This window comes from Bacillus cereus group sp. MYBKT14-1 (assembly GCF_051915185.1).
GTDB classification, from domain to species: Bacteria; Bacillota; Bacilli; order Bacillales; family Bacillaceae_G; genus Bacillus_A; species Bacillus_A cereus.
This window is the reverse complement of sequence record NZ_JBQAEF010000007.1, coordinates 1-57671: the sequence shown is the minus strand read 5'-3', so window position 1 is coordinate 57671 and position 57671 is coordinate 1. Positions and strand designations below refer to the sequence as shown.

Here is a 57671-nt window from a genome sequence, read left to right as displayed (position 1 = left end):
GAAAAATGAAAATAATAGAACTACCAATTGAATTCGAATTTAACGGGCAAAAACAATGTGTTTATCCAAGTTTAATTATAGTACATAATGAATTAACGTTAGTCGATACAGGATATCCAAGTTTTTTACCTTTAATTGCAAATGCAATATTAAAACATGGATATGAGATGAAAAACTTAAAAAATATAATTATTACTCATTATGATGATGACCATATAGGGGCTTTATATGATTTCAAAGTGAAATATCCTCACATTAATGTTATTGCTAGTGAAATTGAATCTAACTATATTAGTGGTGATATAAAATCAGAGAGGTTAGTTCAAGCTGAAGAAATGTTAGAACGTATGCCAAATGAAGAAAAAGAATTTGGTAAATGGTTTATACAACAGTTAAAAAATATAAAACATATTTCCGTCGATGAAAAAGTGCATGATGGTCAAATGATTTTGAATAATGAATGTCAAATAGTAGCGACGCCAGGACATACTTCGGGGCATATTTCATTATATTTTCCGAATTTAGACTGTGTAATTACGGGAGATGCGGCTGTTCAAGAGAATCGTGAGTTAGTAATAGCTAATCCGAATTTTTGTTTAGATATAGAAAAAGCGAAACAGTCTTTAAATAGGATTAAAAGTTTTAAAGCAGCACAGTATTATTGCTATCATGGAGGAAAGCTTACTGTATAAAATAATAAAAAAACGATCTTTCCTATATCGAAAAGATCGTTTTTTTAATTCATAGATTCTGCAATTTTAATTAAATCCTTTACGTTATATTTTCCTTGTATATAGCGTTCGTTACCAATTGCAATTGTATATTGAAAACCATTCTTCTGAAAGATAAGTTCATATGCTGAATCAAAATGAGGATTATATAATGCGTTCATATTATTTTTAAAACTGTAGAACTTAGCTCCCCTATGTACATAGAAGCCTAATTTATTTTGAACTGGTGAAACAGTGATTTTTAAAATCCCATTAATATCTTCATTGTAGTATTGGAGGTTTAAGTAATCGTTATAGATGTACCCTTGAAATTCGTGAATTTCGAATGGGAATTTTGTAGGAGTAAGTATATGTTCCTTACAATTCATTTCATATTCTTTTACAATGGAAACATTAATAAAATCCGAGAAAAAGCAAAAAGAATTTGTTCATCTAGTACACGATGAATATAAAAAAAGAAGATAAGAATTTTTTTATTTTTCATATTTGGCGAAACAAATGGTACAATGAAAGCTAATGTGAAAAATAAGGAAAAGAAGTGGTCTATTTGAAAAACTTTTTAGAATTAGGAATTAGTGAAACTTTTAATCATACATTACGTGAAAATGGAATTACAGAAGCAACACCAATTCAAGAGAAGGCAATTCCAGTTATTCTGTCAGGTAAAGATATTATTGGGCAGGCGAAAACAGGAACGGGTAAAACGTTAGCATTCGTGTTACCGATTTTAGAAAAAATCGATCCAGAATCTAGTGATGTTCAGGCCTTAATTGTTGCACCAACAAGGGAACTAGCTCTGCAAATTACAACTGAAATTAAAAAAATGCTTGTTCAAAGAGAAGATATTAATGTACTAGCGATTTATGGTGGGCAAGATGTAGCACAACAATTGAGAAAATTAAAAGGTAATACACATATTGTTGTTGCAACACCAGGACGATTATTAGATCATATACGACGTGAAACAATTGATTTAAGTAATCTTTCAACGATTGTACTAGATGAAGCGGATCAAATGCTTTATTTTGGTTTCTTATATGATATTGAAGATATTTTAGATGAGACACCAGGTAGTAAACAAACGATGTTATTCTCAGCAACGATGCCAAAAGATATTAAAAAATTGGCGAAGCGTTATATGGATGAACCGCAAATGATTCAAGTACAAAGTGAAGAAGTAACGGTTGATACAATTGAGCAGCGTGTCATTGAGACGACAGATCGTGCAAAGCCAGATGCACTTCGTTTTGTTATGGATCGTGATCAGCCATTTTTAGCTGTTATTTTCTGTCGTACAAAGGTTAGAGCAAGTAAGCTTTATGATAATTTAAAAGGACTAGGTTATAATTGTGCTGAACTTCATGGTGATATACCTCAAGCGAAACGTGAAAGAGTTATGAAGAGTTTCCGCGAAGCTAAAATTCAGTACTTAATCGCAACGGATGTAGCAGCTCGTGGACTTGATGTAGATGGTGTAACGCACGTATTTAACTATGATATCCCTGAAGATGTAGAAAGTTACATTCATCGCATTGGCCGAACAGGACGTGCAGGTGGATCAGGTCTTGCAATTACGTTCGTTGCAGCGAAAGATGAAAAACATTTAGAAGAAATTGAAAAAACGCTTGGTGCACCAATACAAAGAGAAATAATCGAACAACCGAAGATAAAACGTGTAGATGAAAATGGAAAACCGGTACCAAAGCCGGCTCCGAAGAAATCAGGTCAAAATCGTCAAAGAGATAGCCGCGAAGGTTCAAGAAGTGAATCAAGACGTGATTCGAGAAATAGCTCGAGAAGTGATTCAAGAAATAGTTCGAGAAATAGTTCGAGAAATGAAAATAACCGATCATTTAATAAGCCAAGTAATAAAAAAGGTAGTACAAAGCAAGGTCAGCAAAGACGTGGTCGTTAAATAGTTATAATTGTAAAAGAGTCCCGAAATATTGTGGCTCTTTTTTTGTTTGTATACAACAAGGATGATGGCAAGAAAAAATTTCATTCACCGTATTTGAAATTTATAAAGGGAATTTTATAGTTCAAAACCAGTAGAGAAAGGGTATTACTGTCATTCAGCAGAACACTTTGGTTAAAAGAAAAGGTATTGAAGCGAGCGAGTATTTTCATTATACATTCCGCAATTATCGAAATAGAACAAGAGAAGTTTATGAAGGATTAAACTCGTATTGGTGTACGATCGTTGGAAACTGGAAAATTAATTTGTTAGTTTTGATCGATGAGGAACTCGAGAAGCACCACTGCCATCCTTATGGGGAAATTGCTTACGACGATGAAGGTAATGTAGTGATAATATGCGAAATAAGAAAAAAGGACTAGCAGTCGTACCTGCCGTCCTTTAATAGGAGAAAAAGTAATCTTGTTTAGAACTACGCATAAACAGAAAATCTGCTTGTAATTAGTTTTAACCTAAATATACGTGTCTATACAAAAAAGGGATAAGTAAAAAATACTTATCCCCGGAAGGGAAATCCCAAGTACCAAAATGGCTCGTATTGGTCTGCAGGTTCAAAAGTAGTATATGTAAAACGAAAAATCTCATACAAAAAGCAGACAACGATTTTGGTTGTCTGCCAGTGAGTTCAATGAGTTAGCTAATTGTGATAATTTGCATCCCCATTGCGAGAAGAGTGAAGCTGCTAGTTCAAACAGTTTGTTGGTATTATTTTCAATTTCTTAAAAAATATACATCAAAAGAAAGAGGTATTAGCCATGGACACGGCAGCTTGAAAGTAGTATGTATTTTTATTTGAAAAATATTCAAGGGGTGAAGAAATATGGAATGTTTAATAAAGGTGTTTGTTTTATTAATCAGTTAATTAATAAAACAAAATAGTTATTTGGGAGAAAGGGAAAATGAATATGAGATGAATTGAAGCTGTTGAAAAATTACTTGAAGTGATGAAAGAATGCTTTTGGAACGGAACATCTTTAAAGGGTGAAGCTAATGATTTTAATATTGTATCTTGGCTGATTGAAGAAGCGACGCGTAAAACAAAATAAAGATTTCATTTTGTAGTAATGGGGAATAGATAAGATATGTGTACTTATTAGGGGGAAAGTAGATAAAGAGTTCTTTAAGAGGCAAGAACCGGAACAAAATAAAAGAGCGGCTAGCAAAAGCTAACTGCTCAATACAAGGAGATACAGAGAAGACTACTTTAAATGAATGTTGGCATACAGCCTACATACAGTATTGACCGAATATTTATTTTAAATTCAATTTATTTAAAGTAAATATTCCAACAGATAAAATGGTTGCGCCTGCTACAGAACCTAGCCAGTCTCTCCAGCCTAATGTATTTAAAGATACATATGTTAAATCCGTAATTAAGAAGATAGCAAACATTAATACACCAAATGCTAAGCATCCCCAAAATGTTTGCAAATATTTAATCATCTTCTTTCGGAACTTGCTCATATAAATCACCCTTATTAATAATTTATATTTTTATAAATAAATTATTATATATAAAAAAATAAAAGTACGAAATATGCAATATTACATATTGGAACTCAACAAAATACTCCATTGATAAGTACCTAGATCGAACGGAGGCATCGTTCTTTTCCTAAAATGAAAGGTGACGATAAGAAACATGAGATACGTTTTAAACAAATTGAGCGGACGTTAAAAAATAAAAATTTATAAAGGAAATAGAAAGTATGGTGTTGTATATGTACGATAATAGGAAACTTTTTGCAAACTAAACATATAATTTTAATAGACCGACAGTCGGTCTGGTGGGAAGGAGAACTTGAATGCGAATTGTAAAGGAGTATGAGGAGCGTAGAAAGGAAATTTTAGAAACAGCTGAGCGTTTGTTTCTTACGAAAGGTTATACGAAAACAACCGTGAATGATATTTTAAAAGAAATTGGTATAGCAAAGGGGACGTTTTATCATTATTTTAAGTCGAAGGAGGAAGTAATGGATGAAATCATTATGAGGATTATTAAAGAGGATGTCACTAAGGCGAAAAGGATTGTCTCCAATCCCGATATCCACGTTTTAGATAAGTTATTTAAAATTTTAATGGAACAATCACCAAAATCAGGAGATGTCAAAGAAAAAATGATTGAACAATTCCATCAACCAAATAATGCAGAAATGCATCAGAAAAGTTTAGTGCAATCCATTATACATTTATCTCCTGTATTAACGGAAGTTTTAGAGCAAGGAATAGAAGAAGGCATATTTTCTACTCCATACCCACAAGAAACAATTGAATTATTACTCTCTTCAGCACAAGTCATATTTGATGATGGTTTATTCCAGTGGAAACCGGAAGAAATGATAAACAGAGCTAAAGCTTATATCAAAATGATGGAAGCATCTGTCGGAGCGAAAGAGGGATCTTTTGATTATATGATGGAAGTTTTAATTAAACAGAAATAGTGATTTTCTGTTTGAGTATTATCGACCGGCAGTCGGTCTAACTAAATGAAGGATGTGATGAGGATGCCAGCAAGTATTCAATCTTCCTTGAAAGATTTTCACTTAATGGTAAGTGGTCAAATTATTACTATTTTAGGTTCAACACTATTACGTTTTGCACTGTCTTTATATGTGCTAGATATAACAGGACGTGCCGATATATTTGCAGGGTTATATGCTGTAACGAGTATCCCGTTTTTGTTAGCTCCTCTTGGCGGAGCGATAGCAGATCGTTTCAACCGCCGTAATGTAATGGTCATTTTGGATTTTATAAACGCTGCTATTGTATTAAGTTTTATAGTTTTGTTATTAACTGAATCGATATCTATTTTATTGATTGGAACAATTATGTTTTTACTAGCAGTCGTTAGTGCAATGTACGCACCAGTTGTTATGGCAAGTATTCCGCAATTAGTCCCAGAGAAAAAGTTAGAACAAGCGAACGGTATCGTAAATGGTGTGCAAGCATTATCTAATATAGTTGCACCTGTACTAGGAGGACTATTATACGGCATAATTGGTTTGAAAATACTCGTAATAACAAGTTGTTTTGCTTTCTTTTTATCTGCGATTTTACAAATGTTTATTACAATACCTTTTATAAAAAGAGCGCAAGAAAGCCATATCATACCGACAATTATAAAAGATATGAAAGAAGGTTTTCTTTATGTTTTAAAGCAACCTTTTATTTTGAAGGCTATGTTACTTGCAGTTTTACTAAATTTAATTTTGACACCGTTATTTGTTGTCGGAGGACCTATTATATTACGAGTAACTATGCAGAGTAGCGATATGATGTATGGAATTGGAATGGGATTAATTGATTTTGCAACCATATTAGGGGCATTGTCAATCGGTTTCTTTGCTAAAAAGTTACAGATGAAAACATTATATAATTGGATGCTTATCATAGCTTTATTAGTTATACCAGTGGCACTATCAATTACACCGTTTACTCTTAATTTAGGATACTATCCACCATTTATCCTCTTTATACTTTCTTCTCTTCTAATCGCAATGATTATGATAATTTTATCCATCTATGTGATTACTGTAGTCCAAAAGAAAACACCAAATGAAAATCTAGGAAAAGTAATGGCAATTATAACAGCGGTATCTCAATGTATGGCACCAATTGGGCAAGTCGTATATGGTTTTATGTTTGAAGGATTCAGTACGAAAATTTATTTACCTATATTAGCTATAAGTTTCATAATGATAATAATAGCGGTGGTGACGAAGAAAATATTAAGAAATGAAGGGAACTAGCTTCATATGCTTAGAGTATTAGCGAAACCCAATCCTAATCAATTCTTTATCATTTATTTCAATTACGAATCTATATTCTTTGTCTAATAGCCAGTAATAAAAACTGACTGCATCAACGTCAACTAGTGATTGGAATACTTTATCAAGATTTGTACTTACTACAGGGATTTCATAGTTATCCCATATTATAAAAATCTGTTCGTCAAAATCTAGTTGGTTTGCTCTAATAAGGGAAATTAGTTGTTCTTTGTTCGAAGCTATGAATTGGTTATCTATCTGTTCCCAATCTATTCTTCCCGAGACAGTTATAGGAAATGAATTCATTAAAATAATAGCAATCTGCTGGCTTTTTTCTTGGGAGAAAATGAGAGTTTCGTTTCCTAGGGATTCAAGGCATTCACTAAACAAAGGGTTTGTGTCATTGTTGTTTTTGGTTTTCAGTGCTCTTAACTTTTGTCGCAATTTCCATTGTCTTGACGATCTATCATCCATTTTTAACATTCCTTATACAATTATTTAAGAATGAGTATAGCATATAAGGGAAGTCTTTATGAAAAGGAACTTTTTAAATATAAATTAAATAAAAGCGTTATTTGAAAAAAAGCCTTTTAAGGAAAGATAAGAGGCCATCAAAAAATATAACAACATGAAAATTTTATATTATGTATATACAATTTAAAGAGTTAGTAGAAATAATAAAATGTATAAAATTCTTATAAAAAAGCCCTAGGATTAGGGGATCTAGGGCTTCCTCTGTTGGTATATCTCACACGACATTATAAAGAGAAAAGAACTTAATAAAGGTAACACATGAATGTTTCGTAAATGTATCAAAAAAGTGAACAAAAGCGTTATTTTATTAGAAAAGTATGATTGTATGAAATAACATGTATGAAAGAAGAGGCGTTAGCAAAAATATCCCTTAACGAAATCGGCTTTATTTTTCAGCAAAGTAACCTTCTTAAGTGACTCATGTTGTATAGGTAGTAGAGAAAACAGAAAGAGTTCTTTTTATGGAGGACGGAGAAGTTGTTAGTGAAATACAACTAGGCAAGTTTAGGAATGATGATTTAAAAGCGCGAGAAGAGAAATTGTTAAAATGGTTAGCTGTACTCGGAGTTTAAAGACAAAAACTCCTATTGAATATAGGAGTTTTTTCTTTGTTTGAAAGTTCGAAAAGATATATAATAATTTTCTGACTATTAATTTATGGAGGGGTATTAATGAAAACTGAAACGTTACACACACAAGAAGACATTTTAAAAATGCTTGATTCATTATTAAGACCTGCAGAACCATTTTGGAATGAGTTTTATGAGAATAGAGAAAAGGATGTTCCGTTTTTTGAAAATGTTCCAGATGAGAATCTAGTTTCGTATATACAAAAAGAGAGAGTTTCAAAAGGGAAGGTATTAGAACTTGGATGTGGTCCAGGTAGAAATGCCATTTATTTAGCGACTCAAGGATTTGATGTAACAGCAGTGGATTTATCTGTAGAAGGCATTAATTGGGCTAAAGAAAGGGCATTGGCAAAAGGGGTAGCAATTCATTTTATTTGTGATTCAATTTTTAATTTAGAGGTTCAAAACGAATTTGATTTTGTATACGATTCGGGCTGTTTGCATCACATTCCACCGCATAGAAGAATAAATTATGTGGATTTAATTAAAAACTCATTAAAATCGGGTGGTTATTTCGGATTAACATGTTTTGCGGCAGGCGATTTAGATGAGCGAAATGGATCGGAAATAACAGATTGGGATGTATATAGAGGATGGAGTCTACAAGGTGGTCTTGCATACTCGGAAGAAAAGTTAAGAGAGATATTTAAAGAATTTGAGGTAATTGAGATTAGAAGGATGAAACAAATGAAACAACCGAAAGAAATGTTTGGAGAATCATTTCTTTGGACAGCATTATTTAAGAAGAAATAATAAAGTAGATAATTGACAAACTCATCGTTTTTATAGACAATACATTTACAGGAATGTACGTTCGGTTTTTTGGCCGACTTATGTTTTACATAAATATATAACAAGGGGCTGTCTCCATATGAGTAACACAAATCAAAAAATTACTACGTTTTTAATGTTTGAAGGCAAAGCTGAGGAAGCAATGAATTTTTATACGTCGCTATTTGATCAATCGGAAATTGTAAGTATTTCTCGCTACGATGAAAATGGACCTGGTAAAGAGGGAACTGTAATTCATGCAACTTTTACGTTAAATGGCCAAGAGTTTATGTGTATTGATAGTTATGTAAATCATAATTTTACATTCACTCCAGCTATGTCTCTTTATGTAACTTGTGAGACAGAAGAAGAAATTGATACGGTCTTTCATAAACTAGCGCAGGATGGAGCAATTCTTATGCCTTTAGGTTCTTATCCGTTTAGTAAAAAGTTTGGCTGGTTAAATGATAAGTATGGTGTATCTTGGCAGTTAACTCTTGCTGAATAAAAAAGAAAAAGCGTAGCTTATTTTTGTTTGTAAAAGATGTTCATCTTGTATGGAATGAAGTTTCTAGGGTTTTAAAGAATAAAGGTATTCTTATTGCTGGATTTACAAATCCGTTACTATGGATTTTTGATGATAACTAAGAGCAAAAAGGTATTCTTGATGTTAAACATTCAATTCCTTCATCAACATTGGATTATTTACCGGAGGATGAAGTTCAAGATTACATCGATTCAAATCAAACAATAGAATATGCGCATACTTTAGAAGACCAAATCCAAGGCCAAATTGAAGCTGGTTTTGCTATAACAGGTTTTTATGAGGATGATTTTGGTGGAACAAGGATATTAGATAAGCATATTAAAACATTTATTGCGACAAAAGCTATAAAGTTAAAGATGGATTAAGAATTTTTGCTTGTCGCACGGGGCGTTAGTCGAAGAACGCTCTTAAAATAGAAAAGGATGGTGCTTTCCATCCTTTTCCTTATGTATTTTGAGTGTCGAAACTATTCTCAAAACAAGTTTTACACTACCAATTGTATAATTAGGTTATGCTTTTATATTAAGAATTTTGCTGACCAAATCTTTTCCCGAGTTTAGCTAACAATTCAGGTTGATCGCTTTGGCTCATTATAACTTCAATAAAGATAAGTTGATTCTTATTAAAAGTTATATTTGTTAAGACTTCTGCTAATTCTGCTTCATTTTCTACTTTAAATGTTAGACTTTTTTCTTCTGACCCAAATACCATTGATAGTTTATTGTAATCCCACATTTGTATATCATTATAAGGTTGGTTTTGGCCGTGAATGGCACGTTCAACGGTGTATCCGTTGTTTTTGATTAAAAATATAATCGGTTTTAAATTTTGACGTAGTATAGTTGATAACTCTTGGGCAGTTACTTGGAAAGAACCATCACCAATAATTAAAATGTTGCGCCGTGATAAATTGGCGAGCTGTGTACCAAGTAGAGCGGGCAGTGTATATCCGATAGATCCCCATAACGGTTGTCCTACATATGCAGTGTTATTAGGTAGAGGGATATCAGCACTACCAAAGAAAGGTGTTCCTTGTTCTACAATTAAGATGTCGTTTTCTTGTAAGAAATGGTACATTTGCTGCCAAAAGCGTTTTTGTGTGACCATTTGTGCTTTTGGAATGAACTCTTCAGTAAAAGGTGAGGATTCTAAAATAAATGGCTTAACGTCAAGGGTATCTTTATTACGATGCTCAATTGAATCACTTAAATGTTGTAAAACATCCTGCATTACAACTGGACCGTATTTTTTATCTATAATTTTCACAGTGTAGGGATGGATTTCTATAACTTGTTCTTTTGTAAAACCTTGTGTGAAGCCGCCTGTAATAGTATCAGTTAACTTCACACCAATACTAATAATACAATCCACTTTAACTTTTCATGTGCTACTACATCATCTAAAAAGGCAAGATTATAATCACCAGGAACGCCAAATATATGTTCAATTCCTAATTCGTGTAGTCTATCCAATAAATATGCACTTATAGTATATTGTTTTTTCAAATGAATCATCTCCTAATTATGCAATGAATGTTTCAATAGACTAAATAAGTTCTAATGGGTTGATTAAAATATTCATTACTAGATTGTGGTATAATTTACATACAGGGGGAAAGTAGATGACACAACATAAAGAAGAACAGATGAATGAGGCATTAGCATTATTTTATTTTGCATATAAAACATTTACTGAAAAGCCAGATGAAATTATAAAAGAATATGGCATTCAACGAGTACATCATCGAATTTTATTTTTTATCGCACGTTTTCCAGGGATAAGTGTAAATGAGTTATTATCACTATTAGAAATAAGTAAACAAGCTCTCCACGGACCGCTACGTCAACTTGTGGAAAAGGGCTTAATTGAGAGTAATGAAGCTATGCATGATCGACGTGTGAAACAGTTGTCTTTAACAGAAAAAGGTACAGATTTAGAGAAAAAACTGAGTGATGTACAAAGACAACAAATGGGTGCTATTTTTTCAAAATTTGGTGAATCATGTGAGGACAATTGGCACCAAGTTATGAATGAAATGGCAAATAGCCGATCAGGTTTTGATGCTTGGATAACGAAACGTGAACTACCAGTCGATCAAAAATAATGAAAAAACTTCTGTTTTTATCGTTTGAAAAAGAACAAATTTTATCCATACATTTGGCAACTATGATTTGGTCATAGAGTGAATGGATAAAAAGATACATTACTAGATACTTTATACGTGTACGCAATGGAACAATAAAATTCACATTTCCGAAAGGGGAATTATAATGATAAAACTTGTACTTATTCGTCACGGACAAAGTTTATGGAATCTTGAAAATCGCTTTACTGGATGGACAGATGTTGATCTATCAGAGAATGGATTAAGTGAAGCGAGAGAAGCAGGAGCAATATTAAAGAAAAACGGATATACTTTTGATGTGGCTTATACATCAGTATTAAAACGCGCAATTCGGACGTTATGGATTGTACTTCATGAGATGGATCTTACTTGGGTTCCAATACATAAATCTTGGAAGCTAAATGAAAGACATTATGGTGCATTGCAAGGGCTGAATAAAGATGAAACTGCACAAAAATATGGTGAGGAGCAAGTTCATATTTGGAGAAGAAGTGTTGATGTAAGACCACCGGCTCTTACTGAAGACGATCCTCGATATGAAGCGACCGATCCAAGATATAAAACACTCAAAAAAGGTGAATTTCCATTAACTGAATGTTTAGAGGATACGGAGAAGAGAGTACTTGCTTATTGGCATTCAGAAATTGCGCCGACATTAAAAAGTGGTAATAAAGTAATTATTTCATCACACGGTAACACAATTCGCTCGCTAGTAAAATATTTAGACAACCTTTCAAGTGATGGTGTAGTTTCATTAAATATTCCCACTAGCATTCCGCTTGTTTATGAATTAGACGAAAACTTACGTCCGATTCGTCATTATTATTTAAGTATGGATGGAGAAGTACCTGAAGGGGAAATTCCGAAACATATTTCTTTTTAATACGAAAATTTGAAATGAATGCTTGTCTACATATACAATATAGACTCATGGTAAAGTGAAATTTTAATCAGTGGGGGTCTTATTTCCCACAAATAACAGGATAAAAGACGTGGTACTTTCTAATATATATGCGATGTAGCTAATTTTAGAAGCTTGTCCACGTCTTTTGTCATAAAGAGAGTAGCTTGCGCATGTAATGATATCGTGAGTAGTTTTTGAATGGAGGGTGATGTGATTAATGATCTCTAACATTCGAATTGGCTTATTTGTTTTAGCGATTGTCTTTGTAGTCCTTGTTTTCTTTTATTGGAAAAATGAGGAGTTGTACGAGGAGAAAAAGCAACGTATTAGAAAGACTTGGTATGGTTTGTTTATCATATCTGTCACCGTGTATTTCATGATAAAAGGAATTGATTTAACCCTCTGGAAAAATCTTTTAATGTTTACTGCAATGGTTATTTTTGTTGATATTGCGTTCATTTTAACGCCTAATATTTCAGAAATATGGGGTGCGAAATTTAGCGATATTGGCAAGACAGTTCAATCAATAAAACGATCATTAATTGCATCTAAAGCGAGAGGGGAAATATACACGACAATTATTCAAAATGTTAATCCAGCAGTATTCGGTACGATGGAATGGCATACGGAAGAGGAATATACAAAGAGCTTAAATGCATTTTTAGATTCATATGGGGAAAAGATTGGCGCGAAAATTGTTGTTTTTGAAGCCGCGAAGGAATTAAATACACACTTTCGTGGTATTCGCTCGCAATTTAGTATTATCGTTCCGTTAGAACATATCGAGCAATTGAATGAGCAGAAAGCGGTGCAAGTAGAAAATGTCGGGATTATACCAGCAAAAATAGTAAGTGACGTTTTCATTGTTATTGATGGAAAGAAAAATAACCTGCAAGATCGGGATTTTGAAAATGTATATAATTTAACAATACATCATAGTTATTTTAGTAAATAAGGACAGAATCTTTTTCTGTCCTTTTCTTCTATACATAAATTAAAAACAAAATCCGACAAAGTTGAATAAAATTGGACAATCATTCCTACACTAGCAGGTAGAGGTGATTGTAGTGGTAAAAGATTATGACAATGATTTTTTTAAAGAAGATAATGAAGATACAACAGATTTCTCTTTAATAAAAGGGGATACGTTGCAGCAAGTAGAAGAATTAGAAGAAGAATTAAAAAGAAAATCATAAGTGTACACTCTTTCTACATTTGCTATATAATATAAATAAAAGGTTGTATCTTTTTGAAAAGGGGGAGAAGAGATGGCTGAAGTCAATGTACAAAAGTCTTCGTTTTTTAAAGAAAAAAAAGAAGAATCAAATACAGATTTCTCTCTTGTGAAAGGTGCATTAACGGAGAATATAAATCGGTTAGAGAAACTGATGAATAATAGTAGTTCAAAATATATACAGGTGAAAAGAACAAAAGAAAATGCATAGAGCATTTTCTTTTTTTTTATTTAATAGTAAACTTTTCTCTTATTTTTTCAGGCAAATCTGCTTTCTGAATCTCTTCATAGGACTTTACTTCAATTGATGATATTTCATTTTTATTATTATCATCTTGATCTACATAAAGGCGTAAAAACGCGTCTTCATTTAATTTATGATTGTTTTCTTTTTTTGTACTTCTAAATGTAATTTGTTTTTTGACGCCATCTTCATCATATGCGGGCAGCGTATAGTTTCGTAAGTTTCTACCATCTACCTTTTCGATAGTTCCTTCGCCTTTTATCTGCATGTAATATACATCTTTACCAATTCTATTTAGTGACGCTCTCTCACAGCCAATAGTAAAACTAAAAAATAATAAACATAGTGTAATAATTGCTAAAAACTTTTTCATTTTCTTTATCTCCTTTAATGTGTTTCTTTAAAAAGTATACGATTATTATTAAATGAGAAAAATCGATATAGATTACAATGCCCTTACAATATTGTAAGATTGTTGTACATAAAATGAACAATAAAAGTTAAAAGAAAGGTAAAATAATGAATCATGGTATAATGATATGAGACTTACATATTATTTTGTCATTTGGAGAGGAGCTTGAAAAATGTATTCTACTTTAGAACAATTAACAAAGCACCCTGTATTTTATCATTTTGCAGAAATTTCAAAGATTCCTAGAGGATCAGGTAATGAAAAGGAAATTAGTGATTATTTAGTGGGCTTTGCAAAAGAGCGTAACTTAGAAGTTATTCAAGATGAAGCATTAAATGTCATTATTAAAAAAGAAGCAACAACTGGTTATGAAAATGTACCAGCTATTATTATTCAAGGTCATATGGATATGGTTTGCGAAAAAAATCAAGCAACAGTACATGATTTTGAAAAAGATCCAATTGAATTACGAATCATTGGGGACATGTTATATGCAAATCAAACAACTTTAGGTGCTGATAATGGTATTGCAGTTGCGTATGCATTAGCTTTATTAGATTCGAAAGAAATTCCGCATCCAGCACTTGAAGTCGTTATCACTACTGAAGAAGAAACGACAATGGGCGGGGCTTTTGCTATTGATCCAAATCATTTTGAAGGAAAGATATTTATAAATATTGATTCTGAAGAAGATCATAAATTACTTGTAAGTAGTGCAGGTGGTGCGAAAGCTGTTGAAACAATTCCCGTAATTTGGGATGAAACACCAGCGAATATGGATGCATACCGTCTATATGTTGGTGGTCTAAAAGGCGGACATTCTGGTATGGAAATTGATAAACAACGCGGTAATGCGAACAAAGTATTAGGACGAGTATTACGTGATTTATCAGCACATATGGAGTTTAACATAAGTGAAGTTCACGGCGGTTTAAAAACGAATGCAATTCCGCGTGAAAGTGTAGCTACAATTTTAATTCGTACAGAAGATGTAGGAAAAGTAGAAGAAAAATTAGAATCATGGACACGTGTATTACAAGAAGAAATGCGTGCTGTTGATCCAGATGTTCATGTTACACTGACAAAATTGGATGAAACAGTTGAAAAAGTATTTGCTAAAGAGACACAAAAGCAGCTTATTTCATCATTATTCTTAATTCCAAATGGCATTCAAAGCATGAGCATGGATATTAAAGGTCTTGTAGAAAGCTCAACGAATTTAGGCGTTATTGAAACATTGCGAGATGAAATTAAATTACGTAACGAAGTGCGAAGTTCTGTAAGTAGTTTAAAACAACATGTTGCAGAAGAAATAAAATATATTGCTGAATTAGTTGGTGCTACATTTGAAATAGAGTCAGAGTATCCAGAATGGCCATACAATCCAAACTCACAAATTCGTAATTTATTTGAAAAAGTGCATCAAGAAAAATACAATAAAGAAATTGAAATCTTCGCTGTGCATGCGGGGATTGAGTGTAGCGCATTCGTTCAAAAAATGCCTGAATTAGATGCAATTTCATTCGGACCAGACATTTTTAACGTCCACACTCCAGATGAACATATCAGTATCTCTTCTGTAGTGAATAACTGGGGATTCTTCATTGATGTAATGAAGGGTACAAAAGAATTAGCTAAGTAATAACGACGAAATAAAAAGGAGCCTATAAAAATTTATAGGCTCCTTTTTTGTATTGGAATTTATCCCGCTATTTGCAGAGCAGCCCGATTGGTTTAACTAACAATCAGTGGGGGATGAATAAAACCACTACTGATCAAAGTTTCACTTTATGAGAAGTCATTTTTCGTTAGTATGTAATATTAAGCTTGAACAATTAATAAGGATGAATTGTTGATGTTTTTTAGTACTGATGAAGGGGTGGAGAAATGAAGGGAAGAAAGCATTTTATTGTTTGTATGTTTTTATTGTTCTTCACATTTAGTTTTATTGGTGTTCAGAAAATAATAGCAGAAGAAGTTGAATTTACAGGAACAACAGCTCCATTGAATGTAAATGTTAGAGAGGCAAAAAGTTTGAATGCAAATATTGTAGATGTGATTCCCGGAAATACAACAGTATCTTTTAAAGGATGGGAGTATGGTGAAGCGGTTAAAGATTACTGGACAGGAAATTTAGATAATCGTTGGTTTTATTATTTTAAAGATGGAAAAAAAGTATATGTAACGTCAGCGTATATTAATGGAAATCCTCCAAATACATCAATAGATCGTAAATTATCTGTACCTAACATATTACAAGAAAGATCAAATTGGTGTTGGGCAGGCACTTCGGTTTCAGTTTTAAATTATTTTGGGAAAACTCCTTCACAAGATCAGTACGTTAGGTATGTTAAGGGTGGATCATATAATAATCCTGCAACTTCACGTGAAATACAATATGGATTATCAGGATATGGTGTTAGCTCAGCTATAAGTTCTGGAGCAAAATCTTATGATTGGTTCAAAAGTCAAATTAATAGTAATCAGCCGATGATTGCACTCATTATGTGGCAAAATGGAGCTAACATCGGACACTTTCTAGTACTTGATGGGTTTTATAAAGGGACAACTGGAACAGATTATATAACGTACATGGACCCTTGGTATGGTGATCATTATAATCATAATTTCAGTACGTTCCATAACAATAATAATTTTTGGTGGAGTGAAACTGTTTATAATATCCATGCAAACTAATAATATTAAAAGCGGGGGTTCATAAATGGGAAAACTACTTAAGCTTGTGATACCGTGCATGTGCTTAATGACCGTTATTATTTTCGCTAGTAAAATTAGTTATGCATCAAAAAATAAAAGTGAATCAGTACAATCGATCGCATTAAAAGATTATCAATATAGTAAGGGAAGTTCTTCTGAAAATTTAAGCTTTGAAAAAATAACAACATCTCCATTTTCGTTACCAATCTATGCAACAATTCCAGCACAGCAAATTTTAAATAGCTCTGAATTTAAGCATTTACTATTACCAACAAATGAAAAGCTGTGGTTTATTATGAAGGGTGAGCAGCCAGAAGGACTAATTGTTGCGAATGATATTGAACCGATTCGAACGGGCGGAGAAAATAGAAGTAAAGATTTATATGGATTATATACAGCAATAAAGAATAATACAAATGAAACAAAAGATATTAGTTATTTCGAATTTGAAGGGCAAGGAATATTGGTAGTAAATCAAAATAATGATCAAGAAATATACCTTAGTAAAGGTGCCGCTGCCATATTAAAACTTCCTGCTGGTCAAAAAGTATTGAGCAGTGAAGTATTACAGAAAATGAAAGAGAGAATTGTAACTGGTTTTGAATAGTGGTAATGTCTGATTCTTTTTTGTGTTTATACAAGGTTGAATAGGGAACAGGATCAATGGTAGCATTAGGGCATCTTTACTGTTTGAAACCTAATAGTGTATATAAAAAGGTTAGAGAAGTTAATTCTCTAACCTTTTTATATTAATGTATGAAATTTAAAAAGTGATGGAGTAAACCAAATAATAAAAGTTTGTCTGCTCTTCTATTTTTATTTGCAATTTAAACTCGTTATATTCCGCTATCTATTGTACAACCTTTTTACATAGCTGAATTTTTTTATTTGAAAATAAGGGTGCATCTATAAAACCATAATGATAAACTAAAATACCTAATTCCACTCTAGAATTAATATGCCATTTTTCTTTAATATGATTAATTATCGTTGAAATTCTTCGAGGGGTAACATATATTTTTTTGGAAATTTCTGCATCTGTATATCCTTTTGCTACATAAATAGCTACTTCTAACTCTCTTTCGGTCAACATTCTTTTCATAAAATACGCTCCTTCGAAATTATTTATATAAAAATCAAAAGAAACTATTAAAAGAAATAAAGGTGAAAAATCATATTTATTTTAATCAGGCTATTTGCGGATAGTAAGACTCCCACCTCAAAATTTAGATGTGGCAAAGAAGTCGAACTCCCTGTAAAAGCCTGCCTGGAGTGGACTAATAATCAGTGGGGGGATAAAACTCCCATTAATTATTAGTGAACCATATTTTAATAATTTCTCGTATTGTAATACAAGTTTGTAAAAGAAACTATAAATCCATATAATTAGTAATTGTAACTATATTAATTTTACATTACATTAAAAGTTGGGAAATATTCTTATACTCATAAAGTGTTACATTTGAGGGAGGAAAGATGGAATTCTACAATCTTGGTATTATTATTAAAGAACTTAGAAAGAAAAAAAACATGTCACAATCTGAATTATGTCATGGAATATGTTCACAAAGTCAAATTAGTAAGATAGAAAAAGGTATTATTTATCCATCTAGCATATTGTTGTATCAATTATCTGAAAGACTTGGTATTGATCCAAATTATATATTCGCACTAACCAAAAATAAAAAAATAAAATATATTGAAAATGTAAAATGTGTAATGAGAGATTGTGTGAAACAAAAACAATATAATGAGCTTTACGAAATAGTAAAAAAAGAGAAAGATGAGAATAATTTTCAATCAAAAGAAGATAAACAATTTCTATTATGGCATGAAGCGATTGCTATATATTATGTAAATGGAGCAACAAGTAATGCCTTTGACATTTTAAATAGAGCACTAAAACAAACCTTAAGTAGTAGTAACTTTTTATCAGAAAAAGAAATAAGCATAATGAATTCAATTGCTATAATACATGCAGAAAATGAAGAGTATGAGAAAAGTATAAATATATTAAAACAAAGTTTAATTAATTTTAATAAGATAGAATTTCCTAGAGAAAAAGAAATCAAATTAAGACTCATTCATACGTTAACAAAATGTTTACACCTTGCAAATCAATATGAAGAAGCAATAAAGTATAGTGAAATAGGTATAAAATTAGCGATAAATATGAATACTTTATACTTATTAGGTGAATTATTTTTTGAAAAAGGTGCAATTTTATTGAAAGTTCAGCACTCAAATGAAGTTGGTTTAACAGACATAAAAAAAGCATTATTTATATTTGAACTAACTGAAAGAAAACAATATATAAAAATGATCAAGGAAAAATATATTAAAAATCAAGAATAAACAAGAAAGAATTCTAACATAAACTATTCCTAATTGTTATTTTTTTCTAAAAAAAGTACTGTAATACGAACTATTCCTAATTGTTGTTTATTGCTAAAATAAATACCGTAATATTAGATAAATATAAAGGGTGGCATTTTATGAAATCAAGAGGAATTACTCGTAAAGCAGATAGCATGGGGCGTATTGTTATTCCAATGGAAATAAGACGGAGTTTAGGAATTGTAGAAAAAGATTCTCTTGAAATGTTTATAGAAGAGGACCAGATTATTTTACGAAAATATCAATCTCCAAGAGCTTGTGCACTTACAGGGGATATTTCAGACAGCAATATTTCTTTAGCGAATGGGAAGATTATTGTAAGTCCAAACGGGATGGAACTGTTAATAAAGAAGTTACAGCAATATCTTTTAAAATAAAGTGAAACTTTAATCAGGGGGAGTTTTGTTCATCCCCACTGATTATCAGCCCTCACCAATCTTGCTTTTATGGGCAGCCCGAACCCCCACCTAACTTCTTTGCTTCCGCTGTATTTTAAGGTAGGGGTCTTACTGCCCGGCAAATAGCGGGGTAAAAGGTAAGTAAGAACTTTAAAATAGAATATACTTGAAAAAAATTCCTCTATCAATTTAGGGGTTTTTTTATTGTTATCAATAAAATTGAGGGGCCGTAGTTCGTTCAATGGAATACGAATTACTTCATAAATAGTCTGACTATTTTTTATAAAAAAACTATTCATTTACATTTTTTGGTTTCGTGTTATATTTTTAATGTTAACATAGTTGTATTGAAAATTCTGATTTTAAAATTAGGAAAACTTTAGAAAATGAAAGAGATTTTTAAATTAAATTTACCAATTCAATAGAGGTTCGTCGGGGAAATGTACCTAAGAAGAAATCTCTTATAATCCACGTTTTTTATTTGTAAATCGGTAGTTCTAATAGCTCTGACGAAAAGCGAAGGAGCAAAAAAGAAATGGATAGTTTGTTTAATAGAAGATAGGGTATAAAAAATAAAACAACGGAGGTTTTATAATGAATAAAGGAATACTGCAGATTACAGAAATTGAAGAAATTAGCATTCCTAATGTATTGAAGGATAAAATGAAGAATCTGATAGAAAATGAATTGAAAACTCATAATCCTTATACTTGTGATCAAGAAATAGCAGCATATTTTTCAAAAGAGTGGCTTAATTGTTTGATTGACTATTCAAAGAAAAATCCGAATTCAGATATGAAAAACCTACTACATATAATAAAAATAGCGAATTGTAGCGGAAACGTACCACCTACTCTTATTAAAAATACTCCATGTGATCCTATGGAAACACTATTACCTGGGGAAAATCGCAGAGGTTTTAATTATGGCGAAGACGAACACGATAGAATGAAAAAATATTTTTATGCAGAATGGGTCACATGGCTTTTTGCCACACTTTTTAATTATGATGCTTTAATTCACCCATCCGAACATGCAGGGAAAAATAGATTTCATCTTATTTCACCTTTAAACAACGATGAAGTTTTGCGAAATGTCGGTGCAAGCACCGGTGGCGGGAACTTTTATCAACATAACGATGCCACAGTGTATACAGATATGAAAGACCAATCAGATATTGAAGCAAGATTGAAAACATTCAATACGAATTTAGAAATTGTATCAAATAGACTTAATAAATCCGTGGAACGAATAGTGTCTGAAATTACTTGTGGAAAATTTACTAGAGTTGATGCTCTTTTATTAAAAGGAGTGTTAAATTTAAAAACTCAAACTCATATTGGAACGCCAAAATTACTGCAAAAGCATCTTGAAGAAAATCACTTCAGTAAAGATGACATATTGGCGGTAAGTAAAATGCCTATTGCTCATATCGCAGGAATGGCTGATGGTGAAATATCGGGATTTGTAGGAGAAATAAACCAAATTATATTTTTAGATGATAATGGTGATATTATTGCAACTTGTTTGAATGGAGCGGAAAATAGATTAATTTATGTGGGAGAAAGTGAAGAAGAAAAATTGAAATTTGACATGTTTTTAGAACTCTTACGAACAACGCCTACTTATAAGGTTCCACTTACATCTGAAGATTTATTACTTATACCAAATTCATACTATGGTAAACAAACAAATGTAACTCATGGTAGGGAAAGGTTATCTGAGGAAGAATATAAAATCCCGATTGGAAACAATAAATATGGAAGAAGAATTGTTTGCAGACAATACGTTTCCAGTCGATTACGTGATCAAAAAGAAAGTTACTTTACAGATTTAATTAACTAGTTTAAAGAGAGGAGGGACGATGGGGAGGTTTGGGTTATAATAGCTCAAGCCTCCCCATATTCTTTGTATGGATTTTACTATTGAATTACTTATACTACTATTTTTAGTAGCTGTATTAGCAGGATGGATAGATACGATTGCTGGGGGCGGTGGTATGATAACTATCCCGATAATGTTATTAGTAGGTATGTCTCCTTCTGTAGCGATAGCGACTAATAAACTACAAGGGAGTAGCGGAACTCTCATGGCAACAGTGTTTTTTATTAAGAAGAAAGAAATTAATCTTAAAGAAATGCGTTTGTCCATCTTAATGACCTTTTTGGGATCAGTTTTGGGTGGATGGCTTGTTTTACAGATACGAGCAGAATATTTAATCATGATATTACCTTTTTTACTTATTATTATTGGTCTTTATTTTCTATTATCTCCAAATATAGCAAACGAAGATCGACCGAGAAAAATAAGTATGTTGTTGTTTGCGTTAACAGTGGCTCCATTCCTTGGATTTTATGATGGTTTCTTCGGCCCAGGAACAGGTAGTTTAATTGCTTTAGCATTCATTCTTTTATGTGGATATAGTGCTACGAGAGCAACTGCAAATGCTAAAATCTTGAATTTTACAAGTAATTTCGCTGCTTTGTTATATTTTATTATTTTTGGCCAAATCGATTGGACAATTGGGTTGATTATGATGCTTGGTCAAATTATAGGATCGTATATTGGAGCGAAGATGGTGCTTACAAAAGGGACGTCATTAATACGACCAATAGTGGTTATTGTTTGCTTTGTCATGGCAATTAAAATTTTTTTACAAAATATAAACTGAATGTAATCAATATATTATTTGGATCAAAGTTAGAGTGTTTTCATGTTCTTATTGCAGTATTACGCTGTTTAAGATGTGTTCAAAATTACACAATTTGACTAGTGTAATGTATTGCGTTATGCTTTTTTTAGTATAAAAGAAAGGCTTGAAGATAATGATTCGTCGTTTGAGAAAGCTAAAAAATGTAGCTGTCGTAGTAAGCTTCTAAGTAAATAGCAAAATATATAATACTTAGAAGCGAGGAATAAAGTTATGAAGTATCCATTATTTAATCATTGGTCAGAAACAAAGTATATAAAAGATATAGTAACAAATCCACTCATTGAAGTGGGAGAGTACTCCTATTATTCAGGCTATTATAGTCATCAAAATTTTGAAGATGGCTGTGTAAGGTATTTGTGGGGGGATGCTAAGTCTCAAGCACTTTTCAATCCAATTGAACAGATGGGATGGCATCTTGATAAACTCATTATTGGGAATTATGTTTGCATTGCAAGTGGGGTAGTCATTTTAATGGGTGGTAATCATAATCATCACTCAGAATGGATTACAGTATATCCATTCGCTGAGCAAATCAAACAATCATATGAACCAAAGGGCGATACAGTCATTCAAAGTGATGCTTGGATTGGAATGAATGCTATAATAATGCCTGGCGTTACTATTGGTGAAGGGGCAATTGTTGCTGCAGGATCTGTCGTAAGTAAAGATGTTCCGCCGTATACAATAGTTGGTGGAAATCCTGCTAAGGAAATAAAGAAACGATTCACTGATATAGAGATAAATATGTTAATGGAAATGCGTTGGTTTGATTGGGATAGGAAATTGATTGAGAAGGCAATTCCGCTGTTATCTAGTCCATCCATCGAACCATTATTTGCTTTTTATAAAAATGAAGTGAAAAATAAATAAATTAGTTAGAAAAACTACATCCAGTATAGGTTGTAGTTTTTTTATTACAAAAAACTAATAGTTTAGACTAAATAAAATTCATCTCTAATATAGGTCTAGCAAATAGCTGAATTGAATAATTAAAATCCTTGATAGCTAATAAAAGAATGTTTTGTTACCAGTGTGTCTTGATATTTAATGGGGACACATTGGTTTTATCCCGTAAAAGTATTTTTAAATAAGAGTGTATTTGTATATTTAGGAGAAATTTCATACAGTATCTATTTGTGTCATTTTCCAATCATGATGGTACTATTTAAACTATTGTATACAAAGATACCTATCTTTTTCCTTCTTACTTTGTGCATTGCAATGACACTACTTTTTTCTATAGTTTCATATCATTTAATCGAAAAGAAATGTATCAACTGGGCAAAACAAAGAACAATAAATTTTTTGAAAAAAGTATAATTTCTAGATAGATTTTATTTCTTTAGTAAATATATGAATATGACCGATTCCTAAGTATACTTAGGAATCGGTCAATTTTAGATTCTAAATGTAAATATAGTAAAGTGGAATATAATTGAAATCGAAAACCACTTAGAAATAACAATTACGGTGTGAGCTATTGTATAGTATAGATATGGTTAATAATAAAGGGGGAATACATATGTGGAAGCGATTTGTAGCAATTGGCGATAGTTTTACAGAGGGGATAGGGGATGAAGTTGAGGGAATTGCATTAAAAAGCTGGGTAGATCATTTTGTTCAACTGTGTGAAAATGATATAGAATATGCCAATTTTGCAAAGCGTGGGTTAGTAACTAAAGAAATTCAATCGCAGCAATTGGAAAAGGCGCTAACTTTTAATCCAGATTTGGTTAGTCTCATTGCAGGGGCAAACGATGTTTTAAAAGGACGTTGGAATCATGATGCATATAAGAACGATATGGAATTTATGATAGATACATTAAGTAAAGCAGGGGCTGATATTATTATAGCAAACCTTCCAGATTTTACAGTTAGGCTTCCTTTTGCTTCTGAAAAAAAACAAGTAATAAAAGAACAATTATTAGAGGCAAATGAAGTTATACATTCACTGAGCAGAGAGTATAAGCTTCATCATGTTGATTTTTGGAATCATCATTTAGTTAATGACAATACGCTTTGGTCTAAGGATTTAATTCATCCAAACTCAAAAGGATATGTAAAAGTTGCTGAATTAATTTTTAGTAGTTTGCCTGTACAGAAGACAAAATAATAGTTTGCAATGTAACGAATATGATATTAAGTGTATGAAGCTATGTTTTTTAGTAAATGGAAAGAACTAAACATTTAGCAAACAAAGCGTTTCTACGATATATTTACTACAGTAGTGCACAAATACAGAATCACAAAGAAAGATCACTTATGGAAATAGGTGGTCTTTAAATGTTTTTATAACTAAATTAGTATATACTGTATTACTAACAGTTTCGTACTACATAAAAATTAAGTTCTCTTATAGAAAAACTGATTTTATATTATCTTAAAATATAATAAAACGTTCAAAACATATTTTGGGTATGTATCCTAATTGTGAATGATGTGTAATTTTTTGAAGTATAAATATCCAATAAATAAAATAGGTAGTAGGTGCAGAAGTATTAATACTATATTATTCAATTCTTGTTATGAGTACATTAGTGATTGGTAATATTATATTTTTATTATCAACTTTAGTTATTGGGATTAATTTGCATAGAAAATATGTAGGATAAGAAAAAAATATACTTTATTGTATATTTTTTTGTTTAGTAGGATTTACGGTCTCTTTAAACTATTATGTTAATAAAATTAAAAAACTTAATTCTTGATACCCTTATGGTTAAAGCTATCTATAAAATGAAAATATAAATAAATAATAGTTTGTTATGATTTGTGGATTTGGTTTTTTATCCGAATTTTCTGATTCAAATATTTCAACTTTATGAATATAGTAGGTGAAATATTTGTGTGATAGTATTTGAGATAGAAAAAAGCCAACTTTAAAAAGGATGTGAATTGAATGTGTAAACGACTGTAAAGGGTTATATTAAGGCAACGTTTAGCTGTTATTAGTGTAAGGTAAAGATATATTTTGTAACAGTTGATATAAAAATGAAGAAATAGGTACGCTTTCGTTTGTCTGACTATTTTAAATATATGAAAAATAAGGTCGGTTTGAGTTTTGGCGAAGTTAAATTCTAGGTGAGATGTCAATAATGATTAATTAGGTTTAATAAAGAGGTACCTTATACGCAAAAGCGTTTATATTAGTAACCTAAGGAGCTTGCTTTTATGAAAACTACTGATTCAAAAGGCCTATTAGGAAATAGGGTTTATTTACAAGTTTTCTCTGCCTATTCATTGCTTATGCTTGGTGTTTTTATTGATATGTTAGCGATTATGACTATAGTTGGGTTTGAATGGGAAGTAGATCCTACTATGATTGGATTGATTCCTGTTGCATATGCACTTCCTGGAATTATTTTTGGCTCATGGGCAGGTGTTATTGCAGATCGTTTTAGAAAAATTCCAATTATGATGTTCTGTAATCTAATGGTTGGTCTAATAACAATTGCTCTTTTATTTGTACAAGATATCCACTGGCTCTTAGTGGCATTAATGATTCGTTCCATTTTTATTGTTTTCTATTATCCTGCACAGCAAACACTAACAAGACAGATTGTATCCCCGGACTTGCTTACTAAAGCAGTAAGTATCAACGGAATAGTAGAGCAGGGTACCAAGATAGTAGGCCCCCTTATAGGGGGCATGTTGTTGAGCTGGTTTCAACCAGAGTTCTGCCTCATTATAAGAGCTATAAGTTGTTTATTAGCTACCTTAGTTCTCATACCCACAATAAAATTTAAAGAAACTATATCGAAAGAATTTGTTGAACAGCAAAAACAAAGTACTTGGACCGCTTGGGTACAAGGGTGGGGTTATGTGTTATCTAATCGGATAATATTATCAACCATAATTTTCGTTACAATAGCCATGGCGGTATTACAATTAGTAGACTCACAATTCCCAACTTTATTTAAGAGCTTATTCCCACATGATAAAAGTAAAATGGGATATATTATTTCTATTATTGGTCTTGGCGGAATACTTGGTGCATTACTAACTCAGAAATTAAAACAATTTCAATATGGCTGGGTAGTATGTGGAGGTATGGTTTTAATGGGAATTGGTTTTGGGGGGATTGGTTTGATAACGCCCGGTACGGTCTTCGTTTTAGCTTATTTAATTAGTTTTATCGCTGGTATCGGAAGTGGGCTGATGCTTGTATCTAATCAAGTCATTTTACAAATAGAATCCGATCAAGATCAAGTAGGAAGAGTATTTGGTATACAAAGCAGTTTAACAAACGCAGTTCTAATTATTTCTCCTGCTATGAGTGGTCCATTAGTGCATTTGTTTGGAGTAACTCAACTCTATGTTTATGGAGGGATTGGGCTTGTTATTATTGGAGTAATTGGAGTTTCACTGCAGAAATATTTATGGGCTAAACATAAACACGAACCTATAAGAGCAAATAATTTTTGAAGGGAAGATTTTTATGACCAATGAGGAATGCTATCCATTAAGCCATCCGCAGCGAAGAATATGGTATACAGAAGTCGTTCATTCTGATAAAGGAATATGTAATTTAAGATTTTTATTTAAACTTCATCGAAAAATGAATTATTCAAAATTAAACCAAGTTGTGAATCGCGTTATCAGTGAAAATGACGGTCTGTGCATTAGGTTAAAAGAAAATGGGCATCAGGAACCGAAACAATATTTTACTAAACATGAAGAACAAGAATTTGAGTTTTTTGATTTCAGTAATGTGGAGAATACAAATTTGCTTGAGGAATGGATTGAGCAGAAAACAAAAGAAACGTTTACATTATTTAATTCAAATTTATACTATTTCGCTTTAATAAAATTAAACGATAATGAATGTGCAGTCTTTGGAAATGTTCATCATATTATTATGGATGGTTTATCAATTCAAATATTTACTGAGCAGATTGCAAAATATTATTATGACATGCATAACGAGAATGAGGAAGGCGAAATTAAAAATTCATATGTTCAATTTCTGACCAACGAACAAACATACTTGAATAGTAGTCGCTTTCAAAAAGATCAAAAATTTTGGTTAGAGGAATTTAAAACACTGCCATCTGTGACTGGATTGAAGCCTTATAATACGTACCAAGTTAGTACAAAAGCATCACGTGAGACGTTTATATTAACGGAACATTTGAAGAGAAAGATAGATAAATTTTCTGAAGATTACAAAAATAGTTTATATACTCTTTTTGTTGCTGCTTTTTCGTTGTCCATGTATCGGTGGACCTCATCGCTTGATATTGGTTTAGGAATGGCTTACGGCAACCGTATGACTAAAATGGAACGAAAATTGATTGGAATGATGGTGAGTACAGTTCCTTTAAGAATGGATATTGATCCAGAAGAAGAAGTACTTTCATTTATTAGTAGAGTGTCCAGAAAACAAAGTAAATCATTAAGACACCAGAAATATCCATTTGATTTGTTATTAAAGCAGATTAATAAAGAGAATAACAGTAATGTGAGACTTTTCGGAACTACGATTGATTATAGGGATCGTGATGAAAGTGGTGACTCACTATGGATTCCAAACCGTGAAGAAGTACAAGATTTTGCAGTTCATATTGAAAATCTAATTGATATAGACTCTTTACATGTACATATTGATTATCGTGAGGAGCTATTTTCTAAGGAAGAGATAGAACGATTCTTTAACGTTATGCTAGTGATACTGGAAAATATTTTTGAAAACCCAAAGCAGAAGGTGGCTGAAATAGAAATCATTTCTGAGGAAGATAAAAGAAAAAGTTTAGTTGAGTTCAACAATCCTAAACTGGATGTCCCACCTCAAGTAACTATTCATGAAATGTTCGAACGGCAAGCGATGATTTATCCAAATGCTATTGCAGTTACGTATGAAAAAGAAAAAATTACTTATAAGGAGCTTAATGAACGTGCAAACCAGTTAGCTCATTATTTGCAGAAAAAGGGAGTAGGACCTGATACTTTAGTTGGACTGTGCGTTGAACGTTCCCTCGAAATGATTGTAGGTATTTTAGGGATTTTGAAGGCTGGTGGGGCTTATGTTCCGCTTGATCCAACATATCCAGAGCAGCGACTTCAATATATTTTAGAAGATGCTAGCATTCAGTTATTCGTAACGCAAGAAAGTTTAAAAGAATTGAACTGGTTACCAGAAAATGTTGAGTCGATTTGCCTGGATCGTGATCAAGATGAGATTGGGAAAGAAAGTAAGACTTTGCCGGTTTCTAGTGTCGGTCCCAAAAATCTGGCATATGTAATCTATACTTCGGGATCAACGGGAAATCCAAAAGGCGTTATGATAGAGCATCACAATGTTATACGGTTATTTAAATCGACGGATTGTTTGTATCAGTTTAATGAAAAAGATACTTGGACGCTTTTTCATTCGTATGCATTTGATTTCTCAGTATGGGAAATTTGGGGAGCGTTATTATATGGTGGGAAATTAGTTGTTGTTCCGTACTGGATTAGTCGATCACCTAAGGATTTTTATCAAGTATTGGTGGAGGAAGAAGTCACAGTTCTAAATCAGACACCTTCCGCATTCCGCCAATTAATACGAGTGTGTGAACAAGAAGATAAGAATAAAAATTTGCAGCTGCGTTACGTGATATTTGGCGGAGAAGCGTTAGAACCTATTGGCTTGTTACCGTGGTTTCAAAGGTATGGGGAGAAAAAACCACAGTTAATTAATATGTATGGAATTACAGAAACTACAGTTCATGTTACATATTATCCAATTACTCAAGATGATGTGCAGCATGCTTCAAGAAGTAATATTGGAAAGCGGATTCCCGATTTAGAAGTGTATATACTAGACGCTTATCAACAACCTGTTCCTATAGGTGTTGATGGTGAACTTTATATTGGTGGAGCAGGATTGGCACGTGGATATTTAAATAGACCTGAATTAACAGCAGAGCGTTTTATATCTCATCCATTTAGTAGTAATCCGAAAGAAAGATTATACCGGACAGGAGACTTAGCTAGGTATTTGCCAGATGGGAATCTAGATTATCGTGGAAGAATTGATCATCAGGTTAAAATACGTGGTTTTAGAATTGAGATTGGGGAAATTGAGTCTACTTTAAATACATATGCATCTGTAACAGAGGCAGTTGTAATTGTAAGAGAAGATCAGCCGGGCGATAAAAGATTAGTAGCATATGTTGTAGGAGATGGAAATGTAGATGCGTGGAGAGAGTATCTTAAAGCGAAACTACCAAGTTATATGGTTCCTTCGGGATTTGTGGCGATGGAAGCTATTCCACTTACAGCTAACGGTAAAGTTGATCGTGAGGCCTTACCTATGCCAGAGGAAAAGCAGATTAATAGTGAATGTGTTGGCCCTCGGAATAGTAACGAACAGATACTGACTACTATTTGGAAGCGAGTATTAGGTGTTAAAAAGGTGGGAATCTATGATAATTTCTTTGAAATTGGTGGCGACTCGATTCTCAGTATTCAAATCATATCTCAAGCAAGTCAAGTGGGGTTAAAACTTACTCCAAAGCAAATGTTTGAATGCCCAACTATCGCTGAGCTGGCACAAGTGGCTATAGAAACGCAGGGAGTACAAGCGGAGCAGGGAATTGTGATAGGTGATGTGCCTCTTACTCCAATTCAGTGCTGGTTCTTCGAGCAAGAACATCCACATACAGAGCATTGGAATCAATCAATGCTTTTAAGAGTAAAAGAAAGATTGAATGTGAAATTACTAGAGGGAGCGATATTAAATTTACTGAAGCATCATGATGCTTTACGTTTCCGGTACGAACAGTTACCAAACGGAACGTGGAGGCAGAGAAATGAAGGGACTGATGAGCTGTCAGTACTCCATGTTGTAAAACGTAATCAAGTTAATGAAAAAGAGTGGAATAAAATAATACAAGAAGAGATGAACATTAATCAAGCTAGTTTCAATTTAGTTACTGGTCCGTTAATGAGAGTAGTGTACTTTGAAGATAACTTGACTGGAAATGATCGAATATTCTGGGTGATTCATCATTTAGTAGTAGATGGAGTGTCATGGAGGATTCTATTGGAAGATTTACAGGTGGTATATAACCAGATGAAACAAGGTCAAGAAGTTCGCTTACCTGCGAAAAGTACATCTTTTAAAGAGTGGTCTGAACGACTCCAGACATACAGTGATTCGGGGATTTCAAAAGAAGTACAAAATTATTGGAATGAACAAGTAGAAAAAGAAACGATGAAAATTCCAATGGACTATCCAATACAAGAAACGACAGAAGAATCGATTGATCAAGTGACGAGGACTTTAGGAATAGAAGAAACACAAACATTGTTACACGAAGTTCTAGTCACTCATAAGACAAGGATTGATGAGGTACTATTAACGGCATTAGGACAAGCTATCGTTGATTGTATAAATCAGCAAACCGTTTCTATTCATCTAGAAGGACACGGAAGAGAAGAGATGATTGAAGGTATTGATTTATCACGGACAGTGGGCTGGTTCACGAGTATTTATCCCGTTCATCTCAATTTTCAAGGAACTCAGACACCTATTGAAGGGTTAAAGGCTGTCAAAGAACAATTACGTCGAATTCCAAATCGCGGAGTTGACTATGGTATTTTACGTTACTTGAATAAAGGATTACTTCCGTTTTATCAGCAAAAGCCTTCAATAAGCTTTAACTATTTGGGCCAATTTGATCAGGTGTTTTCAAGGGACTCTTTGTTTATGCAAGAGACAGGATTTACATTTTTAGATCATGCTCCAGATTCCAAACCATCTCATCTAATTGAAGTTATCGGAATGGTGAAAGATGAAAAGTTACATTTTATTTGGATGTATAGTAGGGAACAGTTTTCTAAATTAAAAATTCAAGTGATAGCAGATGGTATGTTAAGGCATCTCCGTCAACTTATAAATAAACCAACAACAGAGTCTGCTTTTACGGTATCAGATTTTGCTGATGCAGAGGATCTTACGGAAGAAAGCTTGAGCAAAGTATTACTTAAATTAACAAAGAAGAGGGTGTAAAAATGGGAGACGTTATTGATATATATGGTTTATCACCTTTGCAAAAAGGAATACTGTTTCATACTTTATACGATCAAGATGATGAATATTCTTTTTCCTATATTGTACAAGTAGGTTTCTTGCTCGGGGGGCAATTGGATGTTGCTACTTTTGAAAAAGCTTGGGAATATGTTATTCAACGACATGAGGTTCTGCGCTCAGTATTTGTTTGGGAGGAAGTAGAAAAACCTCTACAAGCAGTTTACGAACGTCTTCCTTTTACTATTCATCAAGAGGATTGGAGTACCCATTCGCATGAGGAGAAGGAGAAGAAATTACACCAGTTTTTGACTGCAGATCGTAGCAAAGGATTTTTATTGGATGAAGCACCATTGATGAGAGTCACTGCGATTAAAGAAGCAGAAGGGGAAACGAGAATTATTTGGACACATCATCATATTTTGCTAGATGGATGGAGTGTGTCATTGGTCTTTAGTGAAGTGATGGAAGTTTATCTCAAGATGATAAAGGGAGAATTGTTGAATCTTCCTAAATCTCTTCCTTATAAAAAATATATCCAATGGATAAATAAACAAGATCAAAGTCAAGCAGAGGAATTTTGGAAAGAAGAATTAAAAGGGTTCTATGCACCTACTCCATTAGCAATGGAAAGAAAGGATCAAGGACAAGAGAAGGGTTATGGGGAGTTTGCTTATCAAGTATCTGAGGAACTTACTGAGAATTTACAAGAGTGGGTACGAAATAGTCGATTAACGTTGAATACGTTAGTACAAGGTGCATGGGCTTATTTGATGAGTAGGTATAGCGGTGACAGTGACGTCGTATTTGGCGTAACTAGCGCTGGACGTCCTACTGATTTAATAGGAGCAGAGAATATGGTGGGGCTATTTATTAACACATTACCTACCAGAATTCGATTAACGGATAATACATCAGTAGTAGATTGGCTTCGTAAAATACAAATGAAAGAAATGGAACGAAGACAGTATGAGTATAATTCGTTGATAGATATTCAAGGCTGGAGTGAGGTTCCGCGAAATAGCTCCTTATTTCATACCTTGTATGTGTTTGAAAATTATCCAATTCAAGGTGAGAGAAATGATGATTTAAGATTACTAGATGTTAAAAGCACGGAACAAACAAATTATCCTTTAACACTCATTGTAATGCCCGGTAAGAAAATTACTTTAAAGTTGATGTATGATCGAAGCTATTTTAATGAAGAAACAATAAATCGGATTCAGAATCACTTATTGCAAATATTAATTCAGATGACGAAGAGCCTAGATTCAAAACTATTTGAAATTACTCATTTAACAGAAGAAGAACAAATACAGTTACTAGAGGAATGGAATCATACTCAAGTTAATTATTCGGCTGAAGGCATGATTCATACGATGTTTGAGGAGCAAGTTAAAAAAACACCGGAAGCAATCGCGGCTAGTTACGAAAATGAACAAATTACCTATAAAGAGTTGGAGAAGCGTGCAAATCAGCTAGCTCATTATTTACAAAAGCATGGTGTAGGCCCAGAGTCTCTAGTTGGGGTATATATGGAACGTTCATTACAAATGATGATAGCGTTATTAGGTATTCTAAAATCAGGAGCAGCGTATGTTCCACTTGACCCTACTTATCCAGAGAGTCGACTTCGATATATATTAGAGGATGCTGGAATCGAAGTACTAGTGATGGAAGAGAATTCTAAAAATTTGTTTGTATCTGAAAATATCGAAACGATTTGTATGAATAAAGATTATACTGCAATTGAAAAAGAAGAAACAACCCCATGTATAAGTGGTGTAACAGGAGAAAATTTAGCGTATGTTATGTATACTTCAGGATCTACAGGGAATCCAAAGGGAGTAATGATTGAGCATCATTCAGTAATTAATTATCTAGAATGGATGCAACATAAATATCCGCTTTCTGAAAAAGATGTGATCTTGCAGAAAACGCCATTCTCATTTGATGTCTCTGTTTGGGAATTGTTTTGGGGCATTCATGTTGGTGCAAGTGTATCTTTCCTACCTCCAGGTGGAGAAAAAGATCCTTCTATTATAGCTGAAGTGATTAAACAACATCAGGTTACTATAGTTCAATTTGTACCTTCGATGTTATCTGTTTTCTTAGATCACTTCAATCATATTGAAATGAACATGAATTGTTCGTCCGTACGCCATGTATTTTCTGGTGGAGAAGAACTAAGTTCAGGGTTAGTTAGACGATTTCAACAGAAATGGAATTATAGTGGACAAGTGAAATTAACCAACTTTTATGGACCAACTGAAGCCACTATTTATGTGAATGCATTTGATATTCAGCCTAATCAAGAATTTGTTTCTATTGGGCAGCCAATACAGAACACGCAATTATATGTATTAGACCAAAATCAACGCTTGCAATCAATAGGAACTGAGGGTGAGTTATATATTGGTGGTGCTGGTTTAGCACGTGGATACTTAAATCGTCCGAATCTTACTGCTGAAAAATTCGTTTCGCATCCATATCGATTTGGGGAACGACTATATCGAACAGGAGATTCAGTAAGATATCTAACTGATGGAAATTTAGAATTTATAGGTAGAATGGACCACCAAGTCAAAATGCGTGGTTTTAGGATTGAATTAGGAGAAATTGAAGCGACTTTAGAAAAATGTTCGTTTATTAAAGAGGCTGTCGTATTAGTTAGAGAAGATCGTCCAGGTGATCAACGATTGGTTGCATATGTAATAAGCGATGGAAATACCGAGGAGTGGAGAGAGTATTTACAAAAACAATTACCGACTCATATGATTCCAGCGCACTTTATAGAGTTAGAACACTTCCCGCTTACTCCAAATGGGAAAATTGACCGAAAGGCCTTGCCAGCACCTGATGAGCAAGCTATTGAAGATTTAAATGTGCTACCTCGGACGCCATCGGAAGAGCTTATTGCCTCGGTTTGGGGTCAAGTGTTAGGGATAGAAAATATTAGTATTCAGGATTCCTTCTTTGAACGTGGTGGGCACTCACTACTTGCTACTCAAATCGTCTCTAGATTGCAAGAACTGTTCCAAATTAAAATTCCATTACGTGAACTTTTCAAGCACGATACAGTGGAAGCATTGGCGAAACGAGTGGATCAGTTACGAAAAGAAGATAAAAAACGAGAGGTTGCTCCTCTTGTACCTATGAAACGAGAAGAAATTATCCCACTTTCCTATGCGCAGAAACGTCTATGGTTTATTGATCAATTAATGCCAAATAGTGCTATGTACAATATTCATGCAGCGTGTCGCTTAACAGGTAAATGGTCAATTGAAGCATTGGAGGTCGGATGGAATCAATTGTTGGAGCGTCATGAATCATTAAGGACGACAATTCTAGAACAAGAGGGTGAACCTTTTCAACAGGTTCAATCTCATGTGTTCAGACATATTCCTCAAACGAATCTAACAGATCTTTCTTTGGAAGATAGGGAAAAAGAAATGCAACGCCTTATTCAAAACGAGGCGGAGGAACCATTTCATTTTGGACAAGATCCTCTGATTCGAACACGAATATTGAAAGTGGACAGGGAAGAATGGGTTCTCATTTGTACGATGCATCATATTATTTCAGATGGATGGTCAATGGGAATCTTACTTGAAGAATGGATGGCTTTTTATGAAGGAGCACTAACCGGAAAACCAGTGGAATTGAAGGAGTTATCTATCCAATATGCAGATTTTGTTATGTGGCTGAAGGAATGGCAAAAAGAGGAGAATTTGAATCAGCATCTTCAATATTGGAAGGAAGAATTATCTGGGGAACTACCGGTTTTACAATTACCGATGGATCGTCCTCGACCTGCAGTTCAAACCCATCGTGGTGCAAGTCAGTCCTTAATAGTGGCGAATTCCCTACAGGAAAAGCTCAAAGATTTAAGTCTGCAAGAAGGATGCACTTTATTTATGACATTGATGGCAGCGTATCAAAGCTTCCTTTCTCGTTATACAGGACAGGACGACATTATAGTTGGAAGCCCAATCGCTAATCGAAATGTGAAAGAGATTGAGGGATTAATTGGATTCTTTGCAAATACGTTGGTTTATCGAGCTGATTTCAGTGAAAATCCGACGTTCCAAGAACTTTTGTCGCAGGTAAGAAAAAAAGCGCTAAAAGCATACGAGTATCAGGACATCCCATTTGAGAAAGTGGTAGAATCCGTAAAACCTGAACGGAATACAAGTTATTCACCAATATTCCAAACTATGTTTACTTTACAGAATACGAAACAAGAGTTTCTTCAGCTATCTGAAAGACAAATGGAACTCATGGAAAGCCATGCTTCTGTTGCCAAATTTGATTTGAGTTTATTTGCTTCTGAGACGGAAGAAGGATTATCACTAACCTTTGAATATAATACTGATTTGTTTAATGATACAACCATTGAGCGTATGGCAAGTCATTTTAAACATTGGTTAAATCAAATTGTCTCTCATCCAAAATGTGTACTATCAGAACTGAATATGTTATCGAAAGTAGAATATAAGCAACTACTAGAGGAATGGAATAAATCGCGTGTTATAGATATGGAAGAAAGTACGATTCATACAATGTTTGAAGAACAGGTGAAAAAAACACCGGAAGCAATTGCAGTGGTGTGCGAAGATGAAGAACTAACATATCGAGAGTTGGACGAACGCTCGAATCAGTTGGCACATTATTTACAGAAAAATGGTGTAGGTTGCGAATCATTGGTTGGGATTTGTGTTACACGTTCATCTGAGATGATTGTCGGTCTCTTAGGAATTATGAAGGCAGGAGGAGCATATGTCCCAATTGATCCAGCGTATCCGGAAAGTCGACTGCAATACATTTTAGAGGATACTCAAATAAAGGTACTGGTGACACAGGAAAAGTTACAACAAAAAATGGTTATACCTAAATTCGTTGACGTGATTTGTATTGATCGTAATCGAGCAGAAATAGAACAAGAAGTAACTACGGTATGTATGAGTGAAGTGACGGCTGATAACTTAGCCTATATTATCTATACTTCAGGTTCCACTGGAAATCCAAAGGGAGTAATGATTGAGCACAGGAATACAGTAACAATGATTCATTGGGCGCATCACACGTATTCCCGAAAGGAATTAGCGGGAGTGTTAGCTTCAACTTCGCTATCTTTTGATTTATCCGTTTTTGAAGTATTTGTTCCCTTAACGATGGGTGGTAAGGTGATTGTCACTGAAAATGCTTTACATCTAGAGAAGTTGTCTTCCAAAGGTGTAACTTTGGTTAATACTGTGCCATCGGCAGCGAAGGAACTGGTTCGAGCAAAAACAATCCCTTCTTCGGTAAAGGTGATGAATTTGGCTGGAGAACCATTGCCATATTCGCTTGTTCAAGATTTATACGAGAGAAGTACGATTGAAAAGGTGTACAACCTATATGGCCCGTCCGAAGATACTACATATTCCACGTATATGGAATTAGAAAAGGGGGTCATGCATAGGGTACCACCAATTGGTAAACCAATATTCAATACAGAAGTATATGTACTGAGTGCCGAACAAAAAATGGTTCCAATTGGTGTAGTTGGTGAGCTATACATTGGTGGATCAGGATTAGCACGTGGATATTTAAACCGCCCTGACTTAACGCAAAATCGTTTTATATCGCATCCGTTTAAAGAAGGAGAGCGAGTATACCGGACTGGAGATCTAGTAAGGTATTTACCAGATGGAAATTTGGAGTATGTTGGACGAATCGATCATCAAGTAAAAATTCGTGGGTTCCGGATTGAATTAGGAGAAATTGAAGCGGCATTACAAAGGCATACACTAGTTAACGAAGCTATTGTGATGGTGCGGGAAGATTATCCTGGCGATCCGCGTTTGATCGCCTATGTTGTAGGAGGCGGGGATGCTCAAAAGTGGCGTGATTATCTCAAGGATCAACTACCAAATTATATGATTCCAGCCTATTTTGTTGGATTAAATGCATTTCCACTCACTCCTAATGGGAAAATTGATAGGAAGGCCTTACCAGCACCAGAGAGACAGGAGATAGCAAGTGGTTATATTGCTCCTCGTACGTCTACGGAAAAAACAATTGTTTCGATATGGCATGAAGTTTTAGGTATGGAAAACATCGGAATTCAAGATTCATTTTTTGAAATTGGTGGCCATTCACTACTCGCTACGCAAGCTGTTTCCAATCTTAAAGAGGCTTTTGGAATCGAGATACCATTGCATGATTTATTTATGTTTCATACGGTGCAGCAATTGGCAGAACAGATTGATCAATTGCTCGATAACAAAAATCAAGAAATGCAGAATGATAGTAAGGAGAATGTAAGTCTTCAAGACTATGTTCAAAAAGAAGCAGAAGTGAGTAATGATGAAGAATTATTGGAACTACTTAAGCAATTAGAGGAGCTATCAGAGGAAGAAGCACAAGGGATATTCGAGAGTAATTTGATTGAGGAAGGGGTAAAAAAATGAGAAGTGATTTACTTGCAAAGCTGAGTTCACTTTCTCCTGAGAAGAGAGCATGGCTTCAGAAGCAAATGCAAAAAAAGGAGAATAAAGAAGCACTCCCGTTGTCTTATGCACAACAACGCTTGTGGTTTATGGACAGATTTAATCCAAACAGTTCTTTATATAATATTCCAACGGTATGGCATCTAAAAGGAAATTGGATACCTGAAGCATTAGAAAAGGGATTCAATCGACTCATTGAACGCCATGAATCATTACGAACTGTTTTTAAAGAAGTAGGAGAACAACCTGTGCAACAAATTGTCGAATTCCTTCCTAGAGCATTACCTGTAAGAGATTACTCTCAACTTCCTCTAGAAGTAAAAGAAAAAGAGGTAGATAGTTTAATTGCGAGAGAAGCGCAAGAACCATTTGATTTAATGAATGGTCCTTTAATTCGTAATCAGCTTGTTCAATTAGAGAAGGATGAATGGTTATTACTGTGTACGATGCATCATATTATTTCTGATGCTTGGTCCATTGGTATATTCATGAATGAATGCCTTGCTTTCTATGAAGAAGAAACGGGCGGAAATCATGCTAAATTAAGTTCACTATCCATTCAATATGCAGACTTTGCGAAGTGGCAAAAGGAGTGGTTGCAAGGTGATGTGCTAAATCGTCAGCTTACGTATTGGCAGGAAGAATTGTCTGGTGAACTTCCTATCTTACAACTGCCAGTGGATCGACCTCGACCGGTTAAACAGACTTACTCTGGGGCTACGCATCATGTAATTTTTCCATATAAATTGCTCAGTCAATTGAAGGATATAAGTCGACAAGAAGGATCTACTTTATTTATGACTTTAATGGCCGCATACCAGAGCTTTCTTGCTCGTTATACGGGACAAAAAGATATTCTAGTTGGTAGTCCGATTGCAAATCGAAACCATAAGGGAGTAGAAGGATTAATTGGTTTCTTTGTTAATACGTTGGTTTATCGATCAGATTTGAGTGGCACCCCTACTTTTCGAGAGATTTTGAACCAAACAAAGAAAAAGGCGTTAAAAGCTTACGAATATCAAGATATACCATTTGAAAAAGTAGTAGAAGCTGTGCAACCTGAACGAAGCATGAGTCATTCCCCTATATTTCAGACCATGTTTACGCTACAGAATATAAAACAAGAACGACTAGATTTGCCTGATAGAAGTATTGAAATGGTAGAAAGTAATATGTCTATTGCTAAATTTGATTTGAGCTTAACTGCCTATGAAGTGGAAGAAGGTCTATTCGTCTCATTTGAATACAACACGGATTTATTTGATAGTAGTACCATTGCACGTATGGCAGGACATTTTGAGAACTGGCTAAATGAAATCACGTATCATCCAGATGAATCATTTACAAAGCTGTCAATGTTATCGGATAATGAGCAAAAACAACTCCTAGAAGAATGGAATGATACGGACGTAGTTTATGGTCATGATTGTATGATTCATGAGCTATTTGAGCAGCAAGTTGCACGGACACCTGATACAGTGGCGGTAGTTTATGAGGGTGGAAAGCTAACGTATCAAGAACTTAATGAAAAATCGAATCAATTGGCACATTTTCTACAAAAACGAGGTATCGGACCTGAATCATTGGTCGGTATATGTATTGAACGTTCTCCTGATATGATTATCGGTCTCTTTGGGATTTTGAAGGCAGGTGGGGCTTATGTCCCACTGGACCCAAGTTATCCCGAAAACCGCCTGAGATATATTTTGGAGAATTCACAAATTCAAGTGCTGTTAACAAAAGAAACACTACAGGACTGGTTACCTAAAGATATTCAAGCAATTTGTTTAGACCGGGATCAAGTGATGATTTCTAAAGAGAGTAATTTAGCTCCGGTAAGTGGAGTAACAGCAAATAACTTAGCCTATATCATATACACTTCGGGTTCGACGGGAAATCCAAAGGGGGTAATGATTGAACATCATTCCGTTATCAACCGTCTACAGTGGATGCAGAAAAAATACCCATTGTCCGAGGAGGATACAATCCTACAAAAGACACCGTTCTCATTTGATGTTTCTGTCTGGGAATTATTTTGGTGGTCATTTGTAGGAGCACGTGTTTGTTTACTTCCACCAGGAGGAGAGAAAGATCCTGCGGTGATTGAGGAGTATATTGAACGATATCGTGTGTCCACCATGCACTTTGTTCCGTCGATGTTATCTACTTTCTTAGATTATATGGAACTATATAATTCGAAAAGGGATGTATCGTCTTTAATTCAAGTTTTTACTAGTGGAGAAGCGTTAAACACTGAGCAGGTTCGCCGGTTTAAGGGGATCTTTTACAATGTTCAGCAAACAAAGTTAATTAACTTGTATGGTCCTACTGAAGCAACTGTGGATGTGACTTATTATGATTGTGATTTAGAAAAAGAAGCAATGCTTATTCCGATTGGTCGTCCGATTGATAATACAGAGTTGTATGTGCTAGATCAATATCAACAAGTGGTCCCGATTGGTGTGGCAGGGGAACTTTACCTTGGAGGAGTAGGATTGGCACGTGGCTACTTCAATCGACCGGATTTAACTACTGAACGTTTTATTCCGCATCCTTTTAAGGACGGGGAACGATTATATCGAACGGGTGACTTGGTGAGATATATGAATGATCGTAACTTAGAATATATTGGAAGAATAGATAACCAAGTTAAAATTAGAGGATTCCGAATTGAATTGGGAGAAATTGAAGCAGCTTTACATGATCACTCATCTGTAAAAGAGGCAGTCGTGTTGGTGAAGGAAGATCGACCAGGAGATAAGCAGTTAGTAGCTTATGTAGTGGGTGAAGGGGATATTGGAGAGTGGCGTGAATATCTCAAGAAGCAACTGCCACATTATATGGTTCCGGCATACTTTTTCAAAATTGAAGGTATGCCACTCACTCCAAATGGTAAGGTGAATCGGAAAGCCTTACTGGAATTAGAAGAACAGTTCATAAGTGAAGATATTACTTCATCACGAACACCAGTGGAGGAGCTTATCGTTTCCGTTTGGAGTCAAGTGTTAGGAATAAAAAATATTAGTGTTCAGGATTCCTTTTTTGAAATCGGTGGTCATTCACTACTAGCTACTCAAGTAGTGTCACGTTTACAGGGAATTTTTCAAATTGAATTACCAGTACGTGAACTATTTGAATATACAACGGTGGAGTCACTGGCAAAGCGATTAGATCAGTTACGTAAAGGAGATAAAAAACGAGAGATTCCGCCGCTAATACCAATGAAACGAGGAGAAGCTATCCCACTATCTTATGCCCAACAACGCTTATGGTTCATTGATCAATTTACACCTAATAGTGCCCTTTATAATATGCCAATGGTATGTCGCCTTACAGGGAATTGGCTACTTGAAGCATTGGAAACGGGATGGAATCAACTAATAGAACGTCATGAATCACTGCGGACGGTCTTTCACGAAGTGAACGGTCAACCCGTACAGCAAATTGAACCGTATGCTTTTCAATCAATTCCGAAAACGGATTTAACTATGCTTTCTTCTGAAGATCAAGAAGAAGAAGTTAAACGTTTAATTCAACAAGAAACAGAAGTGCCATTTGATTTAACAGAGGGTCCATTAATCAGGACAAGTATTTTGCATGTGGGAGAGGAAGAATGGATACTCCTTTGTACTCTACATCATATCATTTCAGATGGATGGTCAATGGGAATCCTACTTGAAGAATGGATGGCATTTTATGAGAAAGCAACGGATGGAAAGGTAGCGGAACTTGAACCATTACCGGTTCAATATGCAGACTTTGCTCAGTGGCAAAAAGGATGGCTAAAGGAGGAGGTGCTTAATCAACAACTCCAATATTGGAGGGAAGAATTGTCTGGGGAGCTTCCTGTACTCCAACTTCCTATGGATCGCCCGCGTCCCGCAATACAAACTCATCACGGGTCGACATACACTCTGGTTCTGCCAAGCAGGCTACATGATAAATTGAATGAACTTAGTCGAAAAGAAGGGGCTACACTCTTCATGACGCTTTTAGCTGCATATCAAAGTTTTCTATCTCGTTATACGGGACAAGAAGATATTCTGGTCGGAAGCCCAATTGCGAATCGGAATTATAGAGAAATTGAAGGACTAATTGGTTTCTTCGTTAACACGCTGGTTTATCGAGCTAATTTGAGTGGTAGGCCGACATTTCAAGATGTACTATATCAGGTTCGTCAAAAGGCATTGAAGGCGTATGAATATCAAGATATTCCATTTGAAAAAATTGTAGAAGTTGTACAACCGGAACGAAGTACAAGTCATTCGCCAATCTTCCAGACTATGTTCATCTTGCAAAATATGAAACAAGAGTTTCCGATGTTATCTAGTAGAAGTATTGAAATGATAGAAAGCCATAGTCCAATTGCAAAGTTTGATTTAAGTGTAATGGCAGCTGAGACGGAAGAGGGATTACTTTTTACTTTTGAGTACAATAAGGATTTATTCAATGCTACTACTATTGAACGGATGGCAGGACACTTTGAGAAATGGCTACATGAAGTTTCTCATCGCCCACAAAATCCGTTGCATGACCTGAGCATGCTATCAGAATCCGAGCGTACTTTGTTATTAGAAACATGGAATGACACTGTAATGGAAATGTCTCATCAGGGTCTTATTTGCGACAGATTTGAGGAGCAAGTAGCAAGGCGTCCGGATGCGATTGCGGTAGTTGATCAAACAAAACAGTGGACTTATGGTGAACTGGATGCACAAGCAAATCAGTTGGCAAATGTTTTACAGCGAAAGGGAGTAGCCCCAGAGTCAGTGGTAGGAGTTTATCTTCCGAGGTCAGCTGAGCTGATGGCAAGTTTACTAGGCATTTTAAAAGCTGGTGGAGCTTATGTCGTTTTAGATCCGTTGTATCCAAAATCAAGGTTAGAATACATGATTGAAGATGCAGGAATTCAATTTGTAGTGACGGCGGAAGGACAAGAAGGACATTTCGCACACGTCGAAATGGTGAGGTTAGAAGAATTAACGGTGGAAAGCGTAATCCCACCTACACGTCAAATAAATCCAGAGAACTTAGCCTATATTGTTTATACCTCTGGTTCTACAGGAAAACCGAAGGGTGTTATGGTTGAATATCGCTCATTAATGAATATGGTTTCTTGGCATCAAGAAGTTTATCGTATTTCAGCAGAGGATCGTGCGACTCAGATTGCAGGGGTTGCTTTTGATTCGGCTGTCCAGGAGATTTGGCCGTATCTAACTGCTGGTGCAGCACTCTACTTGTCAACAGAGGAACTGAGAATTAATCCAGAAGCACTAAGGGACTGGCTCATTGATTCACGAATAACAGCTAGCTTTGCACCTACGCCTATTCTGGAAAGACTCTTGAAATTATCTTGGCCAGATAAAACGGATCTTCGTTTTATCATTACTGGTGGGGATCAATTAACACAGTATCCATCTAACGATATTCCTTTTGCGGTAATTAATCAGTATGGTCCATCGGAAAATACAGTCGTTACCACAGATAGTTATGTACCTATAGGAGTGACAACAGGTACGCCATCGATTGGTCGACCGATTGCGAATACAGAAGTTTATGTATTAGATTCTCATCTTCAGCTAGTACCAATTGGTGTAATTGGAGATCTCTATATTGGAGGGAAGAGTCTTGCACGTGGATATGCTAATCGTCCGGATCTTACAAAGGAAAAATTTATTCCACATCCTTTCAAGTCAGGAGAACGTCTCTATTATACAGGGGACAAAGCAAGTTATCTTTCTGATGGTAATCTCCAGTTCCATGGACGTATAGATGACCAAGTGAAAATTCGTGGTTTCCGGATTGAATTGGGAGAAATAGAAGCTGTTTTGCAGGCGCATTCTTCTGTGAAAGAAGCTGTTGTATTGGCGCGAGAGGATAATCAAGGTGATAAGAGATTAGTAGCTTATGTAGTTGGTGAAGGAAGTGTCCATGAATGGCGAGAACATCTACAAACACATTTACCTAATTACATGGTTCCAACAAATTTTATTGAGATGGAATTTTTACCACTTACACCGAATGGAAAGCTTGATTTGAAGGCATTGCCTATACTTAGTGAACAATCCGCTGAAAATACTGTATACCCAAGAACTCCGCTGGAAGAACTTATTGCTTCAGTGTGGAGTCAAGTGCTAGGAATAAGAGACATTGATGTTCAGGATTCTTTCTTTGAGCTCGGTGGTCACTCTCTACTTGCTACACAAGTGGTCTCACGCTTACAGGAAGTCTTTCAAATCAAATTGCCAGTACGTGAACTGTTCGAATATTCAACGGTCGAGGCATTATCGAAACGAATAGATCAGTTACGTAAGGGGAGCGAAAAACGAGAAATTCCACCATTGATGCCGATGGAACGAGGGGGAAATATTCCACTGTCTTATGCCCAACAGCGCTTATGGTTTATTGATCAATTTGCACCTAATAGTGCACTTTATAATATGCCAATGGCATGCCGTCTTACAGGGAATTGGTTACCTGAGGCATTGGAGTTGGGATGGAATCAGTTGATAGAGCGTCATGAATCTTTGCGGACTGTATTTTATGAAGAGGATGGCCATCCTATGCAGCGGATTCAACCGTACGTTTTCCGTCCGCTTCTGCAAATGGACTTAACTAAGCTTTCATTAGAGGAGCGAGAAAGAAAGTTGGAGCAATGGATTCAAACTGAAGTCGAATCTCCATTTGATTTAGAAAAAGGGCCATTGTTCCGTGGGAAACTCATAAGAATTTCAGAAGAAGAATGGGTTCTTCTATGTAATATGCATCATATTATCTCAGATGGATGGTCGATGGAAATCTTGCTTCAAGAATGGATGGCATTTTATGAGAATGCGATTGGTGAAAAACAAGCAGAGCTGGAACCACTACCAGTTCAATATGCCGATTTTGCTCAGTGGCAAAGAGAATGGTTGAAAGATGAAGTACTATATCAACAACTTGCGTATTGGAAGGAAGAATTATCCGGTGAGTTACCAGTCTTAATGTTGCCAATGGATCGTCCGCGTCCGCCAGTGCAAACCCACCATGGATTAACTCATAATGTTTTGTTATCGCGCTCATTACTGGATAAATTAAACGAACTAAGTCGTCAAGAAGGGGCCACACTTTTCATGACCTTATTGGCATCGTATCAAAGTTTCCTTGCTCGTTATACGGGACAAACGGATATTATTGTTGGCAGCCCAATTGCAAATCGAAATTATCGAGAAATTGAGGGGCTGATTGGTTTCTTTGTCAACACCTTGGTTTATCGAGCTGATTTAAGTAATGCACCGGCATTTCAAGAGTTGTTGTCTCAAGTGCGGATAAAAGCATTGAAGGCGTATGAGTATCAAGATGTTCCGTTTGAGAAAATTGTAGAGGTTATCCAACCTGAACGAAATACAAGCCATTCTCCGATTTTCCAAACCATGTTTACATTGCAAAATGCGGGACAGAAGCTACCAGAACTACATGGAAGAAATATAGAAGTAATGGAAAGTAATGCTCCAATCGCTAAGTTTGATTTAAGTTTAACTGCTGCAGAAGTGGAAGAGGGTTTATTACTTACTTTTGTTTATAGAACTGATTTATTTGACAGCTTAACTATTGAATCCATGGCTGAACATTTTGGGAACTGGTTGAATGTAATCGTGGAGAATCCTGATAAATCATTAGCTAAGTTGCCTATATTATCAGGATTACAGCAAAAACAGTTGGAAGAGTGGAATAATAATACTGTAGCATATCCACAGGAAAGTACGATTCATCAGCTGTTTGAAGAGCAAGTAAATCGTACACCTGATGCGGTAGCAGTGGTAGATGAAAAACAGCAGTTAACATATCGAGAGCTGAATGAAAAAGCTAATCAATTGGCCCACTATCTTCAGCAATGTGGGATTGGGACTGAATCATTAGTTGGAATTTGCTTTGAGCGTTCAGTTGAGATGATTGTTAGTATTATGGGGATCTGGAAGGCTGGAGCAGCCTATGTTCCATTAGACCCATCATATCCAGAAAGTCGCCTACGATATATTTTGGAGGACACTGGAATTCAAGTATTAGTTACGAACGAGTCATTAGAAGATTGGATACCTAAAGAAATCAAGATAGTTTGTCTAGATAGGGATCAAGCAATGATTTCAAAAGAAAGCATTCTTTCACCAAAATGTGAAGTAACAGGAGAAGACTTAGCGTATGTTATCTATACTTCGGGATCGACGGGAAATCCAAAGGGTGTCTTGATACAGCATCATTCTGTACTAAACTTGTCGCATGGTTTACAAAAAGAGGTTTTCGAACATGAGATACCATCTAACATGCATGTCGGTTTAAATGCGTCAATTGCCTTTGATGCATCTATTCAGCAATTACAAATGCTGCTTTATGGTTCAAGTTTGTATATTATTCCAAGCGAAGTACGAAGTGATCCGGAACAGTTTGTAGCTTATATTAGGGAGAACAAGTTAGCAATCTTTGATATAACGCCTTCAATGCTTCAATTACTTATAGATGCCGGATTGTTAGAAACGTACGATGGTGTTCATGTTCCAAGTAAGGTACTGGTTGGTGGTGAAGCGATTATGCCGTCATTATGGGAACAGCTAGTAGAGACTGATAAAATACAGTTTTATAATGTATATGGTCCTACAGAATGTACGGTTGATGCAACATGCTATCATATCAAAAAAGATAGTAAGAGAGTAACAATTGGGCGTCCATTGCCTAACATCCAAACTTATGTATTAGATGGAAATAGGTTGCCAGTTCCAGTTGGTGTGATGGGCGAACTTTATATCGGAGGAGCGGGTCTAGCGAGGGGATACTTAAATCGTCCAGAGTTAACATCCGAACGATTTATTTCTCATCCATTCAAAGAAGGCGAGAGGTTATATAGAACAGGCGATCTTGTGAGATATCTTCCTGACGGTAATATAGACTATCTAGGAAGAATGGATAATCAAGTGAAGATTAGAGGATTTCGAATCGAACTTGGGGAGATTGAGTCGACCTTACAGGAGCATGACTTGGTAAAAGAGGCAGTTGTAATGGTTAGGGAAAATCAGTTGGGAGATAAGAGGCTGGTAGCTTATGTAGTGGGCGAAGGCAATTTAGAAGAATGGCGAGAGTATCTTAAAACAAAGCTGCCAATCCATATGATACCTTCCTACTTTGTCGAAATGAAAGAATTACCGCTAACCATAAATGGAAAGATTGATCGGAAATCGTTACCTATACCAGATTATCAAGGAACACAAGAAGGATACGTGGCCCCAAGAAATGAACGTGAACATAAGCTTTCTATCATTTGGGAACGTGTGCTAGGTTCAAAACGTATTGGTATGAATGATAACTTCTTTGAAATTGGTGGAGATTCAATTCTTAGCATTCAGATTGTCGCGCGCGCGAAGCAAGCTGGTTTACAATTGACACCAAAACAAATATTTGAACACCAAACGATTGCTGAGTTGGCGCAAGTAGTCAAAGAAGAACAAGGTGTACAAGCTGAACAGGGAATTATAACTGGAGAGACGATACTTACACCTATTCAGCAAAGGTTTTTTGCACAAAATCATCCTAACCCACATCATTGGAATCAATCCATGTTCTTCAGAACGAAAGAGAAATTGGACATAGGATCACTGGAAAAGGCAGCGCGTAACCTTCTACTTCATCATGATGCCCTGCGTTTAAGATATGAACGTTTACCTAATGGGACTTGGGAACAGTGGAATGAAGGAATTGAAGAACAATTGATGCTGACTGTCATTTCATTAGACGAAGTGCCGGAAGCGGATTGGCATGAAGTTATTCAAAAAGAGATTAATGTTGCACAAGAAAGATTGAATTTACATGATGGTCCTTTAATGAGAATGGTGTATTTTGATGAAGGTGAGGAGACTGGTCGATTATTTTGGACAATTCATCACTTAGCCGTGGATGGTGTTTCTTGGCGGATTTTATTGGAAGATTTGCAAACAGCATATACGCAAGCGGTCCAAGGGCAAAAAATTCAATTACCTATGAAGAGTACATCTTTTAAAGAATGGTCGGAGAAATTACAACATTACGCTCAAACTGGAATATCAAAAGAAGTGCTACATTACTGGGAGCAGCAGGTTGAACAAGACATAGTTATACTGCCAGTAGATGGTACTATAAGTAATCCAGTAAGCGCAGTAACTGAGGAAATTACTGTGGTGTTAAACGAGAATGAGACCCGTATGTTATTGCAAGAGACTTTAAGCACTCACCGTGTCCAAATCAATGAAGTATTATTAGCAGCATTGGTACAAGCTACAGCAGCATGTACGGGGCAGCCGATATTAAGCGTAGATTTAGAGGGACATGGTCGAGAAGAGATTATTGAAGATGTTGATTTATCGAGAACCGTGGGATGGTTTACAAGTATTTACCCAGTTCATTTAAATATTACTAATGCTAATACGCCAATTGCAGCATTAAAAGCAGTTAAAGAACAAGTTCGCAAAATTCCTAATAAGGGTGTTGATTATGGGGTGTTGCGTTACATGAACACAACAATGTGTGAGCCATTAAGCTCCCAATATACACCGTCTATTAGTTTTAACTATCTTGGACAATTTGACCAAATGTTTTCTAGCGATGCAATGTTTATTCCAGAGAACGAATTTAAGCGTTTAGATCATGCTGCCGGTTCCAAGCGATCGCATGTAATTGATGTAATTGGGGTTGTAACGGATGGAAAACTTCAGTTCACTTGGGTATACAATGTTGGACAATTTGCCAAATCAACGATTCAAAGTATTGCACAGAATATGCTATATCAACTGAGTACATTGATTCAATCTTCAGATAGAGAATCTGCACTGACCATTTCGGATTTTGCAATGGCTAATCTTAGCCAAGAAGGTTTGACAAATGTACTAAATAAAATGCATCGTGGAAAGAAAAATCAGATTACTGATTTATATCCACTATCACCTTTGCAAGAAGGTATGATCTTCCACACATTGCATGATCAAGGGGATGAACATGTTGCACCGTATATAGTGCAATTGAGTTTTATGATTCAAGGGGAAATGGATATTCCTACTTTTGAGCAGGCGTGGAAATCTGTAATTCAGCGGCATGAAATTTTTCGTACAGCATTTGTATGGGACGAAATTGAAGAACCTGTACAAGTGGTGTATGAAAATATCCCATTTAAAGTGAACAAAGAAGATTGGCGTACAATGACAAGTGAAGAGATAGAGGAAAAAAGAAAAGTCTTTTTGGCATTAGATCGAAAACAAGCCTTCCAATTTGATGAAGCACCATTGATGCGGGTAACAGTCATTCAAGAAGGTGAGGAAGAATATCGGATTGTTTGGACCCATCACCATATTTTACTGGATGGATGGAGTTTACCATTAGTATTTAATGAATTACTTACAGTCTATCAGAAGAGAATGAATGGAGAAGCTGTGAAGTTACCTAAGTCCTCACCATATAAGAAATATATCCAATGGTTAAGAGAGCAAGATAAGGAGCAGGCGGAACAATTTTGGAGAGGGAAGCTAAAAGGTTTTACTGCGCCAACTTTGCTGGGCTTAGAAAGTAAAGAGGAAGAAAAAGGTTACACAGAGAAGGTTACGTATTTATCAGAAGAGCAGACTCAAGCGTTACAAGGATGGGCGAAACGCAATAAACTTACTTTGAGTACAGTAATTCAAGGTGCATGGGCATATCTCATGAGCCGATATAGTGGAGAAAATGACATTGTTTTTGGTGTAACAAGCTCAGGGCGTTCTACGGAGATTATTGATGTTGAAAACATCGTAGGTCCTTTCATTACAACGTCACCGACGCGAATTCAATTGATGGATGATATAAAATTAATAGATTGGTTGCAGAAGATACAAGAGGAAGAGATAGAAAGAAGACAATATGAGTATGCTTCTTTGACAGAGATTCAGGGGTGGAGTGAAGTTCCTAGAGGAATACCGCTGTTCAATAGTTTATATGTGTTTGAAAATTATCCAGTGAAAGAGGAGTCTTCAGAAAATCTGGAAATTGGTGAATTGGAAGGGGTAGAACAAACCCACTACCCATTAGGGTTAGCTGTAGTTCCAGGAATCCAGTTATCGTTAAAGTTAATGTATGACCGTAGTAAGTTTAATAGGGTAACCATTGAACGAATGCTGGGTCATTTACACCAAGTGTTAATGCAAATGCTCAAAAACATTGATCAAAATCTATCGGAGCTAGTATATATTACGGAAGCTGAACAAAGAAAGCTATTGGAAGAATGGAATAATAATAATATATCCTATCCACGTGAGAATGCAATCCATCAACTATTCGAAGAGCAAGTAAATCGTACGCCTGACGCGTTGGCAGTGGTAGATGAAAAACAGCAACTAACATATCGAGAGCTGAATGAAAGAGCTAATCAATTAGCCCATCATTTACAGAAATGTGGAATTGGGACAGAGTCATTAGTTGGCCTTTGCTTTGAGCGTTCAGTTGAGATGGTTGTTGGTCTCATGGGAATTTGGAAGGCTGGAGCAGCCTATGTTCCATTAGATCCATCGAATCCGGAAAGCCGCCTGCAATATATTTTAGAAGACACGGGAATTAGAGTGTTAGTTACAAATGAGGTATTACTAGGATGGATACCTAAAGACATCAAGACAGTTTGCCTAGATAGGGACCAAGCAATGCTTTCTCAAGAAAGCAAACTTTCACCAATATGTGAGGTAACAGGGGAAAACTTAGCGTATGTTATCTATACTTCTGGTTCGACAGGGAATCCAAAGGGGGCTTTAGTACAGCACCATTCTGTAATAAACCTATCCTATGGTTTACAAAAAGAAGTTTTCTCACATGAGATACCTAGTAATATGCGCGTCGGTTTGAATGCGTCAATTGCCTTTGATGTATCTATTCAGCAATTACAAATGCTGCTGTATGGTTCAAGTTTATATATTATCCCAAGTGAAGTTCGCACTAATCCGGAACGATTTGTGTCTTATATTAGGGAGAATAAATTGGAAATGTTTGATATGACACCTTCATTACTTCAATTACTTATAGATGGAGGATTACTAGAAACAAGTGCTGATGTTCATGTGCCAAGCAAGATATTGGTCGGTGGTGAAGCAATCATGCCGTCATTATGGAAACAGCTAGTAGAGACTGAAAAAATTGATTTTTATAACGTATACGGTCCTACAGAATGTACGGTTGATGCAACGTGTTATCATATCGAAACAGATAGTAAGAGAGTTACAATTGGACGTCCGTTGCCGAACGTTCAAACTTATGTATTAGATAAAAATTTGTTACCTGTTCCAGTTGGTGTAACAGGTGAGCTATATATTGGTGGTGCAGGTATAGCGCGAGGATACTTGAATCGTCCAGAATTAACAACAGAGCGATTCATCCGTCATCCATTTAATGAAGAAGAGCATTTATATCGTACGGGAGATTTGGTTCGTTATTTACCTGATGGTAATTTAGATTACTTGAGAAGAATTGATAATCAAGTGAAAATTAGGGGCTTTCGTATTGAACTTGAAGAGATTGAAGCGAGTATAGAGAGGCATCCATTGGTAAAAGAAGCAGTAGTTTTGGTGACAGAAGATAAGCTAGGAGAGCAGAGATTGGTTGCTTATGTAGTTGGAGATGGAAGTATGCATGACTGGCGTGAATATCTCAAGACACAAGTACCGAATTATATGGTTCCCGCACACTTTATAAAGGTAGACAAGATTCCTCTTACACCGAATGGAAAAGTTGATCGAAAGGCATTGAACAGTTTAACAATTCAAAGAGAAAATAATTTGTCTACACCAATCATTCCAAGGGATGAAATTGAATATCAGTTGATTAAAATCTGGCAGGATGTGTTACAGATAGAAGATGTCTATGTAAATGATGATTTCTTTAATAGAGGGGGACATTCTCTCCTTGTAATTAAATTGATTTCAAAAATTAAGGAGAAGTTTGGAAAAGAGATTAAGGTGTCTACATTGATTAAGAATCCAACATTGGAAGGAATCGCATGCCTTATTCGTGATAAGCATGATATGACAAAATCTGTATCAGCGCTGGTTCCACTACAAGAATCAGAGAAAAGACCTTTCTTCTGTGTTCATCCGTTTATGGGGAATGTATTCTGTTACATTCAACTAGCAAGATTACTTAAGAACCATTGTTCATTTTATGGTTTACAGAATCCTCTTATAGAAAAGGGAGAAATTGATGAATTGACCTTGCCGGAAGTAATTCAACTTTACATTGAAGAAATCAAACGTGTTCAGCCAGAAGGTCCATATCGTCTTGGAGGATGGTCTTTAGGCGGTGCGATTGCTTATGAAATCGCAACTGTACTAAAGAATCAAGGTGAGGAAGTTGAGTTGTTGATACTAATGGATACTAAAGTACCTTCAGAGCAGGACTATAAAACAACGGAGGATATGCTCTCATATATATATGAGCATTTCATTTCTAGAGATTTTACTGAGCGGGGGGAAGGCCTCTTCCATGAACAAGATATGCTTGTAGAGCGATTACTTATGGAAGGAGTACTCCCGCCTGATGCAGATCTTATGAATTTGAAGCAAGTTATCAATGCTCATAGGAAATGCCTGAACATAATGGCAGATCATGATTTAATACCATACTCTGGAGAAGTTCTCTATTTTAGTGCTGAGGAAGGAAAAGAGTTGTTTACAGATTGGGGACCTTTATTAAAAGGAAGAGTAAATAAGTATTCTGTCCCTGGATCACATGAGGAAATAGTAGACTTCCCCGCAGTTGAAAAGATAGCTAAGTACCTATTAAATGAATTTGAAGAGATAAAAGGAACATCCCTTTCATTAACTGAAAAGTAGAGAGTGCAAAAGATGCAACGCTATGAACGAAAAGGGCAGCCCAATAACTGCAAATAAAGTGTAGGCAATAATGAATATATCAAGAGTATTACTTTTTAAGAGGATAATGTAAAAAGTAATTGGTAGAGACATAGAAATCTTTGTAATAGAAGCGAATGCCTGATGATATTACTGAGGAAAGGTGCATATTTTCATTGATATGTAAATATGCACCTTTTCTATTGTATTTGCAATTTAATAAAGTTAATTTGAATTTATGTAACGCACATATATGAAGCCATCTTTTAAAAAAGGAAGTGATTTATCATACACATTCAAGCTGTGAAAATACCAAAGAATATTGAAAGCCATTTGTTTAAGCAACTTAGTAACTTGGTTTCAAATGAGAAGAAAGAACGAATAAAGCGTTTATTAAACTCATGCGACGTTAATAGGACCCTGATAGGGGATTTACTAATCCGATCTCTAATCTGCCAAAAGTATAAAATTAATAATGAAGAAATTAGATTTAAATATAATGAGTATGGAAAACCTTTTGTTGAAAATTTTTCTGACTTTCATTTTAATCTGTCACATTCAGGAGAATGGGTGGTTTGTACTACTGCTAATTTTAATGTGGGTATTGATATAGAAAAGATTTCAGAGATAGAGGCTCTTAAATTAGCAAAAGAATTTTTTTCAGCGGATGAATTTTATGATATATCTAATATGAATTCTGATGAACAAATTAATTGTTTTTTTGATTTATGGACATTAAAAGAAAGCTATATAAAAACGATTGGAAAAGGGCTTTATACCCCATTAAATTCATTCTCTATAAAAAAAGAATCACGAACTTTAATTTCATACAAGAATATACCTAAAAACTTTTACTTTAAACAATATAACATTGATCCAAATTATAAGTTATCTGCTTGTGCAACAAGGGATGAATTTCCGCAAGAGATAATAATTAAAGACATTTATGCAATTTTCCAAAATATATACAAATTTGAAAGTAAGGAGAAAATCAATGCAGAAGACTAAACTTTTTTGCTTTCCACATGCTGGGGGATCTGCGTTTAGTTACGCAAAATGGAAAAATCACTTTAATCCATATATTGAGGTAGTCCCGGTAGAGTTAGCTGGTAGAGGATATAGAATTGAAGAAAACTTGTACCAAAGTATGGAAGAGGCAGTAAATGATGTCTACAATAAAATAGTTATGCAGATAGATGATTCGCCCTACATTCTATTCGGGCATAGCATGGGAAGTTTGATCGCCTATGAAGTAGCCAGAAAAATAAAAGATTCTAAAAACGTATCGCCTGAATTTCTTGTTTTGTCCGGTAGAAATCATCCAAATAGTAAAATAAAAAATATCCGACATAATCTTTCTAATGAGCAATTTAAAAGAGAAGTTATTGCAATGGGAGGTACACCATCTGGGGTACTGCAATCAGAAGAATTAATGGAGATCTTTCTCCCTATTCTAAGAGCAGATTTTAAAATCGTTGAGACGTATATTCATGACAAAAATACACAACCATGTAATATTGATTTTCTTATATTTAATGGGGAAAATGATGAATTTACTACATATGATCAAGTAATAAAATGGGAACGATACACAAGTAAAACGTGTACTTTTCATTCTTTTGAAGGTAATCATTTCTTTCTAAATGAAAATATTGAAGAAATAGCAAATAGTATTAAAAGAAAGTTAGATTCTAAAAGATTATCAAATAGTTTTTAGAGTTTTATAAGTATGCTCATAGCTAAAAATATTAAAGGGTTTGAAGTATACACTTCTTGTGCAGATATGCATGGCAAAAAGACAATCGAGTACATTCGGTGGTCTTTTTCTATTTTTATGGAGTTTGTGGCGAAATGCTAGACTTGCTAGATTGTGGATCTAGTAGCCGTTGAATGTGCGGGTTCAAGTCCTGTCATTCCGACCACGAGGGGGGATAATTTAAGGGTAAAACAGGGGCCTCCAGAACCTCTGATGTGGGTTCAATTCCCGCCATCCACTTATACTTGTTCATTAAAAGGTTTCACAAACAATATGTAATACGTTATGGGTACTTACATAAATTTATTGATTTTCAGTTAAAAAGTATTGTGCGATTATAAACGTTATGTTACAGTTATGTTACTAAGTTGTTACAAGATATCATAAATGTTTCGGTATTATTTCTTGTTATTTCCGTAATGTTACAAAAAAAACTATAAATATTGTTATGTGTATAGGAGTGTGTGTAGTAAAAAGTCTGAGTTGAAAGTACGTGCACACTTTAAATTTCCTTTTTGTCTGAATGAAGAAGACTACCAACTAATTAAGGGCTTTAAAGTAACCACTTTAAATAAAATGTGCTTCCTTTCCCACACACAATTGAGTACATATTTAAAGTACAGTCTAATTGCTACACAGACTCTTGTACATATAAACATTAAGGTGAAATAGAGATAAGAATTCATTACATAAAAAGCATTACCAAGCTAAACGTACAAAATATCATCTGTGCATTTTGATGAAATGTTAAAATGCCTAGATGATATTTTTTTGAAGAATTCTTGGATATGTTTATGAATAACAATTCCTAATACTTAATGATTCTCTGCTACTAAAACATCCGATAATTTATGTAATTAGATTTATAGGGTGTATGTACATTCACTTATATAGGGAAAATGAGGTTTTTCATATGAAGTATAGTTATAAAGTGTTTATATTTATTTGGACAATTATTTTATTGTTTTTTCTACTTTATTTTGGTTACAGTGAAATTTCCGAAAACGAGCAAATGCCAGTCATAACAATCAAACAATAAAAATAAGAAATACTACAAAAGCAAAACATAATAAAAATAGATACCCGAAAATGTTTAAGAACAGGAACAATTACATGCATAAACAACCTTACGATTTCCATGCATACCCCACGTCATTTGGGCAATAGGGGAAAAGTATTATTATTTGGCGTGCGCAATCTTCCATCACTAGTAGAAACGGAAAGTTCCGTATACCTGCTGAAGGAAGAAGATGTTTACCTGCCAGGGGGCGGATCTATTCAGCATCTAGAAATATTGGAATTAAAAGTGTAGAAAACAAATAGTGAAAAGGGAACATATCTTGTGATTCCTTTTTTATTCTTGTAGATAAGTCTGGGGAGAAAACGGGGATTTCTGCACGTAACATAGATCTCATCGGTATACTAATTGTGTTTTACGTATAGCTGGGAGTTGGTGTGATGGTATTTGCAATGGATGTGAGATTCCGTCATTCTTTTCATGAAATTGAATCATTAGACATTCCAAATATATTGTTTCCGAGTCAGTGCAGGAAATTGTATCAAGTGATTGGAATCGGCATTCAAGAAGAATTCCGCAATCCCTATGTCATTATAAAAGAGCAACATGGTTCCGTTACATTCCGATTACCAGGAGAATTATCAACATGGGTGCAGAACAAATTATTACTTGTTAAAGGGGGCCAGTTTGTTTCCATACTGCATTTCAGTTAGCCATGCGAAGTTTTGTGCCATTTTTTGATCTCGGATATAAAAAGAATAGTCTGTCAGGTTAGGTGAGGAGATGCCACCTCTGACTTTCACATCATACGTAGGATGTGGTGTAACTTGAATCAATTCAGATTTATGATTCTGAATAAACATTCTAACCTTTTCAAACTTGTTAATTACGGGCTGTATCTCCATTTTAAACCGATCATAGGGATATGTTTTATTTTTATTGTAATACCTATCCAGTTCAATCAACTCTGACACTGCTGTATCAAATTCACTCTTTACTTCAGGATTTACTTTTTGCAACCATTCTTTTGCATAAGAGCGGAATGAAGATTTATAAAACAAATTCATATCAAAACCAGCTAATGTGAGTGGCTTTCCTTTTTCTTTTTGTTCTTTCATATAGGTAAATAATTGTTCAAGTTCCTCAGTTTTCCATACAGAGTATAAGGATTGTTTCATCGCTTCTGTAGCGGTTGAGTTATCAAAATTTTGCTGAACAGCTGCTGCTTCCCAAAGCCCTGTTTCAAATGCAATCACATCATATTCCAGGTGTAACAGCTTGAGAGGAAGTGCTGGAAGACGGGATCCCTAAGAAAGCAAAAAAACTAGGTGTGAAATAATCAATTATTTGTGATGGTGGATTCTCCTAGGTGGAGGGTTCGCCGTTTTTTATTATATGTTATGTTGTGGTTTTTATATAAAGCATATTGAAAAGATGGATTAAATCTTCTGGAATGATGTCTCCATAATTAATAACTTGTACAATAACCTTTCAATTATCACTAAATCCATTCATATCAACAAGTTGTCCCATATATCCCTTTGTAGCAATATCTTTTAAAGTACGCTAAAAAATACCCTTTATTTTATCTTTATCTTATCTTTACCTTATCTTTAAATTTTTATATTAAACTTAAAACCTTAAAGTATTGATGTTTGAGTCTAAAAAGGGCGGGAGATAGATGCTCATTACATAGTTTGTAAATAACCAATTACCTTTGAAAAATTAAATTTTTTATACGAGGAGGAATATATGAAGGATACAAGTAAAAAACAAATTATAAAAGTGTTCCTTATTAGTATTTTAGGCTTAGTAATAATACTTGGAATGCTATATTTTAATCATAAAACCAATATTCAACAAAATAAAGCGCAAGCCACCGAAAAACGTGTATTGCAATATGAGTCTACCTTAAAAAAAGAATTAGAAAAATATAATTTAGGAGAGAAAACACCAATTTTATTAGGAATTATGTATCAAGAGAGTAGAGGTGAGGGAAACGATCCTATGCAGTCATCTGAATCACTTGGATTAAAGCCAAATGAAATTCAAGAGACAAGCTTGAGCATTGAACAAGGGGTAAAACACTTTGCTAAAATGTACAAATATGGAACGGACAAGGATGTTAGCATGGATACAATTATTCAAAGCTATAATATGGGGCCAGGTTATATTGATTTTGTTGCTAGTCAAGAAGTTAAACAACACTCGGAGGATTCAGCCAAAAAGTTTTCTAAGATGAAAGTTGATCAAAATCCAGCGATGTATACTTGTGGTGGAAATAAAAATAATTTTAGGTATCCATATTGTTATGGTGATTTCGTGCGCCCATAAGGGGGCAAGGAAAAACGGTGATTGCAAGCTGTTAGGTCAACCCTAAAAGACCTAGTATCACTTGGCTAACCTTGGAGGGAAACTGAAAGGGGACAACAG

34 protein-coding genes and 5 pseudogenes are annotated in these 57671 nt (G+C 34.8%); 31 read left to right on the top strand and 8 right to left on the bottom strand.

Annotated features, from left to right (window positions below):
• Positions 1-5 precede the first annotated feature (5 nt).
• Positions 6-692: an MBL fold metallo-hydrolase gene (locus ACTFO4_RS18095; RefSeq protein ID WP_000691168.1), complete on the top strand. Its 687-nt coding sequence runs from the start codon at positions 6-8 to the stop codon at positions 690-692.
• Between the two features lie 44 nt (positions 693-736).
• Here the strand turns inward: ACTFO4_RS18095 and ACTFO4_RS18090 are convergent.
• Positions 737-1120, bottom strand: a pseudogene (locus ACTFO4_RS18090) (hypothetical protein); the annotation flags it as partial.
• 149 nt (positions 1121-1269) lie between these two features.
• On the opposite strand from ACTFO4_RS18090, the gene ACTFO4_RS18085 reads away from it, so the two are divergent.
• Positions 1270-2646: a DEAD/DEAH box helicase gene (locus ACTFO4_RS18085; protein ID WP_002025792.1), complete on the top strand. Its 1377-nt coding sequence runs from the start codon at positions 1270-1272 to the stop codon at positions 2644-2646.
• Between the two features lie 1311 nt (positions 2647-3957).
• Here the strand turns inward: ACTFO4_RS18085 and ACTFO4_RS18080 are convergent.
• Positions 3958-4170, bottom strand: a complete 213-nt coding sequence (locus tag ACTFO4_RS18080; RefSeq protein WP_078421171.1) for a hypothetical protein — start codon at positions 4168-4170, stop codon at positions 3958-3960.
• A gap of 341 nt (positions 4171-4511) precedes the next feature.
• Between ACTFO4_RS18080 and ACTFO4_RS18075 the strand changes: the two genes are divergently transcribed.
• Positions 4512-5147 carry a TetR/AcrR family transcriptional regulator gene (locus tag ACTFO4_RS18075; protein WP_078421170.1) on the top strand — a complete coding sequence of 212 codons (636 nt, stop codon included), beginning with the start codon at positions 4512-4514 and terminating at the stop codon, positions 5145-5147.
• Positions 5148-5210: 63 nt separating this feature from the next.
• Positions 5211-6455 (top strand): MFS transporter, encoded by a 1245-nt coding sequence (locus ACTFO4_RS18070; protein WP_139365853.1) that lies wholly within the window; start codon positions 5211-5213, stop codon positions 6453-6455.
• An 18-nt stretch (positions 6456-6473) separates the two neighbouring features.
• Here ACTFO4_RS18070 and ACTFO4_RS18065 read toward each other — a convergent pair whose 3' ends face one another.
• The gene (locus ACTFO4_RS18065) at positions 6474-6947 is read right to left on the bottom strand and encodes a CDI toxin immunity protein (protein WP_139365852.1); all 474 of its coding nucleotides are present in this window, start codon (positions 6945-6947) and stop codon (positions 6474-6476) included.
• A 491-nt stretch (positions 6948-7438) separates the two neighbouring features.
• Here ACTFO4_RS18065 and ACTFO4_RS18060 point away from each other — a divergent pair.
• From ACTFO4_RS18060 to ACTFO4_RS18045, 4 genes and pseudogenes are all read left to right on the top strand, one after another.
• A pseudogene (locus ACTFO4_RS18060) lies at positions 7439-7579 on the top strand (ABC transporter ATP-binding protein); the annotation flags it as partial.
• Positions 7580-7678: 99 nt separating this feature from the next.
• Positions 7679-8389 carry a class I SAM-dependent methyltransferase gene (locus ACTFO4_RS18055; protein WP_000846301.1) on the top strand — a complete coding sequence of 237 codons (711 nt, stop codon included), beginning with the start codon at positions 7679-7681 and terminating at the stop codon, positions 8387-8389.
• A gap of 118 nt (positions 8390-8507) precedes the next feature.
• Positions 8508-8915: a VOC family protein gene (locus tag ACTFO4_RS18050; RefSeq protein WP_000072493.1), complete on the top strand. Its 408-nt coding sequence runs from the start codon at positions 8508-8510 to the stop codon at positions 8913-8915.
• Positions 8916-8938: 23 nt separating this feature from the next.
• Positions 8939-9319 (top strand): annotated as a pseudogene (locus ACTFO4_RS18045) (SAM-dependent methyltransferase); the annotation flags it as partial.
• Positions 9320-9476: 157 nt separating this feature from the next.
• Here the strand turns inward: ACTFO4_RS18045 and ACTFO4_RS18040 are convergent.
• Positions 9477-10322: pseudogene (locus ACTFO4_RS18040) on the bottom strand (thiamine pyrophosphate-dependent enzyme); the annotation flags it as partial.
• Complete coding sequence (locus ACTFO4_RS18035) at positions 10298-10468, bottom strand: thiamine pyrophosphate-binding protein (RefSeq protein ID WP_410987880.1); 171 nt, start codon at positions 10466-10468, stop codon at positions 10298-10300. The pseudogene ACTFO4_RS18040 and the gene ACTFO4_RS18035, both read right to left, overlap by 25 nt.
• A 107-nt stretch (positions 10469-10575) precedes the next feature.
• Between ACTFO4_RS18035 and ACTFO4_RS18030 the strand changes: the two genes are divergently transcribed.
• The 5 genes from ACTFO4_RS18030 (at position 10576) to spoIISB (ending at position 13428) form a co-directional block, all read left to right on the top strand.
• Positions 10576-11058 carry a MarR family winged helix-turn-helix transcriptional regulator gene (locus ACTFO4_RS18030; RefSeq protein WP_000191889.1) on the top strand — a complete coding sequence of 161 codons (483 nt, stop codon included), beginning with the start codon at positions 10576-10578 and terminating at the stop codon, positions 11056-11058.
• Positions 11059-11224: 166 nt separating this feature from the next.
• A complete protein-coding gene (gene gpmA / locus ACTFO4_RS18025; protein ID WP_000594152.1) occupies positions 11225-11962 on the top strand; it encodes a 2,3-diphosphoglycerate-dependent phosphoglycerate mutase in 738 nt (245 codons plus the stop codon).
• Positions 11963-12200: 238 nt separating this feature from the next.
• Positions 12201-12938: a type II toxin-antitoxin system SpoIISA family toxin gene (locus ACTFO4_RS18020; protein ID WP_017674034.1), complete on the top strand. Its 738-nt coding sequence runs from the start codon at positions 12201-12203 to the stop codon at positions 12936-12938.
• Positions 12939-13050: 112 nt separating this feature from the next.
• Entirely contained in the window at positions 13051-13179 is a 129-nt protein-coding gene (locus ACTFO4_RS18015) for a hypothetical protein (protein WP_000237818.1), read from the top strand.
• 72 nt (positions 13180-13251) lie between these two features.
• Complete coding sequence (gene spoIISB / locus ACTFO4_RS18010) at positions 13252-13428, top strand: stage II sporulation protein SB (RefSeq protein WP_000852629.1); 177 nt, start codon at positions 13252-13254, stop codon at positions 13426-13428.
• Positions 13429-13444: 16 nt separating this feature from the next.
• Here spoIISB and ACTFO4_RS18005 read toward each other — a convergent pair whose 3' ends face one another.
• Positions 13445-13834 carry a YxeA family protein gene (locus tag ACTFO4_RS18005; protein WP_078421166.1) on the bottom strand — a complete coding sequence of 130 codons (390 nt, stop codon included), beginning with the start codon at positions 13832-13834 and terminating at the stop codon, positions 13445-13447.
• Positions 13835-14045: 211 nt separating this feature from the next.
• On the opposite strand from ACTFO4_RS18005, the gene pepD reads away from it, so the two are divergent.
• The 3 genes from pepD to ACTFO4_RS17990 all read left to right on the top strand — a co-directional run bounded on the left by pepD (position 14046) and on the right by ACTFO4_RS17990 (position 17198).
• Positions 14046-15515 (top strand): beta-Ala-His dipeptidase, encoded by a 1470-nt coding sequence (gene pepD, locus ACTFO4_RS18000; RefSeq protein WP_078421165.1) that lies wholly within the window; start codon positions 14046-14048, stop codon positions 15513-15515.
• 245 nt (positions 15516-15760) lie between these two features.
• Positions 15761-16570, top strand: a complete 810-nt coding sequence (locus ACTFO4_RS17995; protein ID WP_440014030.1) for a papain-like cysteine protease family protein — start codon at positions 15761-15763, stop codon at positions 16568-16570.
• Positions 16571-16595: 25 nt separating this feature from the next.
• Entirely contained in the window at positions 16596-17198 is a 603-nt protein-coding gene (locus tag ACTFO4_RS17990; protein WP_326235337.1) for a hypothetical protein, read from the top strand.
• Between the two features lie 243 nt (positions 17199-17441).
• Here the strand turns inward: ACTFO4_RS17990 and ACTFO4_RS17985 are convergent, their stop codons facing one another.
• A complete protein-coding gene (locus ACTFO4_RS17985) occupies positions 17442-17693 on the bottom strand; it encodes a response regulator transcription factor (protein WP_000827560.1) in 252 nt (83 codons plus the stop codon).
• Positions 17694-18067: 374 nt separating this feature from the next.
• Between ACTFO4_RS17985 and ACTFO4_RS17980 the strand changes: the two genes are divergently transcribed.
• From ACTFO4_RS17980 to ACTFO4_RS17915, 14 genes and pseudogenes are all read left to right on the top strand, one after another.
• Positions 18068-18946 (top strand): helix-turn-helix domain-containing protein, encoded by an 879-nt coding sequence (locus ACTFO4_RS17980; protein ID WP_000397979.1) that lies wholly within the window; start codon positions 18068-18070, stop codon positions 18944-18946.
• 140 nt (positions 18947-19086) lie between these two features.
• The gene (locus tag ACTFO4_RS17975) at positions 19087-19365 is read left to right on the top strand and encodes an AbrB/MazE/SpoVT family DNA-binding domain-containing protein (protein ID WP_000842216.1); all 279 of its coding nucleotides are present in this window, start codon (positions 19087-19089) and stop codon (positions 19363-19365) included.
• Between the two features lie 615 nt (positions 19366-19980).
• A complete protein-coding gene (locus tag ACTFO4_RS17970) occupies positions 19981-21231 on the top strand; it encodes a hypothetical protein (RefSeq protein ID WP_001032359.1) in 1251 nt (416 codons plus the stop codon).
• 67 nt (positions 21232-21298) lie between these two features.
• Positions 21299-22057, top strand: coding sequence for a TSUP family transporter (locus ACTFO4_RS17965; RefSeq protein ID WP_000347994.1), 759 nt, complete (start codon positions 21299-21301; stop codon positions 22055-22057).
• Positions 22058-22309: 252 nt separating this feature from the next.
• Entirely contained in the window at positions 22310-22969 is a 660-nt protein-coding gene (locus ACTFO4_RS17960) for a CatB-related O-acetyltransferase (protein WP_000876937.1), read from the top strand.
• Positions 22970-23170: 201 nt separating this feature from the next.
• Positions 23171-23419: pseudogene (locus ACTFO4_RS17955) on the top strand (acyltransferase family protein); the annotation flags it as partial.
• 202 nt (positions 23420-23621) lie between these two features.
• Entirely contained in the window at positions 23622-24212 is a 591-nt protein-coding gene (locus tag ACTFO4_RS17950) for an SGNH/GDSL hydrolase family protein (RefSeq protein ID WP_000265880.1), read from the top strand.
• A gap of 1058 nt (positions 24213-25270) precedes the next feature.
• On the top strand, positions 25271-26524 hold the full coding sequence (locus ACTFO4_RS17945) for an MFS transporter (RefSeq protein ID WP_440014028.1): 1254 nt from the start codon (positions 25271-25273) through the stop codon (positions 26522-26524).
• A gap of 13 nt (positions 26525-26537) precedes the next feature.
• Complete coding sequence (locus ACTFO4_RS17940) at positions 26538-31094, top strand: amino acid adenylation domain-containing protein (protein WP_440014027.1); 4557 nt, start codon at positions 26538-26540, stop codon at positions 31092-31094.
• Positions 31095-31096: 2 nt separating this feature from the next.
• Positions 31097-37567: an amino acid adenylation domain-containing protein gene (locus ACTFO4_RS17935; protein WP_440014026.1), complete on the top strand. Its 6471-nt coding sequence runs from the start codon at positions 31097-31099 to the stop codon at positions 37565-37567.
• Complete coding sequence (locus ACTFO4_RS17930; RefSeq protein ID WP_440014024.1) at positions 37564-52446, top strand: non-ribosomal peptide synthase/polyketide synthase; 14883 nt, start codon at positions 37564-37566, stop codon at positions 52444-52446. The genes ACTFO4_RS17935 and ACTFO4_RS17930 overlap by 4 nt, the downstream gene beginning before the upstream one ends.
• 321 nt (positions 52447-52767) lie before the next feature.
• On the top strand, positions 52768-53472 hold the full coding sequence (locus tag ACTFO4_RS17925) for a 4'-phosphopantetheinyl transferase family protein (RefSeq protein ID WP_000701202.1): 705 nt from the start codon (positions 52768-52770) through the stop codon (positions 53470-53472).
• Positions 53459-54181, top strand: a complete 723-nt coding sequence (locus tag ACTFO4_RS17920; RefSeq protein ID WP_078421159.1) for a thioesterase II family protein — start codon at positions 53459-53461, stop codon at positions 54179-54181. Before ACTFO4_RS17925 ends, ACTFO4_RS17920 begins: the two co-directional genes overlap by 14 nt.
• Positions 54182-55678: 1497 nt before the next feature.
• Positions 55679-55951 (top strand): hypothetical protein, encoded by a 273-nt coding sequence (locus tag ACTFO4_RS17915; protein WP_440014023.1) that lies wholly within the window; start codon positions 55679-55681, stop codon positions 55949-55951.
• On the opposite strand, the gene ACTFO4_RS17910 is transcribed toward ACTFO4_RS17915, so the two are convergent.
• Positions 55904-56494 carry an erythromycin esterase family protein gene (locus tag ACTFO4_RS17910; protein ID WP_002183587.1) on the bottom strand — a complete coding sequence of 197 codons (591 nt, stop codon included), beginning with the start codon at positions 56492-56494 and terminating at the stop codon, positions 55904-55906. The genes ACTFO4_RS17915 and ACTFO4_RS17910 overlap by 48 nt on opposite strands.
• 496 nt (positions 56495-56990) lie before the next feature.
• Here ACTFO4_RS17910 and ACTFO4_RS17905 point away from each other — a divergent pair, with 496 nt between their 5' ends.
• Entirely contained in the window at positions 56991-57572 is a 582-nt protein-coding gene (locus ACTFO4_RS17905; protein ID WP_060852128.1) for a lysozyme family protein, read from the top strand.
• Positions 57573-57671 lie beyond the last annotated feature (99 nt).

Bases quoted from the DNA above. Each gene is read 5' to 3' on its own strand.
- ACTFO4_RS18095 (WP_000691168.1), top strand. From the start codon at position 6: ATGAAAATAATAGAACTACCAATTGAATTCGAATTTAACGGGCAAAAA.
- ACTFO4_RS18080 (WP_078421171.1), bottom strand. From the start codon at position 4,170: ATGAGCAAGTTCCGAAAGAAGATGATTAAATATTTGCAAACATTTTGG.
- ACTFO4_RS18075 (WP_078421170.1), top strand. From the start codon at position 4,512: ATGCGAATTGTAAAGGAGTATGAGGAGCGTAGAAAGGAAATTTTAGAA.
- ACTFO4_RS18070 (WP_139365853.1), top strand. From the start codon at position 5,211: ATGCCAGCAAGTATTCAATCTTCCTTGAAAGATTTTCACTTAATGGTA.
- ACTFO4_RS18065 (WP_139365852.1), bottom strand. From the start codon at position 6,947: ATGGATGATAGATCGTCAAGACAATGGAAATTGCGACAAAAGTTAAGA.
- ACTFO4_RS18055 (WP_000846301.1), top strand. From the start codon at position 7,679: ATGAAAACTGAAACGTTACACACACAAGAAGACATTTTAAAAATGCTT.
- ACTFO4_RS18050 (WP_000072493.1), top strand. From the start codon at position 8,508: ATGAGTAACACAAATCAAAAAATTACTACGTTTTTAATGTTTGAAGGC.
- ACTFO4_RS18035 (WP_410987880.1), bottom strand. From the start codon at position 10,468: ATGATTCATTTGAAAAAACAATATACTATAAGTGCATATTTATTGGAT.
- ACTFO4_RS18030 (WP_000191889.1), top strand. From the start codon at position 10,576: ATGACACAACATAAAGAAGAACAGATGAATGAGGCATTAGCATTATTT.
- gpmA (WP_000594152.1), top strand. From the start codon at position 11,225: ATGATAAAACTTGTACTTATTCGTCACGGACAAAGTTTATGGAATCTT.
- ACTFO4_RS18020 (WP_017674034.1), top strand. From the start codon at position 12,201: ATGATCTCTAACATTCGAATTGGCTTATTTGTTTTAGCGATTGTCTTT.
- spoIISB (WP_000852629.1), top strand. From the start codon at position 13,252: ATGGCTGAAGTCAATGTACAAAAGTCTTCGTTTTTTAAAGAAAAAAAA.
- ACTFO4_RS18005 (WP_078421166.1), bottom strand. From the start codon at position 13,834: ATGAAAAAGTTTTTAGCAATTATTACACTATGTTTATTATTTTTTAGT.
- pepD (WP_078421165.1), top strand. From the start codon at position 14,046: ATGTATTCTACTTTAGAACAATTAACAAAGCACCCTGTATTTTATCAT.
- ACTFO4_RS17995 (WP_440014030.1), top strand. From the start codon at position 15,761: ATGAAGGGAAGAAAGCATTTTATTGTTTGTATGTTTTTATTGTTCTTC.
- ACTFO4_RS17990 (WP_326235337.1), top strand. From the start codon at position 16,596: ATGGGAAAACTACTTAAGCTTGTGATACCGTGCATGTGCTTAATGACC.
- ACTFO4_RS17985 (WP_000827560.1), bottom strand. From the start codon at position 17,693: ATGAAAAGAATGTTGACCGAAAGAGAGTTAGAAGTAGCTATTTATGTA.
- ACTFO4_RS17980 (WP_000397979.1), top strand. From the start codon at position 18,068: ATGGAATTCTACAATCTTGGTATTATTATTAAAGAACTTAGAAAGAAA.
- ACTFO4_RS17975 (WP_000842216.1), top strand. From the start codon at position 19,087: ATGAAATCAAGAGGAATTACTCGTAAAGCAGATAGCATGGGGCGTATT.
- ACTFO4_RS17970 (WP_001032359.1), top strand. From the start codon at position 19,981: ATGAATAAAGGAATACTGCAGATTACAGAAATTGAAGAAATTAGCATT.
- ACTFO4_RS17965 (WP_000347994.1), top strand. From the start codon at position 21,299: ATGGATTTTACTATTGAATTACTTATACTACTATTTTTAGTAGCTGTA.
- ACTFO4_RS17960 (WP_000876937.1), top strand. From the start codon at position 22,310: ATGAAGTATCCATTATTTAATCATTGGTCAGAAACAAAGTATATAAAA.
- ACTFO4_RS17950 (WP_000265880.1), top strand. From the start codon at position 23,622: ATGTGGAAGCGATTTGTAGCAATTGGCGATAGTTTTACAGAGGGGATA.
- ACTFO4_RS17945 (WP_440014028.1), top strand. From the start codon at position 25,271: ATGAAAACTACTGATTCAAAAGGCCTATTAGGAAATAGGGTTTATTTA.
- ACTFO4_RS17940 (WP_440014027.1), top strand. From the start codon at position 26,538: ATGACCAATGAGGAATGCTATCCATTAAGCCATCCGCAGCGAAGAATA.
- ACTFO4_RS17935 (WP_440014026.1), top strand. From the start codon at position 31,097: ATGGGAGACGTTATTGATATATATGGTTTATCACCTTTGCAAAAAGGA.
- ACTFO4_RS17930 (WP_440014024.1), top strand. From the start codon at position 37,564: ATGAGAAGTGATTTACTTGCAAAGCTGAGTTCACTTTCTCCTGAGAAG.
- ACTFO4_RS17920 (WP_078421159.1), top strand. From the start codon at position 53,459: ATGCAGAAGACTAAACTTTTTTGCTTTCCACATGCTGGGGGATCTGCG.
- ACTFO4_RS17915 (WP_440014023.1), top strand. From the start codon at position 55,679: ATGGTATTTGCAATGGATGTGAGATTCCGTCATTCTTTTCATGAAATT.
- ACTFO4_RS17905 (WP_060852128.1), top strand. From the start codon at position 56,991: ATGAAGGATACAAGTAAAAAACAAATTATAAAAGTGTTCCTTATTAGT.